General features: G+C 59.1%; 53 protein-coding genes and 1 pseudogene. 25 read left to right on the top strand and 29 right to left on the bottom strand.

Translation table 11 applies throughout. From position 1 onward, the window contains the following. Positions 1-32: 32 nt before the first annotated feature. Genes trpA through QP915_RS08770 form a run of 6 tightly spaced genes read right to left on the bottom strand, consistent with a single transcriptional unit; the run spans position 33 to position 6,722 of the window. Positions 33-899: a tryptophan synthase subunit alpha gene (gene trpA / locus QP915_RS08795; protein ID WP_284769073.1), complete on the bottom strand. Its 867-nt coding sequence runs from the start codon at positions 897-899 to the stop codon at positions 33-35. Then, on the bottom strand, positions 899-2,104 hold the full coding sequence (gene trpB / locus QP915_RS08790) for a tryptophan synthase subunit beta (RefSeq protein WP_284769072.1): 1,206 nt from the start codon (positions 2,102-2,104) through the stop codon (positions 899-901). Before trpB ends, trpA begins: the two co-directional genes overlap by 1 nt. Positions 2,105-2,117: 13 nt before the next feature. Next, the gene (gene trpCF / locus QP915_RS08785) at positions 2,118-3,524 is read right to left on the bottom strand and encodes a bifunctional indole-3-glycerol-phosphate synthase TrpC/phosphoribosylanthranilate isomerase TrpF (protein ID WP_284769071.1); all 1,407 of its coding nucleotides are present in this window, start codon (positions 3,522-3,524) and stop codon (positions 2,118-2,120) included. Continuing rightward, entirely contained in the window at positions 3,524-4,558 is a 1,035-nt protein-coding gene (gene trpD / locus QP915_RS08780) for an anthranilate phosphoribosyltransferase (protein WP_284769070.1), read from the bottom strand. The genes trpCF and trpD overlap by 1 nt, the downstream gene beginning before the upstream one ends. A 2-nt stretch (positions 4,559-4,560) precedes the next feature. Further along, positions 4,561-5,208, bottom strand: a complete 648-nt coding sequence (locus QP915_RS08775) for an anthranilate synthase component II (RefSeq protein ID WP_284769069.1) — start codon at positions 5,206-5,208, stop codon at positions 4,561-4,563. Further along, the gene (locus QP915_RS08770; protein WP_284769068.1) at positions 5,205-6,722 is read right to left on the bottom strand and encodes an anthranilate synthase component 1; all 1,518 of its coding nucleotides are present in this window, start codon (positions 6,720-6,722) and stop codon (positions 5,205-5,207) included. The genes QP915_RS08775 and QP915_RS08770 overlap by 4 nt, the downstream gene beginning before the upstream one ends. 323 nt (positions 6,723-7,045) lie before the next feature. Here QP915_RS08770 and QP915_RS08765 point away from each other — a divergent pair, with 323 nt between their 5' ends. Together QP915_RS08765 and QP915_RS08760 are read left to right on the top strand one after the other, a co-directional pair. After that, positions 7,046-8,527, top strand: coding sequence for an NAD-dependent succinate-semialdehyde dehydrogenase (locus QP915_RS08765; protein WP_502869328.1), 1,482 nt, complete (start codon positions 7,046-7,048; stop codon positions 8,525-8,527). 271 nt (positions 8,528-8,798) lie between these two features. After that, complete coding sequence (locus tag QP915_RS08760) at positions 8,799-10,010, top strand: MFS transporter (RefSeq protein ID WP_284769066.1); 1,212 nt, start codon at positions 8,799-8,801, stop codon at positions 10,008-10,010. Between the two features lie 427 nt (positions 10,011-10,437). Here QP915_RS08760 and QP915_RS08755 read toward each other — a convergent pair whose 3' ends face one another. Together QP915_RS08755 and QP915_RS08750 are read right to left on the bottom strand one after the other, a co-directional pair. After that, positions 10,438-11,070 carry an MOSC domain-containing protein gene (locus tag QP915_RS08755; protein WP_284769065.1) on the bottom strand — a complete coding sequence of 211 codons (633 nt, stop codon included), beginning with the start codon at positions 11,068-11,070 and terminating at the stop codon, positions 10,438-10,440. Between the two features lie 10 nt (positions 11,071-11,080). Beyond that, positions 11,081-13,654 (bottom strand): hypothetical protein, encoded by a 2,574-nt coding sequence (locus QP915_RS08750; protein ID WP_284769064.1) that lies wholly within the window; start codon positions 13,652-13,654, stop codon positions 11,081-11,083. A 173-nt stretch (positions 13,655-13,827) separates the two neighbouring features. Here QP915_RS08750 and leuS point away from each other — a divergent pair, with 173 nt between their 5' ends. Beyond that, a complete protein-coding gene (leuS, locus tag QP915_RS08745; RefSeq protein ID WP_284769063.1) occupies positions 13,828-16,674 on the top strand; it encodes a leucine--tRNA ligase in 2,847 nt (948 codons plus the stop codon). 9 nt (positions 16,675-16,683) lie between these two features. Here leuS and QP915_RS08740 read toward each other — a convergent pair whose 3' ends face one another. Next, complete coding sequence (locus QP915_RS08740; protein WP_284769062.1) at positions 16,684-17,322, bottom strand: hypothetical protein; 639 nt, start codon at positions 17,320-17,322, stop codon at positions 16,684-16,686. A 330-nt stretch (positions 17,323-17,652) separates the two neighbouring features. On the opposite strand from QP915_RS08740, the gene QP915_RS08735 reads away from it, so the two are divergent. Beyond that, positions 17,653-18,111, top strand: a complete 459-nt coding sequence (locus QP915_RS08735) for a MarR family winged helix-turn-helix transcriptional regulator (protein ID WP_049359150.1) — start codon at positions 17,653-17,655, stop codon at positions 18,109-18,111. Positions 18,112-18,188: 77 nt separating this feature from the next. Here the strand turns inward: QP915_RS08735 and QP915_RS08730 are convergent, their stop codons facing one another. After that, on the bottom strand, positions 18,189-19,163 hold the full coding sequence (locus QP915_RS08730) for an MDR family oxidoreductase (RefSeq protein WP_284769061.1): 975 nt from the start codon (positions 19,161-19,163) through the stop codon (positions 18,189-18,191). A 78-nt stretch (positions 19,164-19,241) separates the two neighbouring features. Between QP915_RS08730 and QP915_RS08725 the strand changes: the two genes are divergently transcribed. Beyond that, complete coding sequence (locus tag QP915_RS08725) at positions 19,242-19,832, top strand: VanZ family protein (RefSeq protein ID WP_284769060.1); 591 nt, start codon at positions 19,242-19,244, stop codon at positions 19,830-19,832. 55 nt (positions 19,833-19,887) lie between these two features. Here QP915_RS08725 and QP915_RS08720 read toward each other — a convergent pair whose 3' ends face one another. After that, positions 19,888-20,937: an ABC transporter permease gene (locus QP915_RS08720; RefSeq protein ID WP_284769059.1), complete on the bottom strand. Its 1,050-nt coding sequence runs from the start codon at positions 20,935-20,937 to the stop codon at positions 19,888-19,890. A gap of 134 nt (positions 20,938-21,071) precedes the next feature. Here QP915_RS08720 and QP915_RS08715 point away from each other — a divergent pair, with 134 nt between their 5' ends. Continuing rightward, entirely contained in the window at positions 21,072-21,662 is a 591-nt protein-coding gene (locus QP915_RS08715) for a TetR/AcrR family transcriptional regulator (RefSeq protein ID WP_284769058.1), read from the top strand. Here the strand turns inward: QP915_RS08715 and QP915_RS08710 are convergent. The 4 genes from QP915_RS08710 to QP915_RS08695 form a co-directional block, all read right to left on the bottom strand. After that, positions 21,659-22,411 carry a Rossmann-like domain-containing protein gene (locus QP915_RS08710; protein ID WP_284769057.1) on the bottom strand — a complete coding sequence of 251 codons (753 nt, stop codon included), beginning with the start codon at positions 22,409-22,411 and terminating at the stop codon, positions 21,659-21,661. The genes QP915_RS08715 and QP915_RS08710 overlap by 4 nt on opposite strands. 82 nt (positions 22,412-22,493) lie before the next feature. Next, complete coding sequence (locus QP915_RS08705; RefSeq protein ID WP_284769056.1) at positions 22,494-23,468, bottom strand: NAD(P)-binding domain-containing protein; 975 nt, start codon at positions 23,466-23,468, stop codon at positions 22,494-22,496. Then, complete coding sequence (locus QP915_RS08700; RefSeq protein WP_250412805.1) at positions 23,468-24,085, bottom strand: response regulator transcription factor; 618 nt, start codon at positions 24,083-24,085, stop codon at positions 23,468-23,470. Before QP915_RS08700 ends, QP915_RS08705 begins: the two co-directional genes overlap by 1 nt. Continuing rightward, complete coding sequence (locus QP915_RS08695) at positions 24,078-25,178, bottom strand: sensor histidine kinase (protein ID WP_284769106.1); 1,101 nt, start codon at positions 25,176-25,178, stop codon at positions 24,078-24,080. Before QP915_RS08695 ends, QP915_RS08700 begins: the two co-directional genes overlap by 8 nt. Positions 25,179-25,331: 153 nt before the next feature. Here QP915_RS08695 and QP915_RS08690 point away from each other — a divergent pair, with 153 nt between their 5' ends. Together QP915_RS08690 and QP915_RS08685 are read left to right on the top strand one after the other, a co-directional pair. Beyond that, positions 25,332-26,315, top strand: coding sequence for an ABC transporter permease (locus tag QP915_RS08690; protein ID WP_284769055.1), 984 nt, complete (start codon positions 25,332-25,334; stop codon positions 26,313-26,315). A gap of 1 nt (position 26,316) precedes the next feature. Then, positions 26,317-26,958, top strand: coding sequence for an ABC transporter ATP-binding protein (locus tag QP915_RS08685; protein ID WP_284769054.1), 642 nt, complete (start codon positions 26,317-26,319; stop codon positions 26,956-26,958). On the opposite strand, the gene QP915_RS08680 is transcribed toward QP915_RS08685, so the two are convergent. Together QP915_RS08680 and QP915_RS08675 are read right to left on the bottom strand one after the other, a co-directional pair. After that, entirely contained in the window at positions 26,955-28,532 is a 1,578-nt protein-coding gene (locus QP915_RS08680; RefSeq protein ID WP_284769053.1) for a bifunctional ADP-dependent NAD(P)H-hydrate dehydratase/NAD(P)H-hydrate epimerase, read from the bottom strand. The two genes, QP915_RS08685 and QP915_RS08680, sit on opposite strands and share 4 nt — an antisense overlap. A gap of 18 nt (positions 28,533-28,550) precedes the next feature. Continuing rightward, the gene (locus QP915_RS08675) at positions 28,551-29,366 is read right to left on the bottom strand and encodes an Fpg/Nei family DNA glycosylase (RefSeq protein WP_284769052.1); all 816 of its coding nucleotides are present in this window, start codon (positions 29,364-29,366) and stop codon (positions 28,551-28,553) included. Positions 29,367-29,493: 127 nt separating this feature from the next. On the opposite strand from QP915_RS08675, the gene QP915_RS08670 reads away from it, so the two are divergent. From QP915_RS08670 to trhO, 4 genes are all read left to right on the top strand, one after another. Next, positions 29,494-30,990 carry a DUF1846 domain-containing protein gene (locus tag QP915_RS08670; RefSeq protein ID WP_284769051.1) on the top strand — a complete coding sequence of 499 codons (1,497 nt, stop codon included), beginning with the start codon at positions 29,494-29,496 and terminating at the stop codon, positions 30,988-30,990. 180 nt (positions 30,991-31,170) lie between these two features. Next, complete coding sequence (locus QP915_RS08665; RefSeq protein ID WP_284769050.1) at positions 31,171-31,494, top strand: AlbA family DNA-binding domain-containing protein; 324 nt, start codon at positions 31,171-31,173, stop codon at positions 31,492-31,494. 35 nt (positions 31,495-31,529) lie between these two features. Next, positions 31,530-32,909, top strand: a complete 1,380-nt coding sequence (locus QP915_RS08660) for an ATP-binding protein (protein WP_284769049.1) — start codon at positions 31,530-31,532, stop codon at positions 32,907-32,909. A gap of 47 nt (positions 32,910-32,956) precedes the next feature. Beyond that, positions 32,957-33,892, top strand: a complete 936-nt coding sequence (gene trhO / locus QP915_RS08655; RefSeq protein WP_005326978.1) for an oxygen-dependent tRNA uridine(34) hydroxylase TrhO — start codon at positions 32,957-32,959, stop codon at positions 33,890-33,892. Here trhO and QP915_RS08650 read toward each other — a convergent pair. The 6 genes from QP915_RS08650 to QP915_RS08625 all read right to left on the bottom strand — a co-directional run bounded on the left by QP915_RS08650 (position 33,889) and on the right by QP915_RS08625 (position 39,702). Then, the gene (locus QP915_RS08650) at positions 33,889-34,635 is read right to left on the bottom strand and encodes an aminotransferase class IV (RefSeq protein ID WP_284769048.1); all 747 of its coding nucleotides are present in this window, start codon (positions 34,633-34,635) and stop codon (positions 33,889-33,891) included. The genes trhO and QP915_RS08650 overlap by 4 nt on opposite strands. After that, on the bottom strand, positions 34,632-36,491 hold the full coding sequence (locus tag QP915_RS08645) for a chorismate-binding protein (protein ID WP_284769047.1): 1,860 nt from the start codon (positions 36,489-36,491) through the stop codon (positions 34,632-34,634). Before QP915_RS08645 ends, QP915_RS08650 begins: the two co-directional genes overlap by 4 nt. A gap of 17 nt (positions 36,492-36,508) precedes the next feature. Further along, positions 36,509-36,991, bottom strand: a complete 483-nt coding sequence (locus QP915_RS08640) for a hypothetical protein (RefSeq protein WP_284769046.1) — start codon at positions 36,989-36,991, stop codon at positions 36,509-36,511. A gap of 9 nt (positions 36,992-37,000) precedes the next feature. Beyond that, complete coding sequence (locus QP915_RS08635; protein WP_284769045.1) at positions 37,001-37,972, bottom strand: universal stress protein; 972 nt, start codon at positions 37,970-37,972, stop codon at positions 37,001-37,003. Positions 37,973-38,058: 86 nt separating this feature from the next. After that, positions 38,059-38,559, bottom strand: a complete 501-nt coding sequence (locus QP915_RS08630) for a MarR family winged helix-turn-helix transcriptional regulator (RefSeq protein WP_005326985.1) — start codon at positions 38,557-38,559, stop codon at positions 38,059-38,061. 54 nt (positions 38,560-38,613) lie between these two features. Then, positions 38,614-39,702: an inositol-3-phosphate synthase gene (locus tag QP915_RS08625; RefSeq protein ID WP_269953952.1), complete on the bottom strand. Its 1,089-nt coding sequence runs from the start codon at positions 39,700-39,702 to the stop codon at positions 38,614-38,616. A gap of 117 nt (positions 39,703-39,819) precedes the next feature. Between QP915_RS08625 and QP915_RS08620 the strand changes: the two genes are divergently transcribed. The 8 genes from QP915_RS08620 (at position 39,820) to dnaB (ending at position 47,521) form a co-directional block, all read left to right on the top strand. Then, positions 39,820-40,197, top strand: a complete 378-nt coding sequence (locus QP915_RS08620; RefSeq protein ID WP_034667960.1) for a DUF5318 family protein — start codon at positions 39,820-39,822, stop codon at positions 40,195-40,197. Positions 40,198-40,272: 75 nt separating this feature from the next. Next, positions 40,273-42,522 carry a transglycosylase domain-containing protein gene (locus QP915_RS08615; RefSeq protein ID WP_204610730.1) on the top strand — a complete coding sequence of 750 codons (2,250 nt, stop codon included), beginning with the start codon at positions 40,273-40,275 and terminating at the stop codon, positions 42,520-42,522. Positions 42,523-42,528: 6 nt separating this feature from the next. Then, positions 42,529-43,926 carry a glycosyltransferase family 87 protein gene (locus QP915_RS08610; RefSeq protein WP_284769044.1) on the top strand — a complete coding sequence of 466 codons (1,398 nt, stop codon included), beginning with the start codon at positions 42,529-42,531 and terminating at the stop codon, positions 43,924-43,926. Then, positions 43,923-44,111, top strand: a complete 189-nt coding sequence (locus QP915_RS08605; protein ID WP_005325940.1) for a hypothetical protein — start codon at positions 43,923-43,925, stop codon at positions 44,109-44,111. The genes QP915_RS08610 and QP915_RS08605 overlap by 4 nt, the downstream gene beginning before the upstream one ends. A 122-nt stretch (positions 44,112-44,233) precedes the next feature. After that, complete coding sequence (gene rpsF / locus QP915_RS08600) at positions 44,234-44,524, top strand: 30S ribosomal protein S6 (RefSeq protein ID WP_005326996.1); 291 nt, start codon at positions 44,234-44,236, stop codon at positions 44,522-44,524. A gap of 49 nt (positions 44,525-44,573) precedes the next feature. Then, a complete protein-coding gene (locus QP915_RS08595; RefSeq protein WP_005325943.1) occupies positions 44,574-45,119 on the top strand; it encodes a single-stranded DNA-binding protein in 546 nt (181 codons plus the stop codon). Between the two features lie 48 nt (positions 45,120-45,167). Next, the gene (gene rplI, locus QP915_RS08590; RefSeq protein ID WP_005325949.1) at positions 45,168-45,620 is read left to right on the top strand and encodes a 50S ribosomal protein L9; all 453 of its coding nucleotides are present in this window, start codon (positions 45,168-45,170) and stop codon (positions 45,618-45,620) included. 470 nt (positions 45,621-46,090) lie between these two features. Next, positions 46,091-47,521 carry a replicative DNA helicase gene (dnaB, locus tag QP915_RS08585; protein ID WP_005325950.1) on the top strand — a complete coding sequence of 477 codons (1,431 nt, stop codon included), beginning with the start codon at positions 46,091-46,093 and terminating at the stop codon, positions 47,519-47,521. Between the two features lies 1 nt (position 47,522). Here dnaB and QP915_RS08580 read toward each other — a convergent pair whose 3' ends face one another. From QP915_RS08580 to QP915_RS08565, 4 genes are read right to left on the bottom strand one after another with little or no spacing between them, the layout of a single operon-like run. Then, the gene (locus QP915_RS08580) at positions 47,523-48,026 is read right to left on the bottom strand and encodes a VanZ family protein (protein WP_284769043.1); all 504 of its coding nucleotides are present in this window, start codon (positions 48,024-48,026) and stop codon (positions 47,523-47,525) included. Next, the gene (locus QP915_RS08575; protein WP_284769042.1) at positions 48,016-49,317 is read right to left on the bottom strand and encodes an MFS transporter; all 1,302 of its coding nucleotides are present in this window, start codon (positions 49,315-49,317) and stop codon (positions 48,016-48,018) included. The genes QP915_RS08580 and QP915_RS08575 overlap by 11 nt, the downstream gene beginning before the upstream one ends. Positions 49,318-49,326: 9 nt before the next feature. Further along, a complete protein-coding gene (locus QP915_RS08570) occupies positions 49,327-51,480 on the bottom strand; it encodes a heavy metal translocating P-type ATPase (protein ID WP_284769041.1) in 2,154 nt (717 codons plus the stop codon). A gap of 8 nt (positions 51,481-51,488) precedes the next feature. Next, positions 51,489-51,689: a heavy-metal-associated domain-containing protein gene (locus tag QP915_RS08565; protein WP_005325954.1), complete on the bottom strand. Its 201-nt coding sequence runs from the start codon at positions 51,687-51,689 to the stop codon at positions 51,489-51,491. Between the two features lie 117 nt (positions 51,690-51,806). Between QP915_RS08565 and trxA the strand changes: the two genes are divergently transcribed. Together trxA and QP915_RS08555 are read left to right on the top strand one after the other, a co-directional pair. Next, positions 51,807-52,175 carry a thioredoxin gene (gene trxA, locus QP915_RS08560; RefSeq protein WP_005325956.1) on the top strand — a complete coding sequence of 123 codons (369 nt, stop codon included), beginning with the start codon at positions 51,807-51,809 and terminating at the stop codon, positions 52,173-52,175. Between the two features lie 84 nt (positions 52,176-52,259). Beyond that, positions 52,260-52,997 carry a PspA/IM30 family protein gene (locus QP915_RS08555; protein WP_005325958.1) on the top strand — a complete coding sequence of 246 codons (738 nt, stop codon included), beginning with the start codon at positions 52,260-52,262 and terminating at the stop codon, positions 52,995-52,997. On the opposite strand, the gene QP915_RS08550 is transcribed toward QP915_RS08555, so the two are convergent. Beyond that, positions 52,994-54,091, bottom strand: coding sequence for an NYN domain-containing protein (locus QP915_RS08550; protein ID WP_284769040.1), 1,098 nt, complete (start codon positions 54,089-54,091; stop codon positions 52,994-52,996). The genes QP915_RS08555 and QP915_RS08550 overlap by 4 nt on opposite strands. Before the next feature lie 203 nt (positions 54,092-54,294). Between QP915_RS08550 and QP915_RS08545 the strand changes: the two genes are divergently transcribed. From QP915_RS08545 to QP915_RS08535, 3 genes are read left to right on the top strand one after another with little or no spacing between them, the layout of a single operon-like run. Further along, positions 54,295-54,669, top strand: a complete 375-nt coding sequence (locus QP915_RS08545; RefSeq protein ID WP_284769039.1) for a GntR family transcriptional regulator — start codon at positions 54,295-54,297, stop codon at positions 54,667-54,669. Further along, a complete protein-coding gene (locus QP915_RS08540; protein ID WP_284769038.1) occupies positions 54,666-55,469 on the top strand; it encodes an AAA family ATPase in 804 nt (267 codons plus the stop codon). Before QP915_RS08545 ends, QP915_RS08540 begins: the two co-directional genes overlap by 4 nt. Next, positions 55,466-56,437, top strand: a complete 972-nt coding sequence (locus tag QP915_RS08535; protein WP_284769037.1) for a beta-carotene 15,15'-monooxygenase — start codon at positions 55,466-55,468, stop codon at positions 56,435-56,437. The genes QP915_RS08540 and QP915_RS08535 overlap by 4 nt, the downstream gene beginning before the upstream one ends. A 57-nt stretch (positions 56,438-56,494) precedes the next feature. Here QP915_RS08535 and QP915_RS08530 read toward each other — a convergent pair. Then, positions 56,495-56,719: pseudogene (locus QP915_RS08530) on the bottom strand (hypothetical protein); the annotation flags it as partial.

Genomic DNA, 56,719 nt, shown 5'->3' with positions numbered 1-56,719 from the left:
AGGGCTGAGGAGGGTTCTTCGCGTCTTCAGGACTACTCTTGAGTCGCTGCCTTCATGCGAGCTACATACTCGGCGAGTTCCTTATGCAATGCTTTCTCATCGGAAATGCGACCTGGAGTTCCTTCTACTGGCCTGCCTTCCGTGTCTGTTTCACGTGAAACGTAGCGATCAATAATCTTGGTGATTGCGGAGCCTGTAATAGCCCCCGCTGCCCCAGCGGTCACGGCGTCGCGCACGTGTTGCGGCTCAGATATGCCGAATCCTAACAGCACCGGAGGTCCGTCAAACCTCTTGATGTTAGCGACGACTTCTTCTAGGCCAATTGTTTCTGATTGTTTTTCGGCACCGGTAACTCCATCGCGTGAAACTGCGTAGATATATCCCCGCGAGCTTTGAGCGACGCCCTCGAGGGTGTGTGCTGTCGCGCGGGCTGGGGCGATAAAGATTGGATCAATACCGGCCTTTTCCGCTGCGGTGATGAATGGAGCACCTTCGCGAACGGGGACGTCGGGAAGCAAAATGCTATCCGCGCCCGCTTCTGCAAACTCGGCGTAGAACCGGTCGAAACCGCAAGTGAACGCCACATTGCCGTAGATGAGCATGCCGATGGGAAGCTCGGGAAATTCCGCGCGGATTGTTCGCACCTGTTCCAAGGCGGAATCTACGGTGGCGCCGCCATCGATCGCGCGAAGGTGGGAGGCCTGAATGGTGGGGCCGTCGGCCACTGGGTCAGAAAATGGAACACCTAGCTCCAATGCATCGGCTCCGGCCGCGACGACGGTTCGCACGATGGCCAGCGTGTGCTCCGGCGTGGGATCGCCCAACATAAGGAATGGGACGAAAGCGCCCTCTCCCCTGTTGTGTAGTGAGCGGAATAGGTCTTCGTATCGAGTGCTCATTAGTTCTTCTCCTGGAGTTCAAATTCTGGGTGGGTCTCAAGGGTGTGGCGAACGTGGTCGATATCTTTATCGCCGCGACCGGAAAGGGAGACCAAGATGTTGATGTCCTCGTCCTTACGCTTTAACGCGTAGGCCAACGCATGGGAGGACTCGAGGGCAGGAATGATTCCTTCTTTTGTGGATAGAAGCTGGAATGCTTCGAGTGCTTCGGCGTCAGTAATGCCGACATACTGTGCACGGCCACTGGCGTGTAAGTGTGCGTGCTGCGGTCCTACACCTGGGTAGTCGAGTCCGGCGGAAATAGAATAGGATTCTTCCACTTGGCCGTCCGCGTTGCGCATGAGGTAGCTGCGCGCGCCGTGGAGGATGCCGACCGTACCGTTGTTGATGGTGGCACCGTGCTTGCCGGAGTCTAGACCTTCGCCGCCAGGTTCGGCGCCGACGAGTTCCACTTCCTCTTCCTCAATAAAATCTGCGAACATACCGATTGCATTAGAACCGCCGCCGACGCAAGCCACGACTACATCCGGTAGCCCACCGGTGCGCTCAAGCATCTGGGTCTTAGCCTCTTCAGAGATGACCTTGTGGAACTCTCGGACGATGGTTGGGAATGGATGCGGCCCGGCCGCGGTCCCGAGGAGATAGTGGGATTCATGGAAGGTGGCGGTCCAATCACGGAGGGCTTCATTTACCGCGTCCTTAAGAGTTCCGGATCCGGTGTCGACGGCGACGACCTTCGCGCCCATCAGCTCCATTCGGAATACGTTTGGCTGTTGTCGGGCCACGTCTTTAGCGCCCATGTAGACCACACACTCGAGATCAAGAAGTGCGCAAGCAAGTGCAGTAGCGGTGCCGTGCTGTCCCGCTCCGGTCTCGGCAATAATGCGTGTCTTCCCCATCCGCTTTGCTAGCAGTGCCTGACCAAGGACCTGGTTTGTCTTGTGTGCTCCACCGTGTACGAGGTCTTCACGTTTGAGGAAGATGCGCGCCTTGCCCCCGAGGTTCCTCGCCTCTGTAATTGGTGTGGGACGGCCGAGATAATCACGCAATAGCGTGCTTAGCTCTTTGCGAAATGCGGGGTTGTTTTGTGCGTCGACAAAGGCCTTCTCAAGTTGGTCGAGCGCCGGGATGAGGGATTCGGGGACGAACTGTCCGCCGAATTCACCAAAGTATGCCGGAAGGAGCGTTTCACGTGAAACTGTCATCGTTCTCTTCTTTCTATGGGTGTGTGTAGTTTCGAATGGTGCTAAAGGCTTGGGCGATCAATGAGGAGTCCTTGCGGCCGGGCGCATGCTCCAAGCCTGAATTGAGGTCGAGTCCCGCCGTGTCGATTGACAGTGCCTCTTCTAGGTTGTCTAGCCGGAGCCCGCCGGCGAGCAGGGATTTCTCCTTCACTTCAGGGGGAATCGTCCGCCATTCAAAAGTGGTTCCTGTCCCGCCACTGCCGGAGTCGAGGACGAGTGCCTCTACTTCTGGTACTAGGTCCGGCGTCAAGGAAGCGAAGTCAGGGTTATGCATGTCGATGGCCCGCCAAAGGTTGAGACCGTTAGCGACGCCGCGAACATCGTGAAGGAGTTTCAGCTCTGCTTCCCTACTACCTTGGAATGGGGCGTGGAGCTGTAGAACTTTGAGGCCGGGGACCCCGGCTAGGCTCCGTAGTGTTTCCACATCCGTAGACCGCGTCACGGCTACGTACTCCAGCTCTGGTTCTGCGGAAATGATGCTTTGTGCGGTTTCACGTGAAACACTGCGGGGCGAATCCGGCGCGAAGATGAGTCCCCCGTATCGGGCTCCAGCAGCACGGGCTGCTTGTGCGGAGGAGGCGGTGGTAAGGCCGCATACTTTATTGGCGCCATAGACGAGGTCACGCGCCGCTCGATCGATGTCCTCCTGGGAGGTGAGCTGTGAGCCTACAAGGAAGGCATGTGCGTGGGCTCCTAACCGGCGGACGGTGGCATTATCGCGGATTCCAGATTCGGAAACTATCACCTTTCCGTCTGGAATATGGCGGGCTAGGCGTTCGGTGCGGCCCAGGTCGATGCTGAGATCGTGGAGGTTGCGGTTGTTAATGCCGATGATATCGACGCCAAAATTCACTGCGCGATCCACTTCGTCCTCGGTAATGGCTTCAGTCAAGACGTCTAGGCCTAGTTCGTCCGCCAGTGCCTTGAGCTCACCGTAGGTGTCATTGTCCACGATAGACATCATGAGCAAGATGGCATCGGCACCGTAGTAACGCGCGGCATAGACCTGGATGGGATCGACGATGAAGTCTTTGCACAGCACCGGCACATGGGTGGATAGCGCGACGGTCTGTAAGTGGTCATAGTTGCCGCCAAACCGATTGGGCTCGCATAACACCGAGATGGCGGAGGCATAGCGAGAGTAGATCCGGGCAATATCGCCCGGGCGATAGTCCTCGCGAATTTTGCCAAGGGACGGCGAGGCGGACTTGCACTCCATGATGAAGCGGTTGGTGCCACGGAGGGCGTCGGCAAGCGAACGCTCCGAGCGTGGCACGCTAGCCAGGTCCACGTGGGACAGGCGCTCTCGGAGTGCGGGCAGGTGAGTGCGACGCTGGGCGACGATCTCCTCGAGCACCGTAGGCAAAGTATTCTCCGACATTAGCTCTCCTCCCCTACTGCATAGTTGGCGCTCTCGTGAAGGGTGAGCCACTGTTCAACAGTGCCGCTGCCAATCAGTTCCTTTGCGTGAGTGACTCCCGCCGCAATAGTTTCCGTGGTCCCGTTGAGGTAAAACATGGCGCCGGCGGTAGCGGCAATGGCGTCACAATGGGCGGGCTCGCCGCGGCCGGCAAAAACCGTGCGGAGGGCTTGGGCATTGGCGGCGCCGTCGCCGCCGGCTAGGTCCGCTAGTTCGTGGCGCTTGATGCCGAGGTCTTCTGGGGTGAGCTCATAAGAGACAATCTCGCCGTCGTTGAGCTCCCAGACCTGTGTCGTGCCGTGGGTAGCGATCTCATCCGTTCCAGCACCATGGAAGACCAAGGCGCGCTCTCGGCCGAGCTCTCGAAAGACTTCCGCGATGAGTTGGCCTTGGGCTGGGTTTGCGATGCCCATAATTTGCAGTGACGGGCGTCCTGGGGACAGGAGGGGTCCTAGTGTATTGAAGATGGTGGGGATACCTAGCGCCTTGCGCACCGGTTGTACGTGGGCGACCGCTGGGTTGTAGGCCGGGGCGAAGAGGAACGTGAAGTTGGAAGCTTTAAATTGGCGCACTGCTCGGGCGGCGTCTAGGTCCAGTGGGATATTCAGGGCTTCGAGGACATCGGCTGATCCGGACTTGGAAGAGACCGAGCGGTTGCCATGCTTGATCATTCTCACTCCCCCGGCGGCGGCAATGAGGGAGGCGCCCGTAGTGATATTGATAGTATTCGCGCCATCGCCACCAGTGCCGGCCGAATCCATGAGTCCTTTTCCAGTGATGGGGAATGGATAGCCCACTTTCAAGAAAGCTTTGGCCGCGCCGGCAATGTCTGCGAAGGTCTCGCCGCGGGTGCGAATATGGGTAAGCAGCGCCGCGATATGAATATCGTCGTAGTCGCCCACAGCCAAGGGGGTAAATACCTCCATGGCTTCTTCCATGGTGGGCTGAGAGTTATTCAGGAAGGCTTGTAAGGTACGCAGGGGTGTGTGATTCATTTTTAGTGCTCCATATCCATAGTGGTGTGCATAAATAGTTGATTAACGCAACTTTCAAGCATGAGGGGGCCGCGGGGAGTGAGGATGGACTCAGGGTGGAACTGCACGCCGAGAGCCCTACCGTCGTCCGTTTCGGCCGCCATGGCTACCTCTCCGATGTCCGTGGACGTACGTGCGAGACAACGCATCCCCCGAGGGAGGTCCGTACATCCAAGCGAGTGATAGCGCGCCACCGGAACTTGCGTACCAAGGTGACCCGGTTGGTCCGGCTCAGTATCGGTGGCAAGGCCCTGAAAGACGGGGTGCATTACGCCGGCCTCGGTCAGGGTCATCGGGATGGACTTCCCGTGCACGGGGCCGCACGGTTTGACCGAACCGCCGTGGTGCTCGAGTAGTGCTTGGAAGCCGAGGCATACGCCAAGGATTGGGGTGGTGCCTAGGGTGGCGTCGATAAGTTCCATCATGCAGCCGGCGTCCCGTGGATGACCGGGGCCCGGGGAAAGCACAATAATGTCGGGTTGTGCGCGCAGCACGTCGTGCACCGCTACGGTATTACGAAACACGGTGGTGTCGAACCCAGCAAGGGCATCGACGAAGTTGTAGACAAAAGAATCGTGGTTATCTAGCAGGACAATATGCGGCGAGCTCATCGCTGTACCTCCAACTCGGCTCCGTGTGCAATGGCGATGGCATGGAGTACGGCGTAGGCCTTATGCACCGTTTCATCGGCCTCGGCTTGCGGCACGGAATCCTTGACCACTCCGGCGCCGGCTTGCACCACTGCGGTTCCGTCCTGGACGTAGGCCGAGCGGATGACGATGCAGTTATCCATGGCTCCATCGCCGCGCAGGTATCCCACCGCCCCGCCATAGGAGCCGCGGCGCTTTCCCTCCGTGCGGCGCACCAGTTCGGTGGCGCGCAGTTTGGGAGCTCCGGTGAGCGTTCCCATGTTCATGCACGCCCGGTAGGCATCGAGCGCATCGAAGTCTGGGTGGAGCGTCGCTGTGACTCGGGAGACCAAGTGCATGACCCGCGAGTAGCGGTCAACGTGCAGGAGTTCTGCTACCTTCCGGCTGCGGGGCACGGCCACGCGAGCGAGGTCATTGCGTGCAAGGTCAACCAGCATCGTGTGTTCCGCAATCTCTTTCTGGTCTGTACGCATGTCCAACTCGTTGCGAATATCTAGTTCATGGTTGATGCTGCCATCCGGGTTGAGCCCGCGCGGCCGAGTTCCGGCGATGGGATAGAGCTGGACCTGCCTATCTTCTGACGTGAATTTGAGGTTTGATTCTGGCGAGGCGCCGAAGAGCTCATAGGCGGCACCGCGGACGTAGAACATATAGGGCGAGGGGTTAGTCTTGCGAAGCGCCCGGTAGGCAGCCAGGGCGTTGGGGCATTCCACGGTGAAGGCGCGCGAGGGCACTACTTGGTAGATATCGCCGGCGTGAATACTGCCTTTGAGCTTGGCGACGTCCGCCCGAAACCCCGCATCATTCACATCGGCCACCGCCCGGATCCTTTCCCTTTGCGGCGCCGTGGGACGGGCGGCCGCCGGCAGTGAGGCAAGAGAATCCAACTCTTCCTTCAGGTGCCCTTCGTCGATGTCCCAGCCTTCTAGGCGCGCAGTCCCTTGCAGGTGGTCCACTGCGAGGACCGTTTGGGCTACCAAGAATTCAAAGTCCGGGTAGGTGTTGACCCCAGGCTCAACCTCGGGGAGTTCCTCAAAAGTAGCGAAGTAGTCATAAGCGAATCCGCCCCCAAGGAACGGCAATATTGGAGAGGAATAGTTGGCTTCTAATTGCAGGAACCGCAAAACATCGGCGGTAGATTCGGCAAGAAGCCGTTCCCGCTCGTCTGGAAGCGTGGACTGCGAGAACTCGAAAACTGCCCCGGTAGTTTCACGTGAAACTAGGCGATGGTGGAACCGGTCCTCGAGGGAAGGAAGGAGCGTCTCCCCTGCCTCCGTGAGCGCGCGTACCTCTACCCTCTGGCCGTGGCATGTTACTTTCAGGGCGGCCCTGAGGACCGCGAGGCAATTGAGATTCTTCTTTGTCTCAATGTCCGCGCTTTCGAGAAGTAGGGAGTCGTGCGGTTGTGCGAGGGCGTCAAAGATTGCGGCCGCATCACTGCCGTAGGAGATGTCGCGAGTGGCGGTGTATGGCATTGCAGTGCCCTTTCGATGGGTGTGGGGAACGGGGAAACGGATAGGAAGCTTCCGCGAGCAGAGGCACTAAAACGCCAAAAGGCCCGCAGAATGCGAGCCTAAAAATGGGATGTGGAATAAGGCCCGCGGGTTACGCGCGCCACCACCAAGCAGTAGTCATCTTCTTCATAACGGTCATACTAACCTACATTTCTATAGCCTGTCAGGTAATCGATAAAAATATTCGCCCTCTCCCCCTAAGCGCTTGTGCTTGGCGCAGAACCAATAAAGCCAGCTAACGAATCGCGGTACTGTGGGGTGCATTCACGCAATGGAGAAAGGTGATGAATATGAGCATCGACCAGAAGGAACTACTAGCGAAGGTCCCCACTCAGCTTTTGATTGGCGGACAGTGGCGCGACGCGTCTTCCGGCGAGACCTTTGACGTAGAAAATCCCGCGACGGGCGCGACTATCGCCACGCTGTCGTCAGCGAATTCTGATGATGCGGTGGCTGCCCTCGATGCTGCCTGTGCGGTACAAGATGAGTGGGTGCGCACCACCCCGCGCGAGCGCGCCGATATACTCCGCCGCGCCTTTGAATTGGTACACGAGCGCGCCGATGAATTCGCCACCCTGATGACCCTTGAGATGGGAAAGCCCTTTGCCGAGTCCCAAGGTGAGGTCACCTATGGTGCGGAATATTTGCGGTGGTTCAGTGAGGAAGCCACGCGTGACTATGGCCGCTACTCCCCTGTCCCGGAAGGCACCTTGCGCATGGTTACCCGCCGCAAGCCCGTGGGTCCGTGCCTATTGATTACTCCGTGGAACTTCCCCCTCGCCATGGCCACCCGGAAGGTTGCCCCAGCCGTTGCAGCGGGCTGCACCATGGTCCTGAAGCCGGCCAAGCTGACGCCGCTCACCGCGCAGTACTTCGCGCAAACCATGCTCGATGCTGGTCTGCCACAGGGCGTGCTCAATGTTGTCTCCGGCAGCTCCGCTTCGGCCATTTCGGAGCCTTTGCTTGCCGACGCCCGCTTGCGCAAGCTCTCCTTCACCGGTTCTACCCCAGTGGGCAAAACCCTCCTCAAGGGTGCCGCGGATAATGTCTTGCGCACCTCTATGGAGCTCGGCGGTAATGCACCGTTCATTGTTTTCGAGGATGCGGACATCGACCAAGCGGTTGCGGGAGCTATGGGCGCCAAGATGCGCAATATCGGCGAGGCCTGCACCGCGGCCAATCGCTTCTTGGTGCACGAGTCCGTGGCAGAGCAGTTTACACAGAAGCTGGCAACAGAGTTTGAGAAACTCGTCGTTGGCAATGGCATGGACGAAGGCGTGACGTGTGGTCCGCTGATTGAGGCTAAGGCGCTCGACAATGTTGCAGCCCTGGTTGAGGATGCGGTGGACAAGGGTGCGACCGTTGTCACCGGTGGCACCCGCGGCGAGGGCGCGGGCCACTTCTATGCGCCCACTATCCTGAGCAATGTTTCACGTGAAACTCGCGTGGCTCAGGAAGAAATTTTTGGACCGGTCGCGCCCATCCTAACCTTCAAGGATGAATCGGAAGCGCTAGAGATTGCGAACGATACGGAGTACGGACTTGCCTCCTATGTATATACGGAGGATTCCGATCGCCTCTGGCGCGTTGCCGACGGCCTCGAGTTTGGGCTGATGGGATTCAATGCCGGTGTCATCTCCAATGCCGCTGCCCCATTCGGTGGCGTCAAGCACTCTGGTTTAGGGCGCGAAGGCGGCGCCGAAGGTATTGAAGAATATACCTCGGTGCAGTACTTGGGTATCCGTGATCCTTATGCCGGCGCCTAGGATTCAAGAACTTTTCTTAAGCGCGAATAAGTCAACGCTACCTACCCAGTGCGTAGCATTTTCCAGTTCAAAGTGTAGCGATTGTCGGTAGCCGCCCGTGTACGGGCGGCGTCGGTAAGGGCCTGGAAAGCTTTTCAATTAACCTTTGCAGCCTGCGGGGCGTATAGTTCCTCTCCGTAAAATTTAATTTCTATTTCCTTCATCTGCGATGCGTGGCCTTATGGCCAGCGCGTGGAGAGGGAATTTTCTTTTTGTTATTTGGAGTGAGTATATGACGTCTACAGAATCTGCAGCGGCTAAGCCGCCGCTGATTACGCCTACGTTTGTCCTCGCGTGGGTGGCTAATTTTTGTCAGTTCTTGGTCTTCTACCTGTCCGTAACCACCATGGCCCTCTACGCGGTAGAGAGTTTCGGGGCATCGGATACCGTGGGTGGTTTCGCCTCCAGTGCCTTTGTTCTGGGCGCGACGTGCATGCGCGTGTTCTCCGGCTGGATCGTGGACCGCGTGGGCCACAAGAAGGCGGCCTTGACTTCACTGGTCTTCGTCACAGTTGTAGCTGTGGCGTACTTTTTTGCGCATAATGTTGCGGTCTTGATTATCGTGCGAATGGTGCACGGCGCGGGCTATGCCTTGACCTCTACCGCACTCATGGCGGTAGCGCAGTCCGTTATCCCGCACGAGCGCCGTGCGGAAGGCACCGGATACTTCGCCTTGGGCACTACCCTGGCAACCGCGTTCGGTCCAGCTATCGGCCTGTTCTTGGCCAATAACATCGGCTACACTACGCTATTTGCAGTCGCCCTTGGCGCAAATATCGTTTCCCTGATCCTGGCCTTGGTGCTGCGCTATCCGGCCGAGGTTTCCTCCGAAAAGCCGGCCTTTAGGCTGCGCAATGCCGTACACCCCAACGTGGTTCCCATCGGTCTATTCATGCTCCTAGTCGGCATCGCCTACTCCGGCGTGGTTACCTACCTCAACGCCTATGCACGCAAGGAAGACCTGGCCACCGGCGCAGGGCTGTTCTTCATTGGCTATGCGGTCACGATGCTCATCATGCGCTTCGTCTTGGGGCGCATCCAGGACCATAAGGGTGATAATGCCGTGATGTACCTCGGATTGGCCGCCTTTGTCGTGGCGCTGCTGCTTATGGGCTTCCCCACCAATGACGTCATGCTGGTGGTCGCGGGCGCCTGCACCGGTTTGGGCTTCGGCACCCTCAGCCCCGCCTGCCAAGCCATCTCCGTGCGCTCGGTGCCTGCCGCGCAAATGGGCGCGGGCATCTCCACCATGTTCCTGCTCATGGACCTCGGCATTGGCCTGGCTCCATTCGGCCTGGGCCCCATCGTTGCGGCAACGGGCTTCGACACGATGTATCTCATTCTCGCGGGCCTCGTGGTTATCGCCGCTATCTACTACTTCTTTGTGCACGGCCGCTTCCCAAAGGCGAAGGGGCACCATCTGAGCTTTGAAAAGGGCGAGTAACACAGTTACCACTCCCCTACTTCGCACTTAGCATGTAAGGCACGCCAGCACTGAGTGCTGGCGTGCTTTTGTTATGCGCGCACTCCGGGGGAGAAGACTGTGCTGGACTCTTGGCAAGCTAAACGTCGTGACGTGGCCTGCGGTTCCGGAAGTAGAGTATGCGTCTAGACTCGCTGTGCAGGGATGTGCCGACTAACGGTCCCGGTCCCTACTGTGGGCCTCTGCGGCTTCCCATAGCGCCGAGTACAAGCCACTGGTGCCTGGCCTGCAGGCCTAGGGCGGGGCAATGACGAGCCCGATATGAGGACGCGGGACGGGCGGATATCTTTCGAGCACTGCCGAAATTGATGGGAACGCTTAAGAGGTTGGGGCGGCGGGCAGCGAAGCTTATGCGCATCTTGATGGCGGACTATAAGTGCTTGTGTAACTAGGTGCGAAGCGAGTTCTGTTGGTGAGTGGGCAGGCAGCCAGCATCGATAACGCGCCGGGCCAGGGCGCGGTCGCCCATCTTGGCGGCAAAGGCCATGCGCATGGTGATGCCGTGGCTGGGCGGGGTATCCAGCTCAATGACATCGCCGGGGCGAATGCGGCCGGGGGAAATGATGCGCAGGTAGGTGCCGCAGTCGCCACGTGCGGTCCAGCGCTTGAGCCAGCCGCGCTCCCCTAGCCAGCCAGCGAAGGTGGCACACGGTTGGCGGGGTACGGAGACCTCAAGCACAGCGGTGCCGATGCGCACGCGCTGATTGATGAGCAGAGCAGACAGATCGATGCCCTGCGTCGTGAGGTTTTCGCCAAAGCCGCCGGAGGCCACCGGGCGGGAAAGCTCGGATTGCCAGTAATCCAGTTCCTCGCGGGAGTAGGCGTAGACGGCCTTATCGTTGCCACCGTGATGTTGGGTGTCACCAATTATGTCGCCTTGCACGCCGGACCCATCGCCATAATGGGGTCCGGGTGGCGCCAGATCGATAAAGTCCTGCGGCTTTTTGTCGATGCCCGAGAACTCATGCCGCCCGCTCGGGTCCGGCCGGCGGACGGCGACATTGGTGGAGATGACCTGCATGCCTGTCACCCTAGCTGAGTGTGAGCGCCTCCGCGGTGAGAATATCGCGGTAGAACAGCTGCGGGGCGAGGGAGACGGCCTCGGCGAGCTGCGGGAGGGCGTCGTCAAGCGTGGCAGCGAAAGCAGGATCCGCCAGCTTGCCATTGGCCACGCCGCGCGCCGTGATGGCAAAGACATAGGAAATAAACGGCATCCAGGCGGAATCGCCGAGCTCCGAATTGCCATCGCCAAAGGCGTCCAGCGCGAGCAGGGTATGCAGGACGGACTTATCGACGCCCAGCTGTTGCAGCGTCACCCGCAGCTGCATTGCGGTGCTACGCAGGTTGGAAATGGTGCCCAGGCGGGTGAGTGCAAGGTCATTGGCAAAGCACTCGCGCAGTGCGGCGATGCGGTGGGCATCATCGCAGAGCTGGTCGCTGTCCGTTGCTGGCGTAGGTGCCTCGCCCGTTGCGCTCATCAGCAGCATGGGACGGGTGACATCGTCGACGCCGGTGGACGGCACGCGTGCGAGGGAGGCGGAGCCGTGGGCTTCGACGTAGTCATGGGCGGCGTCGGCAAGCGCGGCCAAGAGCGAGGAAGGCTCGCCGGCCGGCTCCTCGCGGCGGAAGGCGCGGGAGACCAGGCCGGTGCGGACAAAGGCGCGCATGCGCTGCCCCGGCTCAAAGTCCGCGGCTATAAGTGCATCCATGCTGGCGCGCGGATCGGCCTCAATCTCCTTGATGATTCCCTCGAAGGTTTCCTTGGCCTTGGGTGCGAGGCGGCGCATGGCCGCGTAGGTAGGCCACATACCCTCGGTGTTTTCGGTTTCACCGTCGTGGAAGATGATAAGAGCGCTAGCCGGCGGGTACTGCGGCGCGGCCAAGTCGCTGGCCGGCTCATCCTCGCGGAAGTCCACGATGAGGTGGCCGGCGTCCAGCAGCTCCTCGGGCAGCTCAAAGCCTTCCTCAGTGGGCTCCAGCGGTTGCGGCTCGCCCGCAGGATTGCCCAGCGGCCACGCCCAAGCCAGCAGCTCTACCTCCTCCTCGTGCGTCTGCTCGGGGACGAGGATGCCGTCCTCAATGGTTGCGCGGGCGACCAATGGTGCCTTGCGCACGGTGGCGATGGCGGCATAAATGAGGTCGCTGGCCGCGGTGGCCTCATATTCCATGACGCGACGCTCAAAGCTGCGCTTCTGGTGCGCTGCGCGCTCCTTTTCCGGCAGGCCTTCCAAGTACTCCTCATAGGACAACGTGGACCACAGGAGGTAGAGCTCCAGCGAGGTCTTCTTCGTCAGTGCCGACTTCAGCGCGCGGTTTGGTACGGACAGGCTGGTGGCGGCTTCCGTAGAGCCATTGGCGGTGACAAGGTCCCTAATCTTCTGGTTCTTATCAATAACCACGAATTTTGCCAGCGGTAGTGGCTCCGGAGAATGAATGGTAAAAAGTGCATCCGCATCGAGCTGGTCCGCCAGGATGACCTGCTTATCCAGGTAATCCACGGGCTCGGCCGCGGTGCGCTTCACGCGAGTACGAATCGTCGCCGGTTCCACCTGGAAGGTCAGCTCATAGCCAGCCTCACTGCCGACGGTCTCCTCGCGCACGCTCTCGTCCTCGCCAAAGACGCGCTGGCCCTTTTCCATCTGGATAGCCTTGCCCGGCGCAGAAGCCAGGGCATAGCTAAACGGCGAAAGGTTGCCTAGGGCATCAATAAAGCGGAAATTAGTGCCGCGCGGACCCTCGTTCTTCGCGCGCATGTGCAGCGATTCTGCAAAATTGAGGTACTGGATATCCACCAGTTCCTCGTCCTTGTACAGGGTGAAGCGGTAGCGGCCTACCCAGGGATCCTCGAAGGCGTCTGCGGGGAGCACCTCGTGAATGCCCTCCGGTAGTTCATCCTCCAGCACGGCCTCCTCTTCCCCACCAATGGGGACATAGGCCAGCTCCATGCTGAGTTCCGTATTGGCGATGACCCGCGGGGACTGGGTATAGACCAGTTCACCATCGAGGCCATGGGCATTAGGTAGCGTCTTCACGGCCATGTCCCAGGCAAAATCAGGGCTGCCGGACACCTTGATGGTCGCGGGCTCCTGGCGTGGAACCTCCACGGTGAAAGACTGGATGACCTCTACCGGGGCGATGGTCCAGCCCTCCCATGCGCCGTGGGGACGGGCCTCGCCGACCTTGGCCTTAGCAAGCTCCGTGCCGGTGGGGGCGATGAAGGTATAAGAACCCTTGGCTACCGCTGTGGTGGTATCGACTGGCCGATGGGTGGAATCCAACAACAGGCCACCATTGGCCACGCCGGCGAATTCCACTGTGTGCTCCTCAAAGGAGACGCTGAGGTGGCTAAAGGCCCGCGGCATGCTGATCCACAAGCCGGGCTCCTCGCCCTCCACGTAGTAGAACTTGCGGGTGTCCTCGCTGCCGTCGAGCAGCTGTGCGGTCACGGTCCACTGGGGATCTTCTGGCTCATAACCTGCGGTTACGGCCGGTAGGTACAGCTCCAATGTGTTGGTAGCTGGGGAGAGGCGCAGGTGCGGGATCCCCTGAAATACCGCTGCGTCTGCAAAAGATGATAGCTGGCTGCGAAACTTCTCCTGGCTCATTTACCCCAGCCTAGATCATTTTCATGCAGATCTGCATTTTGGCTGCGAGCGGCGGAAATGACGCGAAAACCGGGGGCGATTACGGCGGGGATTTTGGGTGTGCGTGCCATGCGGAACGCGGAAAGCGTAGCGAACTACCCCGCGCCGGGATGCGGCTATTACACTGTGTGATTATGACTACCCAGAGCGATTCCACTTCGTACCGCTATACCCCGGAGCTGGCGAACCAGATCGAGAAGACCTGGCAGCAGTACTGGAAAGACAATGGCACCTTTAATGCCCCGAACCCGGTGGGCGAGCTCGCCACCGATGCGGGCGAGTTGCCTAAGGAAAAGCTCAATGTGCAGGATATGTTCCCCTACCCTTCCGGTGCGGGCCTGCACGTGGGACACCCACTGGGATATATTGCCACCGATACTTACGCCCGCTATAACCGCATGCTGGGCAAGAACGTGTTGCACACCTTGGGCTACGATGCCTTCGGCCTGCCGGCCGAGCAGTACGCCATCCAGACCGGTACCCACCCGCGCACCACCACCGAGGCGAATATTGAAAACATGCGCCGCCAGCTGGGCATGTTGGGCCTGGGCCACGATCCGCGACGCTCCGTGGAATCAACCGATCCGGAGTTCTTCAAGTGGACGCAGTGGATCTTCCTGCAAATTTATAACTCTTGGTTCGATGAGGAGCAGCAGAAGGCGCGCCCGATTGCAGAGCTCATCAAGGAACTAGAGGCCAATAAGCGCACCACTAAGGACGGCCGCTACTACGAGGACCTCACCGAAGAGGAAAAGGCTGCGGCCATCGATGAATTCCGCCTGGTCTACCTGTCTAATTCCACGGTGAACTGGTGCCCGGGCTTGGGTACCGTGCTGGCAAACGAGGAGGTCACCGCTGAGGGTAAGTCCGAGCGCGGCAATTTCCCGGTCTTCCGCAAGAACCTCTCGCAGTGGATGATGCGCATTACTGCCTACTCCGATCGCTTGCTGGATGATCTGGAGCTATTGGATTGGCCGGACAAGGTCAAGTCCATGCAGCGCAATTGGATCGGCCGTTCCCGCGGCGCAGAGGTCTCCTTCCCTGCCGAGGGCTACGAGATTGAGGTCTTTACCACCCGCCCGGATACCCTCTTCGGTGCCGAGTACGTGGTGCTGGCCCCAGAGCATGAGCTTGTCGACGCCCTCCTCTCCCCCATCCCTTATGACGATGACGTGGATGAGCGTTGGACCTATGGCCACGATGATCCGAAGGAGGCCGTGGAGTCCTACCGCACCGATATTGCCGCCAAGTCCGACCTGGAGCGCCAGGAGAACAAGGAAAAGACTGGCGTCTTCCTGGGTACTTATGCCACCAACCCGGTTTCTGGCAAGAAGGTCCCGATCTTCATCGCGGACTATGTCCTGACCGGCTACGGCACCGGCGCCATCATGGCAGTTCCGGCGCATGACACCCGTGACTACGAGTTTGCCCAGGCCTTCGGCCTACCAATTACGGAGGTTGTCTCTGGCGGAAACGTGGAGGAAGAAGCTTGGACCGAGGACGGCGCGCTGGTTAATTCCTCCAACGACAAGGGCCTGGATCTTAACGGCCTAAATAAGGCCGAGGCCATTGCCGCGGCCATTGAATGGCTGGAAAAGGACGGCTCTGGCCGCGAAAAGGTGCAGTACAAGCTGCGCGATTGGCTCTTCGCCCGCCAGCGTTACTGGGGCGAGCCCTTCCCCATCGTCTACGACAAGGACGGCTTTGCCCACGCCCTGCCGGAATCCATGCTGCCGGTAGAGCTACCAGAGGTGGAAGACTATAAGCCAGTTTCCTTTGATCCCGAGGACAAGGATTCCGAGCCACAACCACCGCTGGCAAAGGTGCGCGATTGGGTCGAGGTAGAGCTGGATCTGGGCGACGGTCCACAGACCTATTTCCGCGATACCAACGTTATGCCGCAGTGGGCGGGTTCTTCCTGGTACCAGCTGCGCTATATCGATCCCCGCAATGATGAGGCATTCTGCGATATCGAAAACGAGCGCTACTGGACCGGCCCGCGTCCGGAGCAGCATGGCCCGCAGGACTCGGGCGGCGTGGACCTCTACGTCGGCGGCGTCGAGCACGCCGTGCTGCACCTGCTCTACTCCCGCTTCTGGCATAAGGTGCTCTTTGACCTGGGCTTTGTTAGCTCCCAAGAGCCCTACCGCCGCCTGTACAACCAGGGCTATATCCAGGCCTATGCCTACACGGATTCCCGCGGCGTGTACGTTCCGGCCGCTGAAGTAGAGGAAAAGGACGGCAAGTTCTACTACAACGGCGAAGAGGTCAATCAGGAGTACGGCAAGATGGGCAAGTCCCTCAAGAATGCCGTGGCTCCGGACGATATTTGCCGCGACTTCGGTGCCGATACCCTGCGCGTTTACGAGATGTCCATGGGCCCGCTGGATACCTCCCGCCCGTGGGCTACCAAGGACGTCGTAGGTTCCCAACGCTTCCTGCAGCGCCTGTGGCGCCTGGCCGTCAATGAGGATACCGGCGAGCTGGCTACTACCGACGCCGAATTGAGCGAGGACGATCTCAAACAGCTCCACCGCACCATTGCGGGCGTGCGCGACGATTACGAGAACCTGCGGCTGAATACCGTTGTGGCCAAGCTCATCGAGTACGTCAATTACCTGACTAAGACCTACCGCACCCAGGCCCCGCGCGCCGCCGTAGAGCCGATTGCACAGTTGGTCTCCCCCATCGCCCCGCACATCGCGGAGGAGCTGTGGCAGCGCTTTGGACATGACGAGACCATCACCTACCAGCCTTTCCCCACCTTTGAGGAAAAGTACCTGGTAGACGATGAGATCGAGGTGCCGGTGCAGATCAACGGCAAGGTAAAGGCCCGCATCAACGTAGCTGCTGATGCTGACCAGGATGCGGTCTTCGAGGTTGCCCTCGCCGATGCCAAGATTGCCGAGCTGACCAACGCTAAGAACGTAGTCAAGAAGATCTACGTCCCTGGCCGGATGGTCAACCTCGTGGTCAAGTAGAGGGTAAATCTAGTCCCAAAATTCCGTGGCGCACAGCGCAATGCCGTGCGCCCGGATTCCTTGGCCGACCTCCAGCTTTTCGTTCACAATCAGCGGTAGGCCGTCGAGGTCGCATACCCAAAACTCCCCCATGCCTAGCTCGTTGCTGTGCTTGGCGACGCCCCCAATAGTCCCCGCCACCTCCACCTGCGGGTTCAACATGCTGGGCTTTAAGTTCCGGTAAAAGCGTTCGGTAGCGGGCGAAGTGAAGGAAAACTCCTCTGGCTCCCCTACTTCGTAATTCAACGCCGCCACCGTCGGCCGCAATGTCCGCTCTAGCTTTTCTCCGCCGACCGGGTTGCCCGCCGGCAGCGCAAACGGTGCATCCGTAAGGGCCGCGAACCGCAAATCCCCCGTTTCTACAATGCCGATATAGGGCGTTGCCCGGTATATGGTCCCCGGCGTCTCTTCCCCACCGCGATACGAAGGAACAGCAGCCCATTCCCCTTCGTATTCCATCCCTGTGACCGCCATGCCGGACGGGTCCGCGTAGAAAATCACCCGATCGAATCCTGGCGCATCCCACAGTTCGTGTTCTGTCGGCAGCTCCGCAATGAGTTCATCTATATCTAAAAAGTCGAATCCGCACGTGCCAAATAGCTTATCCATGACCGCAATTCTAAACGCTTCGCTCCATTTGGCCGGTCGCGCTTAGTGCCCTTGCGGGCCAACTTTAATCGGCAAACCTCATCACCCATTCAATTTCTAACCTAAGACTATCCCGTTCTACATAGTGGAATATCTCTAGAGATAGCTATACAAAAGGAAACAAAATATGTTTTCTAGCCAAATATGTTGGCTGATGAAATTGTTGTCTATGTATACCCACCCCGCAGGGAAGTAGTAGGAGTTGTCATATCAACCCATATGGCAACGATGAGTTGCTAGATCAACCTTGCTGTATAAACTGTTAAATACAACCGACTCTAGGAGGACGCGATGCGCTTGGAGCAGAGTGCAGCATGGGGCGACTTTGTCGCCATGCAAGAGGCGTTGCATGCGCGGCTGTCTGGACAGCTCCAGAGCGGCTCTAACCTGAGTGAAGCGGACTACGCGGTTTTGGCGGTGTTGCAGCGCCGTCGAAAAATTCATACGAGACCGAATGAATTGGCGGTGGAGCTCGGGTGGGAGAAGTCGCGATTGCATCGTCAGCTGTTGCGCATGGAGTCCCGAAAATTGGTTTCCAGGCGGGACGCGCCGGAGTTGGGAACTCGAGCTATTGAAGTCACAGTGACGGAAAAGGGAAGTGCCGCTTTCAGTGCAGCCATCGCGCGCCATACCGCCGCAGTCGATGAAATAGTAGTGAGCACCCTTAGTGACGAGGACCTACATACTTTGGGCAGGATCTCCCGTAAATTGTTGAGAGGGGTTGCTAAAAGCGGGGCTTCGGAAAGCTAGCTGTCCGCGCTGACCGGTGCATGTAAAAAGGCACCCGCCATAACAGCAGGTGCCTTACAAGATTGGCTAGGCGGGATCTAGGAAATCTTAAGAACGGTGCGTCCGTGGTGGGTGCCCTCGAGGAGGGACTTGGATTCTTCGACGACGTCCGACAATGGAATCGTATTGGTCAGGGACTCAAGGATGGACCGGTCCAGCTTGCGTGCGAGCAGTTGCCAAGCGTTCTGGCGGTAGTGCAATGGGGCGTCTACAGAGTTGACGCCGGCAAGGTGTACGTTGCGCAGAATGAACGGCAAGACGGTGGTGGGCAGGTCTGGACCGGCGGCCATACCGGTAGAGGCGACGGTGCCGCCCCACACAGTGCGGGCCAATACATTTGCCAAGACGTGGGAGCCGGAGGTATCAACCGCACCGGCATACGTTGCCTTCTGCAGGGGCTTTCCGGCCTCAGCAAATTCGGCGCGGTCCCCAATGGTATGGGCACCAAGCTCGTGGAGGTACTGGGAATAGTCATCCGGGCGGCCGGTCATCGCGTGAACCTCGTAACCGGCATTGGACAGCAGATTCACGGCGATGGAGCCCACGCCACCGGTGGCGCCGGTGACCAGGACGGGGCCATCGGGAAGTCCGCGCAGGGAGTTAACACACAGGGCGGCTGTGTAACCTGCGGTTCCCACGGCGGCCGCCTGTTCTGCGGTGAAGTCTGCTGGCAGCGCGACGGTCGCCTGGGAATTCACACACTGCTTTGGGGTGTAGCCACCGTGGCGAAACTCGCCTAGGCCATCACCGAAGGAAGCTACTAGGGTGCCAACTGGGAGGCGTTCCACGCTGGATTCGGCAACGGTGCCGACCACGTCGATGCCCGGAACCAGCGGGCTGGTGCGCATGACGCCACGATCGCCGGCAATCGCCATGGCGTCCTTGTAGTTCAGCGAAGAATAAGACACATCGACGGTAAGGTCGCCCTCGCCGAGGAACTCTCCCTCTTCAAAGGAGGTCGTAACGGATTTATCTTCGTTGCGAGTAACTAGTAGAGTGCTCATGCTCACCATCGTACGTTAAATGTGATGCAGACATTTAACAGCGAATCTCACGGAGAATTTTCAGGCTCGCTTGTTAATTTGAACAACATGACGATGACCACGATGCCTACCCGCGCCTCGCGCCAGATTGGTGCGCGTGGCATGCCAGCTAAGCGCACGCTGTGGCGCAGTGCAGCCGTAGCCTGCGTGGTTGTCATGGTGGCTATTGCAGTAGCTACGGTGGGCAAGCCTTTCATAGATATCCCCGGTGTGGTCGATGCGTCAGCGCACGCACGCTGCAGCCTAGATTTGCAGATGTTTAACGGGTTTAATAACCCTCATCCGTGGTGGGGTCCGTGGACCAATACTTTGGGTAATGTTTTCCTCTTTATGCCGCTGGGTGCCTGCTTGGTGGTGATGGGACAAAATTCGCGGCGCGTCCGCTTCGGACGCGGCGGCACCATCCTTTTAGGGATGATGCTCAGCCTAGGCATTGAAATCGCCCAGTACATATTCTCATTGGGTTTCAGCGATGTTGATGACTTGGTTTTCAATACGCTTGGCGCGTCTTTGGGCGCGTTCCTAGTAAGCCGCAGCAGCGCGAAAGCGCAGCTACGAACCGTACGAGTAATCGGGTGGCTGGCAGCGTTGGGCTTGGGTGCTTTACTGGTTGCCGTTATTGCAGGGATCGTTGTCTAGAAGCTAGACGAGTGGACGCCCGCACGCGCTGGGGTAGGGCGGTGAGCGGTGAGCCCTAGGCCGGTTGCAGCTGGTTGGGATCCTCTGGAGCCGGACTTTCATGCTGAGACTGCTTGCGCTCTTTAACAATGCCTGCCGTTAAGGCGCAAAGGCCAACCGCAATCCAGGCCAGGAGAATCCATACTTCGGCGCTAATCGAAGCGATGGGGAAGTAGTTTGCCGAGCGGGTTAGGGAAGCGGTGGCCGCATTAGGGAAGAACTGACCTACGGCTCCCCATGGTTTGGCAATGAATTCCTTGGGGGCCATCGTTCCGGCTAGGGGGTTGCCAATCAGCATTATGGCAATAGCGCCGAGCCCGAACCCTGCAGTTCCGAACAAGGCACGGAGCCCAACAATGAAGGATGAGAAGGCGGTGATGCCAAGGGCAAACACGCCCGCTGAAGTCCAGAAGCCAGCCGGCAGTAGGTCGAATACCCCGCTAAAGACCCAGGAAACGAGGAGGCCACCGAGTGGTGCGTATACAGCGAATGCGAGAAGGCGCTGGCTGTTTTTCTGCAGGGTAAAGGAGATTAGTGCCGCGCCGATCATGCTGCCGATGGAAACGAGCAGAATTGAGAAATTGATTGCCATTCCTTGCGGATCACGGCTATCCAGCGGGGCTACATCTGTTGCTTTGACCTCAACGGAGGGAACTTTGCTCTCAGGAAGACCCTTAGCTTGAGCGGCGGCCTTGGCTTGGCGATTTGCCATCTCACTCAATGGCTGTGACAGGTTTTTGATGATATTCGCCTGGGGCAAGCCCGCTGCCGAAGAGAAAAGAACCTCGGGCTCTTGGCCAAGGACGATTGCACCTGATACCTCACGTTGTTGAATGAGCCGTTCAGCTTCGGCTCGATCCGCGGCGGGCTGTGTCTTAAGTAAGCCGGGTTTCTTCTCATCGAGAGCGTTTTGTATCTGTGTAACTTGCTGCGGCTCGCCAACAACAGCGGTGGAAATATCGCGGGGTTCCATCGTAGCCATCGGCCAGAGGAAGGCTAGAAGGATGAGCGTGAGCGCTAAGGGGGCGAGAATCCCGACGGTTAGCGCCTTCTTTGCGTTTTGCATGGGGTACCTGCTTTCGGTTCGTACGGGGAGTCCGTTAACCGCAATTCAACGGACGTTGAACATGCTAATTCAACACCTGTTGAAATTCAACAGGTGTTGAGAATTCTCGATTGGGTAGCGGTAAAATAGCCGTCATGGAAAACAAAATTGCAGGGCGTCGGCCTCGAAATGAGGAGACTCGAGAGAGAATTCTGTCTGCAGCATGTACGCGCTTTGGCGACGTAGGCTTTGAAGCCACGACAATTCGCAGCGTGGCGGCAGAGGCCGAGGTAGACCCTGCGCTGGTGATGCACTACTTCAAAAACAAGCAAGGCCTTTTTGACGCAGTTGTCTCAAGCCTGCAAGAACTCCCTGGGCGGTTGGAAGATGTAGCAGACCTAAAAAGCTTCATTGCCAAGTACTTGCAGCTCTGGGAAGCAGAAGACATGGGATCGAGGTTGAAGGCGGTATTGCGCGCCGGGGTGGGCTCTTCCCATGCTTCCGGAGTATTGCGGCAATATATGGACGAGCAATTCTTGGAGCTAGTATCCCAATCTAAATTGGGTGCAACGGTATTCGATACGCCAGAAAAGCGGGAACGCATTCCCTTTATTGACGCCATGCTGGTTGGCGTTGCGACCACGCGCAACGTGATTCTCGTTCCCTATGTGCGGGAGAAAACCATCGACGAGCTCGTAGAAATCTATGCAGCGGCATGCGAGGCGATTTTGGAGGCGCGTTCTTAGGCGGATAATTCCGCTCGGTGACCCCATTCGAACATGGCGGTGGCTGCATCGGTGCCGCTCAAGCCCTCGAACATAGCGAGGGGAGAGGTGGGGAGCATTCCGGTGATCTGCGATACGCCGTAGTCTTCCAGCAGTACCGGGGCTAGGGGAGTTGATGGGCCTAGGACGACATTGAAGGACTCGCGGGAGAGCTCGAGCAGGCGGGGAGCGGTTTTATTGACAAAGGCAGAGCCGGTAATAAAGACATAATCGCACTCGGGCAGGATGTATTCGGCGGCGGAATCGGGATAGTCGCCCTCATTGAGCGAGCGCTCCAGCATATAAAAATCCGCAGCCTGGTTGAGTGCTTTAGGTGCAAAAGGGAAGTGGCCAATGACCGCGACCTTCTTCCCAGCGACGGCCTCGCGGAAGGGATCGAAGATGTGGGGCCAAGGGGCGTCGGCAAGCGCAAAGCCATGCTCATCGGCCACGGAAGGCGTGGCGTAGTAGGAATTTAGCGCGGCCATGCCGAAGGAAGCCTCCGAGAAATTCCAACTCTTAGCTAACTGAGCAATGGCGCGTAGAGGAACCCCGGAATACTCGGCGCGCATCTGGGCCGGGCGGGAGGTTGCTGACATGGTCATGGCCATGCCGCAGCTAGGACTTTCGGTGTATACCCGGGTCCACCGCGGGCCTTGGGCGGCGCGGGAGACCACTATGTCACGGGGAATGGCATTGATGAGGTCATCGTAGAGATCCCAGGCAGACATGTATAAACCAGCTTTCCCACATTGTGTCGCATTCTCTGCGTGAAGGCAGTGTAGTCGAATTAGCTGGGACCAACCTATAGCTTTAGTCACATATATTCGCCACATCGTGCGCGGTCTGCCTGGCAAAGGGGCTTACCCCGGTAATGGTGGCGGAGCCGGGGCCGGTCCACGTGCCGTAACCTACGAGGAAGAGGCCATCGACGGTGGGGGAGGAGCCATCAAGAAGCCCGCGGATGGGCCGGAGGGCAGGCCGGAAACCGGTGCACCAGATGAGGTGGTCTGCGGTGACTTCAGTAAGCGAAGAAAACATGGGGGTGGCCTGCAAAAGTCCGGAATCTCGTGCGCGTAAGACCGGTGGAACCATCACAATATCGCCTAGGTTGGAATCCGCGCCGGGGTCTGGTTCGCCGCGCAGCATGGCGTTGAGGCGGGCGCGATTGCGCTGAAAGAGCACGCGGCCGTCAACATCATCGGGCATCCACCGCGGGGAGTTGCGGGTATACCAGGTGGTCTCCACGCCAGAGAGCAGGAGCTCGGCCGCGATTTGGGCGCCGGAATTGGCCGCACCCACGACCGCGACGGTGGATCCGGCAAAGTCCTCTGGGCCTGGGTAGAAAGCTGAATGCCATTGCTGTCCGCCAAAATCGCCGGGGTAGTAGGGGATAAAGGGCGCGGACCACGTGCCCGTGGCCGCCACGACCGTGCGCGCGGTCAAATGCTCTGTACCGGCAAAGACGTGGAAGCATGCGCCATCATGGGTCACCTCATCCACTCTGACCGGCCGGCGAATGGGCAGTTCATAGCGCTGCTCGTAGCGCGCAAAATAGTCGATAACGTGGCTGGCCGGCGGAAAGCCCTCGTGGTGGGGCATGGGCCACCCCGGCAGGTTAGAGGAGGCGGAATTGCTAAAGAGCGTAAGCGAAGGCCAGGCGTGGCGCCAGGCCGCGCCGGGGCCGGGCTCGGCGTCCAGAATGACAAAATCCAGCCCCTTCTTGCGCAGGTAGTAGCCCACCGCAAGACCCGCCTGGCCGGCACCGATGACTATGCAATCCAGCATTAAATGAGCTTCCTCTCCCGCGCCACGGTCACCGCGGCGGTACGAGTTTCCACGCCCAACTTCTGGAAGATATGGATGAGGTGGGTCTTGACCGTGGCTTCGGAGATGAAGAGCTGCTTGGCCAGCTCCTTATTGGAGGAACCAGTAGACAGCGCCCGGAGGATTTCTAGCTCGCGGGTGGATAGCGATTCCTGCGGCCGGCCCACGCGCTGGGCCAGGAGGTCCACTACCTCCGGTGCCAAGGTGCGGCGGTGCGCGGCGGTATTGAGCACGGCCTCGTGCAGCGCCTGCTCGGGGGAATCTTTAAGCAGATAGCCCATCGCGCCGGCCTCCACGGCGGCAAGGATATCGGCCTGCGTGTCATAGGTGGTCAGGATGAGCACGGGTGGGCCGTCGGCTTCTACTACCCGCTTGGTGGCGGCGATGCCATCCATGCCGGGCATCTGGATATCGCAGACCACGGCGTCTACCTGCGGGGCATCATCAGTAAAAAGCTTATCCACATCCGCGCCGGTGGAGCCTTCCATTACTACCTCGACATCGGAGAAGGTATTGAGGATGGCGCGCAGGCCGGCCCGGACCACTGGGTGATCATCAATCAGCATGACATTAACCATTGCTTTTCTCCTTCAGCGGGATACGGACGGCTAGGGCAGTGCCTTCGCCGGATTCCAGGTTCATGGTGCCGCCCACAGCTTCCACGCGGCCGCGCAGGCCGGTAAGCCCGAAACCATGATCCCCGCCATCGGGGCCAGGGGAGGCGGATAGTCCGCGTCCATTATCAACGACGTCCAAGGTCACCGCATCCTCGAAGAGGCCGAGCGTGACCACGGCGCGCGAGGCGTGGGCGTGTTTGATGACGTTATTCAGGCCCTCTTGGGCGGCGCGCACGATGACCTCTTTGATGCGTTCGGGCACCTTGCCGCTGCCGGAAACCACCAGCTCAAAGGTGGTCTCTTCCCCCAAGGCTTTCACGCGGCTGCGCATCTGGGACAGTAGGGAAGTGAGCTGGGTTTCCAGCCGCTCATCGGGGCCGGCAAGCTCGCGGACGAAGCGGCGGGCCTCAGCCAGGTTCTCGCTCGCGACATCCTCAATGACCGCCAACTGCTCCTCTTTGGTCGCTGGATCATCGGTGCCGCGGGCCGCGCGGGAGAGCAGCAAGATAGAGCTGAGGCCTTGCGCGACGGTGTCATGGATCTCGCGAGAGAGGCGCTCGCGCTCCTCCAGCCGGCCGGCTTGGTGCTCGCTGGCGGCCAGCTCGGCTTGGGTTTCGCGCAGCTGCTTGGCGATGTCCCTGTGGTGTGCCGCCTCTGCCTGCAGGCGCCGCTGGATGAAAAAGACCGTGGCCGCAAAGGCGGTACCGATAAGCGGTCCCACGGCCGCAGCGATGGACCAGCCTTCGGGGTGTAGCCAGGCGGGAATGAAGGCGGCTGCCGCCCACAGCACGGCGATGGAAACCAACCCAGGCACGGTGGGCAAAGCACGCAGAAAGACAAAAATGAGCGGGAATTCCAGCCACATGAAATCCTGCGCATGCACCATCAGGCCCAGCCACAGCACGCATAGCCCACCTAGCCATAGACATGTGGGCAGCCAACGTTGTGCGGAGTAGACCACGGCAAGGGCGATGGCTAAGCCGATCACCCGGGCATCGAGCCGGCCGTCCACATAGGCGCGCGCCACGCCGAATACCAGCAGAAACGCGAACATGGCGTGGAGGCCATAGACCCATAGTTTTTGTCCTTTAAACACAACCACCCAGGATATCCGCGCACGGGTGGACCGTGAATCAACCACTTGGTTGACTCGAGGTTCAGCGAGCTGGCCGATTACTTCTGACCTGCATAAAGCGAATATAGAACTATGTTCCTAGCAATCAGAGAAATCACCACAGCGCGCGGCCGCTTCGCGCTCATCGGCGGCACGGTTGCGCTCATTACCCTTCTGCTCGTGATGCTCTCCGGCCTCACGGAGGGCCTGTCCAAGCAAAATACTTCCGCGTTGGAGTCCCTGGAAGAGGAGTACCCGTATATTTCCTTCTCCACCGAGGATCCCTCCTTCAGCGAGTCCGAGATGCACGCTGGTGATATCGCCAGCGATGGCATTCCTCTAGGCGCTGCCCAGACCAAGCTGGAGGGCCACGGCGGCGTTGCCGTCCTTAGCTTGCCCGCCGGAACCCAGGTTCCGGGTAGCGATAAGACCATCCCGGAGCAGGGAGTACTCCTGCCAGAGTCCATCGATGCGGCCGATACCGTCACCCTAGGTGGCGCCGACTTTTCGGTGGAGGGCACCGTCCCAGAGACCATGTACTCCCACTCCGAGGTGGTATGGGCGTCTACCGAAACCTGGCAGCGCATCAGCCACGCTCCGCAGGGCGTGATAGGTACGGCAGCGCTGTATAAGGACGAGGTTCCAGGCTCCGTGAAGGTGTCCACGTCCTTCTCCGGCTTGGCGGCCTATCAGTCTGAGCGCGGCTCGCTGCTTAGCATGCAGGGCTTCTTGTACGGCATCTCCGCACTGGTCACCGTCGCTTTCTTGACCGTGTGGACCATCCAGCGCACCCGCGACCTGTCCATCCTGCGCGCGCTCGGCGCCACCGTGCGCTACCTCTTGCGCGATGCCCTGGCACAGGCCGCCATCATCTTGGCTGCCGGCACCATTGCGGGCGCCGTCGTTGGTTGGGTGCTCGGCGCGCTTGCCTCCGGCACCGTGCCTTTCGATGTTTCCCTGCGCACCATCGCCGTTCCCGCGGTAGGCATTTGGGCCCTCGGCATGGCCGGCGCCCTTATTGCTACCCGCCGCGTAGCTAAAGCCAACCCACTCGATGCCCTTGGAGGAAATGCTTAACATGTCCACCATTCTTGATATCCGCAACGCCACCGTGACCTACCAGGACGGTGAGACTACTACCACCGCGCTTGCCGACGCCTCCCTCATCGCCGAATCCACTACCCTTACCGCCATCGTGGGTGAGTCAGGGTCCGGCAAGTCCACGCTGCTGTCCGTAGCCGCTGGCCTCATCACCCCAGACTCCGGGTCCGTGCACGTGGACGGTACCCGCTCCATCATTTTTCAGCAGGCCAACCTGCTGTCCTCGCTCAATGTGCGCGACCAATTGGTGATCATGGACCATATCGCTGGCCGCAAGCTGCGGCCACAGCGCGCCGATGAGTTATTGGAGTTTGTTGGCCTGGCCGGGATGGGCAATCGCCGCATGGGCCAGTTGTCCGGTGGCCAGCGCCAGCGGGTCAATATCGCTCGAGCGCTCATGGAGCAGCCGGACCTGCTCTTGGCGGATGAGCCTACCTCTGCGCTTGATTCCCACCTTTCGCAGGAGATCATCCGCCTCTTGCGCGATGTCACCCAGGAGATGAACACCGCCACCGTGCTGGTGACCCACGACCGCTCCCTGCTGAACTTCGCTGACCGCGTGGTTGAGGTCAAGGACGGCCACGTCTCCGAGCAGGAGAAGGTCACTGCGCTCAGCTAGCGCTGCATGAGGAGTAGCCGTGCGATTGCCTGCGGCACGGCCGCGGCAATCTGGGAGGCGGAGCAAAGGCCAAAGCCGTCTGGGGTGTGGGCGGCAATGGCTGCCGCGTGTTGGTGGATGGCCGCGGCGTGCAGGATTTCCATAATGATCGCCTCCGCATCCGCCTCGGCGGCATCCAGTTGCGCGAGCGTGGCTCCGAGGATGCCAGAGAGTACGTCACCCGAGCCGGCGGTGGCCGCGTAGGAGTGCCCAGCGTTCATGCCATAAATTTTCTGGTCTGGGGCCGTGACGGTGGTGATCCGGCCCTTGTGCAGGATGAAGCAGTCGAGTGCATCGGAAAGCTCCCGCAGGCGCACCCCGAGGCCTTCCGAAAGATCAAGTTCGCGGCCGAGAGTTGCCGCGTAGAGCCGCTCAAACTCCCCGGCATGCGGGGTCAGGACGGCGCAGGGATGATCGCGCACGAGTTCGCGTAGATCCCCGTAGGTCGAAAGCACGGTCAGCGCATCGGCGTCGATAATGGTGGGCAGCCCGCGTTCTAGCACGGCGCGCAATTCGGCGGCCGCCTCCGGTCCGGTGCCTCGCCCTGGACCTACGATCCAGGCTTGGGCGTGGACTTTTTCTTGGACGCTGGCATGGGGCACTACCTCTGGCAGGCTCGTGACCACGGAGTCATTGCCTACGACGCGAACCATGGACGGCGTGGCACGCACCGCGCCCGCGGCGGCGAGGATGCCCGCGCCGGGAAAAGCGCTGCTGCCAGCACATACCGCGGTCACCCCGCCGGTGTACTTGGTGCTTTTCGCCGCCGGAGTCGGATCCAGAATTGGCCCCGTGCAGCCCACCGGCTTCGGGGCGGTGACCAGGCCTTGTTCCCCCGAAAGCACCGGCTCAGTCGGCCACTGGTAGGGCAAGGTGATAGTGGGTTCATTGGCGATAAAGCCCACTGGCTCCGCGGCAGCGGAAAGTTCTTCTGCAAAGGAGCGCGGGGCGCCGGGTAGGAGCAGATCGCAGAGCACCACCGCACCGCATTCCGGGGCAAAGATATGTCCGGCACGGGCCCAGCCAAAGCTAATAGTCACGTCTGCGTCTACGGCATCGGCTGCGGCCATGCCGGTATCGGCGTTAATGCCCGAAGGAATGTCCACAGCTAATACCGGCACCCCACGCTCCTTGACCTCGGTATAGGCCCTCAGTGGGGCACCGGAAAGGCCGCGTGTGGAGGCGAGGCCGGCGATGGCGTCGATAAGCAGATCGGTGTTTCCTAGACCGTGCGCAATGGTTCCGCCGGCCGCGGCAAATGCCTCTAGCGCGGGTTCGTGGGCGCTATCCGCTGCGAGAATAGCCTCCACTGAGTAGCCCTCTTCTGCCAGGAAAGCACCAGCATAGAGGCCATCGCCGCCGTTGCCGCCTGGCCCGGCAAGGATAGTTACGCGCAGAAAAGAGCCGAGCATGCTCGCGGCAGTGGCCGCCACGCCTCGTGCGGCCAAGCGCATGAGCTCATCATCAAAGTTCTGCTGGGCTAGAAGGGAACGCTCTGCCGCGCGGACGGCGGCAACGCTATAGGCATGTCGCATGCCCGCCAGGATAGGCCTTTAAGGTGCCGGTTGGCAGGTCGGGCACCAAAATAGGTTGCGTCCCTCCATGACTTTTTCTGCCACCGGGGTGCCGCAGATATAGCAAGGAAGGCCGGCGCGGCGGTAGACGTAGACCTCGCCACCGTGGTCATCTTTGCGTGGTTCGCGGCCCATGGCCTCGGGGGAGTGCTCGGGCCGCACGGTATCGATGCGGCCGTGCTCCACCCCGTATTCCATGAGAACCACCAAGTCCGCCCACGTGGCGTCAAAAGTTTCACGGGAAACGTTCCGGCCCGGCAGGAAAGGGGAGAGGCCGTGGCGAAAGAGGGTTTCCGCCCGGTAGATATTGCCCACGCCGGCATAAAGGTGCTGATCCATCATGAGGGAGCCGATGCTGCGGCGCGATTTATGCACTTTGGCCCAGAGCGCCTCCACGTCGGCGTCCGTGCGCAGCGGGTCTTGGCCTACCTTGGCTAGCTGTGCGCGGTACTCCTCTTCAGTGAGCAGGCGGCAAAACTGCGGTCCGCGCAGGTTAGCGGCCTCGGCGCCATTATCAATGCGCACCCGGATCTGTCCGCCGGATTCCTCGCGGGGCTCGAAGCGCAGCTTGCCAATCAGGCCTAAGTGAATATAGAGGATATGGCGCGGATCTTGGGCGCTAAAGTGCACGAAAAGGTGCTTTCCGTAGGTCTCTGCCAGCTCGATGCGCTCGCCATCGAGAAGCTCCGCCTCCGCCGCGAAGCGGCCCTGCGGGCTGGTCACGCGCAGCGGCATGCCGCGAAAATCGGCGTTGAATTTATTAGCTAGGCGGTGGATGACGTGACCTTCAGGCATGGAATCCAGTCTAATCGGGAAGAATTTTCGGCCAAACCGGGCGCTAACCAGCTCACTTATTTGCGGGGTGACAATAGCGTAAACTCGAAATGCGGAATGATTTAACTCAGGGGAAGGCTTTCAAATCATGACGCAAAAAATCGGCTTTGACCGCGAGAAATACATTGAGCTGCAGTCGAAGCACATCCACGCCCGCCGCGAGGAAATCGGCGGCAAACTCTACCTAGAGATGGGCGGCAAGCTTTTTGACGATATGCACGCCTCCCGCGTATTGCCCGGCTTCACCCCAGACAATAAAATCGCGATGCTGGAGCGCATCAAAGAGGACGTTGAGATCCTCATCTGCATCAACGCGAAGGATATCTCCCGACAGAAGGTGCGCGCGGACCTGGGCATCCTTTATGAAGATGACCTGCTGCGCCTGGTGGACGTATTCCGCAGCCGCGGATTCTTGGTAGAAAACATCGTCATGACCCAGCTGGAGGAAGGCAATTCCCAAGCGGAAGCCTTCATCGATAAGGCAGAGCGCCTCGGCCTCAAGGTGGCGCGCCACCGCGTTATCCCTGGCTACCCCACCAATACGGACCTCATCGTGTCCGAAGAGGGTTTTGGCCGCAATGAGTTTGCGGAAACCTCCCGCGACCTCGTCGTGGTCACCGCGCCCGGCCCTGGCTCCGGCAAGCTGGCCACCGCTCTCTCGCAGGTCTACCACGAGCACCAGCGCGGCAATAATGCCGGCTACGCGAAGTTTGAAACCTTCCCTATCTGGAATCTCCCCCTGGAACACCCCGTGAACTTGGCCTATGAGGCGGCCACGGTGGACCTTAATGATTCCAATATTATTGACCATTTCCACCTGTCCGCCCACGGCGAATCCACCGTGAACTATAACCGCGATGTGGAAGCCTTCCCGCTGCTGCGCACGCTTTTGGAAAAGCTCACCGGCACCACCCCATACCAGTCCCCGACGGACATGGGCGTGAACATGGCCGGCTACTGCATTACTGACGACGCCGTGTGCCGTGCCGCCGCCCAACAAGAAATCATCCGCCGTTACTTCAAGGCGCAGGTGGAAGAGGCGCGTGCGGGCTTGGGCACCGAGCAATCCGAGCGCGCCGCCGTCATCATGGCCAAGGCTGGCATCAAGGTAGAAGATCGGCCCGTGGTGGCGCCTGCGCGCCAGCGCGCGGAAGAAACCGGTGAACCCGCCTCCGCTATGCAGCTGCACGACGGCACCATGATCACCGGCCGCACCTCGCCCCTGTTGGGATGCTCGGCGGCGATGCTGCTCAATGCACTGAAGCACCTGGCAGGTATCGATGACGATATCCACCTGCTGTCGCCCGAGTCCATCGAGCCGATTCAAACGCTCAAGACCAAGCATTTGGGTTCCAAGAATCCACGCCTGCATACCGACGAGGTGCTGATCGCCTTGTCCGTGTCTGCGGCGAAGGATGACAATGCTCGCAAGGCGCTGGAGCAGATCAAGGAACTTGCTGGTTGCGACGTCCACACCACCACCATCCTGGGTTCTGTGGATGAGGGAATCTTCCGCAACCTGGGCGTGCTCGTGACCTCTGATCCCGTCTTCGCCCGCAAGAAGGCGCTGTACCAAAAGCGCTAGAATTCTCACTTCAATGGTTCGCCCTCTCACTTTCACACCGATCCTCCTCACTTACAAAAGTGAGTTTCTCACTGTTAAAAGTGAGGGCGCTCAGTGTTAAACTGTCTAATGTTAATGAACAATTGAGCCGCTCTGGTACAGCGTGTCAATGCGTGGGCTGGAGCAGGAGAGATGGGTACTGTGCCGCTGTGGGATGTTAAGCATTTGCAAGATGAAGACATTGCAAAAATAGTTGACCGACTTCGGTCGCAGGGCAGTGACGATGGCCGTGTGGAGGCCAAAGCTGCGGTGGGAAAACTGAACAAAGATGTATGGAACACCGTATCGGCGTTTGCCAATACGGAGGGCGGGTTAATTCTGTTGGGAGTCGATGAATCGCAGAACTTCGCACCCGCGAAAGGTTTTGATCCCAATAAGACTATTGACTCTCTTGACAATGGGTTGAGTGGTGACTCATCCAAAGTTGACCCATCCCAGAATGGAACTTTAAACGCAGCACCCTAGAAGGGGAACCAATATTGGTTGTGGGGGTTCCGCCGATGAAAAGCGACACTCGCAAAGCACAGCAAATGCCTTGTTTTGTTTGCAGTCAGGGAATTGCGAAGGGCAGCTATAAACGCCTAGACGACAAGAACAAGCATCTGACGCCCTATGAAATATTTCAATTGCAGAATCGTCACAAGACAGATCCATCAGATCAGCAAATTGTCAGAGAAGCGGGACTCGAAGATCTTGATGCTGATCTTATAAATTCTGTGATTCATCGACTGCGTACATCGCAGTCGCGACTAATTAACGGTGATAATTCGATATCCAGCGTTCTTCGTAAGCTCAGTAGTATCAATAAGCGGGGAGAAATATTGTTTGCTGGTCTTCTGTGTTTTGGCGAGTACCCGCAACAATATTTTCCTCAGTTATTTGTCGACGTATCCAAGCATCCCGGAAAACAGAAATCCGTAGATGCATCTGTTCGATTTGAGCACAGACGTGTGTGTGAAGGACCGATTAACGCACAAATTGAGGATGCAATAGACGCCACTTTGGGTGTTTTAAATACTCGGTATGTAGAGCGCGGTCGTACTGTTGAACAAGAACCAGAGATTCCTGAAGTTGTACTACGCGAGGCTATTACTAATGCCGTTATGCATCGCGATTATGGACCAGTTGCCATAAGTGAACAGGTCGGTGTGGATATTTTCAGTGATCGTGTAGAAATTCGCAATCCTGGAGGATTATGGGGAGATCGCACACCAGATAACCTAGGTGACGGCAGGTCTGTTCCGCGGAATCTGTTCATCGCTAAAACGCTCTCCTATGTCCCCGCTAATGACAAAGCAACTATCGCAGAAAATCAAGGCAGTGGTATTCAGCGAATGCAAGCGGCAATGATGCAGCACGGTTTGCCGCAACCTAAGTTTCACGTTGAAGTAGGTGCATTCACCGTAATTTTTTATCGACACGGGTTGTTAAATCCAGAAGCCCAGCAATGGTTAGAAAAGCTTGGACTAGGTGAGATGTCTACTTCTCGACCAGAATTGGCCCAAGTAGTACTGCTCGCCCGCGACCAAGGGCCAGTGACACCAACAAGCATTCGCGAAACGTTGGGTATTGATAGCGATGAGGCGAGAGAAATGCTCGCAGAGCTTCTTAGTGACGGTGTCTTGTCGGTCTCCCGTGAAAGTGGGGAAAGCTTTGAATTGTCTGCCGAGACGTTGGGCTTTTCCCCTGTGCAGGTGCGTATACTGAAGGTTCTCAGGCCCGATATTGCACGTAACATACATCAGCTTGTCGATGAAACAGGGTACAGCGCGAGTGCAGTCAGGTATGGGTTGCGAGGTTTAATTGATTCTGGGAGAGTTCGCCCTACAGCACCTCCTACAAGCCGCAGCCGTGCCTATATTCTAAATCCTCGTCATTAACGCCGAAGGATTGGGGATCTGCGCAGCTGCAGGCCTAAGATTGGGGCGTGACTATTGGCAAAGTTCTCCTGTATTACTGCTTTACCCCCATCGAAGATCCCACCGCTATCATGCTGTGGCAGCGCACCCTGTGCGAGTCCCTGGGCCTCAAGGGGCGCATCCTCATTTCCGAGCACGGTATCAACGGCACCGTTGGCGGCGATATGGAAGCCTGCAAGCGCTACGTCCGCCAGACCAAGGAATACCCCGGCTTTAAGCGCATGCAGTTCAAGTGGTCCGAGGGTGGTGCGGATGACTTCCCGCGGCTTTCGGTCAAGGTGCGCGATGAAATCGTGGCCTTTGGCGCGCCGGGCGAGCTGAAGGTGGATGAAAACGGCGTCGTTGGCGGCGGCGTGCACCTCAAGCCGGAAGAGGTAAATAAGCTGGTAGAAGAACGTGGTGAGGAGGTCGTCTTCTTTGACGGCCGCAACGCCATGGAGGCAGAGATTGGCAAGTTTAAAAATGCGGTCGTGCCCGATGTGAAAACCACGCATGACTTCATCGAGGAAATCGAATCCGGCAAGTATGACTGGATGAAGGATAAGCCGGTGGTGTCTTACTGCACCGGTGGTATCCGCTGCGAGATCCTGTCCTCGTTGATGAAGAACCGCGGCTTCAAAGAGGTCTACCAGATCGATGGTGGCATCGTGCGCTACGGCGAAAAGTACGGCAATGATGGCCTGTGGGAAGGCTCCATGTATGTCTTTGACAAGCGCATGCACCACGAGTTTGGCCAAGGACTGCAAGACCCCGGTTTCATCCAGCTCGGTCACTGCGTGCACTGCGGTAAGGGCACGAATACCTTCCACAATTGCATCAATGAAGATACCTGCCGCCAGCAGGTACTCATCTGTGATGACTGCATCCAGCACGTAGAAACCCAGCACTGCGGCCGGCCGGATTGCGCCGAAGTGGCAGCGCAGCTAGCCAAGCAGGAGAGCTAGTCGCCCGCCGTTTCCTTGCGGAAGCAGCCCCACCACCAGTGCTGCCACGCGGTGTTATGCGGGCTGTGCGGCGGATGGATGACGCCGGTGGGGGCGTGTAGCTTACTGACCGGGCTAATGCCGTGGAGCGAGTTGAGGAACCACAGGGGGCGTTCGGCGGCAAGCTCCGGGGTGAGCGGGCGCGTTTCGGTTCGCATGCCTAGGTCCGCAGCGCGCCGGGCAACTTGGCGCAGCGTGATGCTGGGCAGCGCCTGACCGGTGGGGAGGATAAGCGTTTCCTCGTCCCAGGCGACGAGCGCGCCGGTGGTGGTCTCCACCATGGCACCGGAGGCATCCACGATGGCGGTGTCATCGGTGCCGTCTGCCTGATACTCGTCGCGGTAGCGTGCCAGCGCTGGGAAGTCGGGACCCTTGACTAAAGGTTGCGTGCGCGGGTCGGGGGCTTGCACATAGGTCAGCCGGGTGGTTCGGCGCGCAGGGGGTGCGGGGCGAATATCGAGGCGCAGCTGTCCGCCGGCTAGCGAGATGCGGGGGAAGAGATCGCCGGCGCCTATAAGCTGCAGCATCGCGGGGACGAAGCCGGCGGGAAGTGGGCCGGCCACCGACTCGAAGCGCTGGAGGTGCAGGGGGAGGGCGTTGGAGTGGGCGTCGCCAAGCATCCGCCAAGAATCCGCAACGTCAAAGGGGCCGGGATGGGTCTGGCTTGGAATGAAGCTGCCCTGGTGCCAGAGGTAGGTGCTCATTGCCACGCCCCCAACACGGATTGGGCCTTGAGGTTGCGCTCCTCCAGCTCGGCGGCCGGATCCGAATCCAGGACGATGGCCCCGCCGGCGCCGATGGTGACCTCACCGGCCGCCCGCACGGCCGTGCGGATGACCACGCTGAGATCGGATTGTCCGTCAAACCCCAGGTAGCCCACTACGCCGGAGTACACGCCGCGCGGTCCCGTTTCGAGTTGGTCAATGATCTCGCAGGTGCGCAGCTTCGGCGCGCCCGTCATCGATCCAGGAGGAAAGGTGGCGCGGAGGGCATCGACCGCGGTGGCACTGGCGCGCAGCTGTCCGGTAATGGTGGAGACCAATTGATGGACGGTGGTATAGCTTTCTACCTGCATCAACTTCGGCACGCGCACGGTACCGGGCTCGCATACCCGGGAGAGATCATTGCGCAGTAGGTCAACGATCATGAGGTTTTCGGCCCGTGTCTTTGGGTCCGTAGTCAGCAGCGTGGGATCCTGGTCGGCCGAGATGGTGCCCTTAATCGGCTTGGCCTCTACCTCACGGCCGCGCACGGTGAGGAAGCGCTCGGGCGAGGCGCTGCAGACCTCTACGCCGTCGAAGACGAGGTGTGCGGCATAGGGTGCGGGATTGTGCGAGTGCAGTTGGGGATAGAGCTCGCCTTCGGCCGCGGCCGTGTAGGTATCGGTCAGGCAGACCTCGTAACTCTCGCCGGCGTGCAGGAATTCTTGGGCGCGTTTAATCCGCTCCAGGTAGCCGGGGCTGCGCCAGGAGCCCGCGCTTAGCGACGCCCCACCGTCCTCCCCCGTGGGCCGTGGTTCCTCTGCATCCAAGGCGGTCTCCAGGCGGTCCAGGAGATCCTCGGCGCCCTCACCGGCAAGGCAGCACAGGTGCGCGGTTTCTGCGTGGTGGTCGTAGACGATAAAGGACTGCGGCCGCACAAAGTAGGCATCTGGGTAAGGAGAGCGGTGGCGTAGCTCAATGGGCAGGGTGAGCTGGGCGCATTCATAGCCCAAGTACCCGATGACCCCGCCGGTAAACGGGAGGTCCGGTGCGTCGATGATGCGGGTGGCAAGCTCTTGGTCGAGGAGGGTGAGGATATCGGGGGCGTCGCCAAGCCGGTAGCGGAAAGAGCGACTCAATGGGCCGGCGGTATCGCCGAGGATGGAATAGCGCCCGCGGGGATCCGCGGAGTCGAGGAAGAAGGCATCGTTGCCCTCGGCGCGCAGGGCGGAGAAGACCCGTGGGCAATCCACCGCGCCGGGGACTTCGCGGTGGAGCAAGCGGAACCCGCCCAGAAAGTTGCGCATAATCTCCCAGCCGTGCTGGGTAAGCACCGACTCCGGGTGAAATTGCACGCCCCAGTGAGGCAAGCCATCGACCTTAAGCGCTTGGATGACGCCATCCTCGCTGCGGGCATGCACGGTAATGCCGGGGGCCTCCTCTATATGCAGGGAGTGGTAGCGCACCACCTCGAAGTGTTGCGGGATTCCGGCAAAGATACCTTCGCCCGAGTGACGGATGGTGGAGACGAAACCGTGGCGCGGCTGCGGCGCCGGCGACACCTGGGCGCCGGCTAGCAGACCTAGCCCCTGGTGGCCAAGGCATACGCCCAGCACCGGAATCTCGGCCGCGGCCGCGGCGGCGATAATGCCCCGGGCAGCACCGAAATCCTCTTCGCGTTCCGGCGTGCCCGGGCCAGGAGAGATCACCACGTGGGAAAATTCGCCCCCATGGACGCGCTCGGCTAGGCCTTCCGCTTCACCGGCGGCGATGACGAGTGGTTCGCGTCCGGCTACCTCCGCGATGAGGTGGGCAAGGTTGAAGGTATAAGAATCGTAATTATCAAGCAGGAGGATCATAGGGAGGCGGAAAGTTTCTACGCGGCGGCCGAGTCCATGAGGAACAGCTGGATATCGGTAATGGTCCACAGCATGAAATTGCAGGCCATTACCCAGAAAATGGCCATCCAACTGCGCCACCGCAGATAGCGGTGCAGCTTGCGCACCATGATGATGGCGCAGCCGATCATGCCGAAGAACGGAATGATCGGGGTGGTCAGGCTAAAGAAGGTGCGCTGCCCGTCGGTGCAGAGCCACGCGGCGGCGCCGTCCTCGCACAAGGGGCCGCCGGAGAGTCGAGTGACGAGTGCGACCGCGAAACCATAAAGCGCGGAGAGAACCAAAACGCCGATCATGTACCAGATGGCCTGGCGGGTGGAGCGGCGGTTGGCGGCAGCAACCTCTAAGGGGTCCGGCTCATCGGCCAGCTCATCAAAGCTCCGCGGTTCCGGGCGGCGCAGATTGGCATAGTCCGCATCGGAAGTCAGATCGTTTTCGGGATGCTCTGGTCGCAGGCTCATGCCCCAATCCTAACTACAGGCAGGGTGGACCAAGATAGGCACCCGAATATGCGGCAGCAGCTCCGTGGCGGTAGAACCCAAGAACACGCGGGCGATGGGGCCCTGCGGGGTGGAGGACATGAGCATCAGATCGCCCTTCTTCCACTTGAGCGAATCCACCGCGCCGCCCCAGCCCGCGCCGGAACCAATTTCAGAAGTGACATCCAGCTCGGGGAATTGCTCTTGGATGCAATCGCGGGCGCGGTCCAGCATTGCGAGGGAATCCTCGAGCCACTCGGCCGTGAGCTTAAGCGCCATATCGTGCTTATCCTTGGACGGCGTATTGAGCAGACCGTTTGCCGAGAAGGCAAGCAGGCGCAGCGGCAGGTTCCAGCGGTTCGCGAGCTCCGCTGCGGCGAGCATCTCATGATCTTCGCGCGGGCTGCGTTCAGTAATGGCAAAGTTGAAGCGGGTGACGCCGTGCTTGGACAGCTTCACCTTGCGGGGCACCAAACCCAACGGCTGAGGAGAATAATGCAGCAAGGTATCGGCCGTAGATCCGGCGAAGAAACGTCCCTTCGGTGCGGCCTGGTTGGGGCCTAAGATGATGAGGTCTGCCTGGAACTTCTTGGCCATCTCCGTCAGTAGCTGGGGGCGCGAAGGCCCGTCGACCAAGAGGGAAGGCTTATCATCCCAGCAGCTGCGGGGTACGCCGGCTTCATCGAGGGCGGCATGGGTAGCGGCCGCGCAGGCTTCCTTTTGTGCTTTAAACCATTTCTTATATTTTCCGCCCAGCTTGCTGAGGGAGGTAGTAGTCCACGGCTGGAACACGGTAGAGATGACCCGTACCTGGGTAGTGGCGGTACGGGAAAGCCACGCGGCACAATCTAGAGCCTCGGTGCCGGAGGAAGAAGGGCTCCAAGAAATGAGGATACGAAGGGGTTTATCGGCCGAGCCCTTGTTCAAGGCTGGTAGATGCCCATCGGAAGAATCAGTTGCCATACGGAGTGAACTAGTGAGAGATTACGGTTTTCGTTTTCTCAATTATCACGTTAAGGCCAAGAAAAATGAAATCACCGCGGGTAAAACTAGCGCTGTTCGCCGTTCATTGTGGGGCGATAGACATCAGCGAGCTTGGAGATGACGGTGGCAACGTCGTTCGCGGTCTCCAAATCCTTCGGCTCGAGCCACCGCATGATTTCTGCTAGGGCGGAAGCGCGCTGCTGCGAGACGATGGCTAGTTCGGATTCGCCTAGTTGCGTCAGTGCTACCAAGACGCCGCGGCGGTCCTCTTCATCGCGGTGGCGTTCCACGTAGCCGCGGCGCTCTAGCTGGTAGAGCGCGTTGGAGGCGGTAGGCATGCGGATAAGCTCTGCCTGCGCGATAGTGGAAACGCGCGACGGTCCGCGCATACGCAGCTGGTTCATGATGGACACCTGGGAGGTGGTCAGTGAAGAGCCCTCCGCCGTGCGCTGGAAAATAAGAATGAGCTTATTGAGCGACGGCTGGATGGAACGCGCGACCTCGACGGCATCCTCGTACGTAGACGGGGATTGAGCGGGGCCCTTCTCCTCATGTTGCTGCGTCATAGAAAACGATTGTATAGCCCGTTTTCCCTGTGCGGTAGTTCGGAAGTTAAAAAATTAGTTTCCGGCAATAAAGTCTTCTAACTCGGCGCGTGCCACGTCATCGGCCTTTTGTACCGGCGGGGATTTCATCAAGTAGGACGAGGCGGCCAGTACCGGGCCCGCCACCCCGCGGTCGAGGGCAATCTTGGCGGCACGCACCGCATCAATGATGATACCGGCGGAGTTAGGCGAGTCCCAGACCTCCAGTTTGTACTCCAAATTCAGAGGTACTTCGCCAAAGGCAGAGCCTTCCAAGCGGACATAGGCCCATTTGCGATCATCGAGCCATTCCACGTAATCGGAAGGCCCGATGTGAACGTTGCGGTCCTCCCGCTTGCCGGCGATGGGCGAGTTGTGCAGGTTAGAGGTTACGGCCTGCGTCTTGGAGATCTTTTTGGATTCCAGGCGCTCGCGCTCGAGCATATTCTTAAAATCCATATTGCCGCCCACATTGAGCTGCATGGTGCGCTCCAAGCGCACGCCGCGGTCTTCAAAGAGCTTCGCCATGACGCGGTGAGTAATGGTGGCGCCCACCTGGGACTTAATATCATCGCCCACGATGGGCAGCCCGGCGTCTTCGAACTTCTTCGCCCATACCGGATCAGAAGCAATAAAGACCGGCAAGGCATTGACAAAGGCGCAGCCGGCATCGATGGCCGCCTGGGCGTAGAACTTATCCGCTTCTTCAGAGCCCACCGGCAGGTAGGAGACTACGACGTCGGCGCCGGACTGGCGGAGTATGGCGGGGACGTCGGCAAGCGGGGCTTCCGATTCCGCGATGGATTCTTGGTAGTACCGGCCGAGGCCGTCCAGGGTAGGACCGCGCTGCACGGTAACGCCCAGCTCAGGGACGTCGGTAATGGAAATGGTGCAGTTGCGGGAGCTGCGCGTAGCCTCCGCTAGGTCCTTGCCTACTTTGTCTGCATCCACGTCGAAGGCGGCAACGAATTCCACATCGCCTACGTGGTACGGGCCAAACTGGGCGTGCATCAAACCGGGAATATCTGCATCGGCCGCGGCGTCGCGATAAAACTCCACGCCTTCAATGAGGGACGTGGCGCAGTTGCCGACGCCCACGATGGCGACCTTTACTTTTTCGGACACGGTCTACTCCTTTAACTCCATGAGTTGTGGCTGTCAGTGACTGCGCAAGAGTAAGCCGAAAATTATGCCCTACGGTGGCATAACACCATGTGGATCGATCAAGAAGAGGTAATTAGGATGATCCGGGTGAATTCCGTTGCCTATAAGCATGTGCTCTCCCACGAGTGGGAGCGCGCCCACCACCTGCGCGAATTTCGCGCCGGGCAGCTCACGCGGGAGGACGTGTGCGATGCTGACTTTTTGCTGCGCGCCGCAGCTGAGCACCACGGGCGCACCATGGATAAGGAATGCCCCGTGTGCGGCGAGCCTTTGCGGCTTACGCGCTGGGTCTATGGCGAGAACCTCGGCCGCCGCGCCGGGAGTGCCCGCAGTGAGAAAGAAATAGCGGAGTTTGTCGCCGAGGGCTTGGAGTTTACAGTGCACGAGGTGGAGGTATGCCGCCAGTGCCGGTGGAACCACTTGTTGCGTTCTGCTACTGCATTTAACGCGTGTTAGTTTCCAGCGCACCGCCTTAGGCAGTAAGCTGCAATTATTTAGTTTGTGATCAGGGATGAATGAGGACACGAATCAGTGACCGAGAAGGAATCTACCGGCAAGTCCACTAAGGTGGCTCGCCCCAGCAAAAAGCAGGCGACAAAGAAGCGCCGCATCTGGCCGTGGGTCGTTTTGGCGTTCCTACTGGTCTTTGTAGCACTGCCCGCAGGACTTTTTGCCTACGCATACTCGCAATACTCCGTTCCGGAGCCGAAAGACCTGGCCAATAACCAGGTCTCTACCATCTATGCGGGTGATAATCAGACCCAGCTCGCCCGCTTGGTGCCGCCGGAAGGCAACCGCACCCACGTGCAGCTGGATGAAATCCCGGAATACGTGCAGGACTCCGTGCTGGCCGCGGAGGACCGTGACTTTTGGGATAACTCCGGCTTCTCCTTCACCGGCCTCGGCCGCGCCGTGGTGGGTAAGGTAACCGGCAATGAAGATGCTGGCGGCGGTTCCACCATTACCCAGCAGTATGTGAAAAACACGCTGGTGGGCAACGAATACTCCTACGTGCGCAAGATTCGCGAGCTCATCTACTCGGTGAAGATGACCAATGAGTGGGATAAGGAGGATATTCTCAACGCCTACCTCAACACCGTGTACTTCGGCCGCAATGCCTACGGCATCCAGGCGGCATCCAACGCCTACTTTGATAAGGACGCCAAGGACCTCACTCCGGAGGAAGGCGCCATGCTCGCCGGCCTCATTCAGTCCCCGTCCGGCCTCGACCCACGTGTGAACCAGGAGGGCTCCGAGGACCGCTGGAACTACGTCCTTGATGGCTTGGTGGACATGGGTGACCTCACCCAGGAACAGCGCGATGGCATGGTCTTCCCAGAGACGCGCGACCCAGCTGAGTACTCTGCCTACACCGAAGCCCCAGGCGCTAATGGCCACATCAAGGATCAGGTCATCCGCGAACTGGAAGAGGTAGGCATCACCGAAAACGAGGTGTCCACCGGCGGCCTGCGCATCACCACCACCATCGACATGAATGTGCAAAACAACACCATTCAGGCAGTCGATGACCAGATGGCTCCGCTGCAAGAGGATGCGCGTGCGGCTTCCGTGACCATCGATCCGAAGACCGGTGCGGTCCGTGGATACTTTGGCGGCCACGATTCCAATGGTTGGGACTACGCCAACTCCCCGCTGCAGACCGGTTCTACTTTCAAGATCATGACCCTTGCGGCCGCCCTGCAGCAGGGCATCAGCCTAGATACCAATTACTCGTCCGCTCCGTACCAGCTGCCTGGCTCGGATGTTGTCACCAACGTGGGCGGCGGCTGCGGCGTATGCAACCTGCGCGAGGCTACCAAGCAATCCCTGAATACCTCCTTCCTTCGCCTGCAGGAGGACCTCAAGAACGGCACGCAGGACACCGCAGATATGGCGCACGCCCTTGGCGTGGCTAAGTCCCTGCCGGGCATTGAAAAGACGCTGACGGAAAACGGCAAGCAGCCATTCGAAGGCATTGTTCTGGGCCAGTACCAGTCCCGCCCGCTCGATATGGCCACCGCAATGTCCACCCTGGCCAACCAGGGCGTATGGCATAACCCGCACTTTGTGCAGCGCGTAGAAAACGCTGCCGGCGAAGTGCTGTACGAGCACCCCGAAGACGAGGGCGAGCGCCGCGTATCGTCCAACGTGGCTAATAACGTCATCGAAGCCATGGAGCCGGTGGCCGCATGGTCTAATGGCGCCCTTGCCGGTGGCCGTGTTTCCGCCTCCAAGACCGGTACTACTCAGATGGGCGATACCGGCAATAACAAGGATGCCTGGATGGTCGGTGCCACCCCGCAGCTGGCTACCGCCGTGTGGGTAGGTACCGCGGATAACACCTCCGCCATCTTCGATCAGTACGGCGGCATCATGTACGGCGCCGGCGCGCCAACCAAGATTTGGAAGGCCGTGCTGGACAACTCCCTGGCCAACTCCGAATTCCAAAACTTCCCGGCTGCCTATCCGCTGGGATTCGGCAACATGGGCGCCGGAACGGCCGCTCCGGCCTATGACCCGAGCTGGGATAGCGGCGCTGGCGATACCCAGGACTACGAGGCCCCTGCCGAGCAAGCAGCTCCGGAAGAGGAAACCAAGCCGGCTCAGCCGGAGAACAAGCCGGAGAGCCCGAAGCCTGCCCCGAAACCGCAACGCGGCAATGGCAATAGCGGCAATGGTGGCAATAGCGGTAATAGCAACCAGGCACCGGCCCAGCCAGAGGCGCCGTCGTTGGATGACCTCATCGGCCCCGATAGCGACTTGGCAGACCTCCTAGGGTAGGCAGCAGTGACAGCGAATCCGCACCAGCGCATTCCCGCCTCCTCAGAACCCTTGGCCCGCGGGGTAACTGAATTCCTCGGCGGGCCAAGGGGCCGTTTTGCCGGTGTACGCCGCACCCAGTGGTGGACCCCGCTGCGCGCCATAATCGCCGTCGGCTGGGTTTTCCTGGGGTGCGGATTCCTCTCGAAGGCTAATTGCGCCGGCGGCACCCGCGGTGATGACGGGGTCATTAGCCTGAATTGGGCGGGCAACCGCCAATACACCTCTTTTTGCTATAACGACATCATCCCGCTCTACGGCGGCCGTGGCCTCGATGAAGGGGGCTTCCCCTATGCCTATTCTTGGCAAGAGGGTGACCTGACCCGCTATATGGAGTACCCAGTCCTCGCAGGCCTATTCCAGGGGTTGATGGGATGGATCGCCCGCAATACGTACTCTCTGGTTGAGTGGGTCGGCATCCCGGAGGCCGGATGGTACTTCGGCCTGACCGCCTTGGTCATGGCGTGCATCTGGGTAGGCGTGCTCTACATGGTCTACCTGCTGGTGGGCAACCGCACTTGGGACACCATCCTCGTCGCCGCCAGCCCCCTTGTCATCATCCACGCCTTCAGTAACTGGGATATCCCCTCCATTGCCTTTGCCGTAGGTGCGCTCCTGGCCGCTGCGCGCAAGCGCCCTGCCGTAGCGGGTGTTCTCATCGGCCTTGGCACTTCCTTTAAGCTGTGGCCGCTCTTTCTCTTGGGGGCATTCCTGGTCTTGGCGGTGCGCAACCGCCGCTGGCCGCAATTTTTCTACGCCTTGCTCGCCGCGGCCGTGACCTGGATCGTGGTCAACGCTCCGGTGGCCCTGAAGTACCCGGAGGCATGGCGCGAATTTTTCCGCCTCAACCAAGAGCGCGGTGCGGAGTGGACCACCATTTACTCGGTGCTTAGCCGCAATACTGGGATTAGCTTTAGCCCTGAGTTCCTCAATACCTTCAGCCTGGTGGCGTTTTTGGCTCTCTGTGCGGCGATTGCGGTGCTGGGCCTGCGCAGCGCGCGGACGCCGCGCATGGCCGAGCTGGTTTACCTCATCGTGGCAGCCTTCTTACTGTTCAACAAGGTGTGGTCGCCCCAGTATTCGTTGTGGCTGTTGGTGCCCGCGGCCCTAGCCCTGCCACGCTGGCGCTTGGTCTTTAGCTGGGCGCTTGTCGACGCCCTCGTGTGGCCCCTACTCATGTGGCACATGCTGGGCACAGACAATAAGGGCATTCCGCACGAGCTGCTTGACGTTGCGATTGTCTCCCGCGACGCCCTCATTATCGCCATGGCTGTCCTCGTTATTCGCCAGATGTGCGGAAAGACCCCGGATAAGGTGCGCGATGCGCACGCCGGCCGCGATCCTTTGGCAGGAGCATTCGCATGATCGTTACCTATATCGGAATGGCATCCATCTTCTTGGGATTTCTCTGCGTGATGGGAGCCTTCTGGCTCTTCCACAATCGTGAGGATCGCCGCGGGCCCATCGTGCTGGGGCTTTTGGCCATTCTTTTCCTCACCATCATTCCGGCGACGGCAGCTGTGTTTTTCGCCGCAACGACCACTGGTTAGATTTCTTTTCGCCGGTCATTTGCGGTACTGTAGTGGGGTTGCTTGACGCAACGTACCCTCCTGCTGCATCCGCAAAGGTGATGCAGCCGAAAACTACTAGACCATAGGAGGTGATGAGGTCCGTGCGTCACTACGAAGTCATGATCATTCTGGATCCTAATCAGGATGAGCGCACCGTAACCCCGTCCCTGGATAAGTTCCTCGAAATCGTCCGCCAGGAAGGCGGCAAGGTTGAGAACCTTGATGTATGGGGCAAGCGTCGTCTTGCATACCCCATCAACAAGAAGGAAGAGGGCATTTATGCCGTCGTCAACCTGGAGTGCGAGCACACTTCGGTTGCCGAGCTCGACCGCCGTCTGAACCTGAACGACACCATCCTGCGTACCAAGGTTCTGCGCACCGACAGCAAGTAACGGATACTGGGATCAAGCACAATCCACGTAACCGATAAGGAGTAAAGACATGGCACAGGGAGATACCAATATCACGGTGGTAGGCAACATCGTTGCTGACCCCGAGCTGCGCTTCACCCCGGCGGGTGCGGCAGTAGCTAACTTCCGCGTCGCCTCCACCCCTCGTCGCTATAACTCGCAGACGAACCAGTGGGAAGACGGCGAAGCTATGTTCCTGACCTGCAACGTATGGCGTCAGGCAGCGGAAAACGTTGCCGAGACCATGTCCAAGGGCATGCGCGTCATCGTTACCGGCCGCTTGAAGCAGCGTTCCTTCCAGACCCGTGAGGGCGATAACCGCACCGTATTCGAGATTGACGTCGACGAAGTCGGTCCGTCTCTGCGCTACGCCACCGCTCAGGTAAACCGCAATCCGCGTGAGGGCGGCAATAACTTTGGCGGCGGCCAGCAGCGCTCGAATAACAATAATCAGGGCGGTTTTGGAGGCGGCCAGCAACAGCAGCCGCAGCAGAACCAGGCTCCTTCTGAGGACCCGTGGAACTCCGCACCACCTGCAGGTGGTTTCGGAGGCGCTGATTCTGAACCTCCGTTCTAAGTCTGTCACCCGCAACTATTCAACTAACTCAATTGAAAGGCAGGGATCATGAAGCTGATCCTCACCGCTGCCGTTGAGAACCTCGGCGCCGCTGGCGAAATTGTTGAGGTTAAGGACGGCTACGGACGTAATTACCTGCTTCCTCGCGGCCTGGCCATCGTGGCTACCCGCGGCGCAGAGAAGCAGATTGAGGGCATCAAGCGCGCCCAGGAAGCTCGCGAGATTCGCGACCTGGATCACGCACGTGAGGTCCGCAACCAGCTCGAGCAGCTAACGGATGTCAAGGTAGAGGTTAAGACCTCCGAATCCGGTAAGCTCTTCGGTTCCGTTCAAGCAGAAGACATTGTCAACGCCGTCTCTAAGGCTGGTGGCCCTAAGCTGGATAAGCGCATTGTTGTGCTTCCTAAGGGCCTGGTCAAGAAGACCGGCAACTACCAGGTCGAGCTGAAGCTGCACGCTGATGTTATCGGCAAGGTGAACTTCTCGGTCGTTGCTGCCTAACTAGGCGCACGACGGTCCAAATAAGACCCAAAGACAACAGCAACGCTTTAGGCCTCAAGTTCCTGCTATGTGAGGTGGCAGAAACTTGGGGCCTTTAGCGCGTTTTCATCGGGCTGTGGATAACTGTGGAATTCTGTGGATAACTCTTTGGCGATTTAACTCTATGTTTACGCGGAGGCCTCTTTATTAACCCGCAGGTCAGGCCGCTTATCCACGAAGGGTGTGCCTATTTTCACACCGATAAAAACATGCTCTGAGCTGGGAGTTTGATTTATGCAGGTCATGGGCTTTTGGAGTTATCCACAGGCTTATGCAGGGCAAATATGGGCGAAGGCTACCGCGACCTGCGATTTTCCCAGCACCCTGTGGATAACTGTGGAAGTTATGCCCAGGGGGTGGTGTCCGGGCACTAGACTACACTGAGATTCCGATACGCTCGGATGCTCAAATAGCCACAAGGGGGAGAAGTTATGACCAACGCCAGCTTTGATGATGAACACCTGCCGCCGGAGCCGCCGCCGGAGGAGGAACCGGCTCCGCGCCGTCGCTATCAGCAGGAAGAGCCAAAGCGCTATGGCGAATTCCGCCAACCCCCCGCAGACCGCGAAGCGGAGCAGGGTGTTCTGGGTGCAATGTTGCTCAGTCCCCATACGGTGATGGAAGTCATTGAAGAGCTGGAGCCGGAGGATTTCTACTATCCGGCGCACACGTTGATTTACCGCGCCATGCTGGATCTATACTCCGAGGGCAAGGACGTCGACGCCGTCATTTTGGCCTCCCAGCTCGACCGCTTTAATAACCTCGAGCGCGTTGGCGGCGCCCCCTATCTCCACACGCTGCTCGCCACGGTGCCCACGGCTGCGAACGCACGCTACTACGCCGAAATCGTCGCGGAAAAGGCAGTGCTGCGCAAGCTTGTTGATGCCGGTACTCGCGTAGTACAGCTCGGATTTTCCGGCACCGAAGATGCAGAGATCGAGTCCGTGCTGGACCGTGCGCAGCAGGAAGTTTTCGCCGTCGCCCAGCGCAAGACAGCAGAAGATTACCGAGTCCTGGGGGACCTTATTGACCCCACCATTGATGAGCTCGCCGCCCTGCAGCAAGCCGGCGGTGTGGAGCTAGGCGTGCCTACTGGCTTCATCGACCTCGATAAGTTGACCAATGGCCTTCACGCGGGCCAGATGGTCATCGTTGCTGCTCGTCCTGGTGTGGGTAAGTCGACCCTGGCCATGGACTTTATGCGCTCCTGCTCCTTGCAGCACGGTAAGTCTTCTGTGATTTTCTCCCTCGAGATGTCAGCTTCTGAAATCGTCATGCGCCTGCTTTCGGCGGAGTCAGAGGTCAAGCTGGCCGATATGCGCGGTGGTCGAGTTTCCACCGAGGACTGGGCAAAGATCGATGAGACCCTCAACCGAGTGCAAGACGCCCCACTCTTCATTGATGACTCACCAAACCTCACGATGATGGAAATTCGGTCCAAGGCCCGCCGCCTCAAGCAGCAGCACGGTTTGGATCTCATTGTCTTGGACTACCTGCAGCTGATGTCTTCGGGTAAAAAGGTCGAGTCCCGCCAGCAGGAGGTCTCTGAGTTCTCCCGTCAGCTAAAGCTCTTGGCCAAGGAGCTGGAGGTACCTCTTATCGCGATCTCGCAGCTGAACCGTGGACCTGAGGCGCGTACGGATAAAAAGCCGCAGCTTGCGGACCTCCGTGAGTCCGGTTCGCTGGAGCAGGACGCCGATATGGTCATGCTGCTCTACCGCCCCGATTCCCAGGACCGCGATAATGAGCGCGCTGGCGAGGCGGATATTATCCTAGCTAAGCACCGTGGCGGACCGATCGATACCGTGCAGGTGGCCCACCAGCTGCACTACTCCAAGTTCGTCAATATGGCGCACGGATAAATTACAGGTCTACCACCGCGTTGGGGTCTCCCAATCGTGGGCCAAGTATGACCAAGACCAAGAAAACCGCCGCTGCGGCAAGGGCTAACCAGCGCCACACAGGGAAAAGGCGTTCGCCGCACAGGCGTGCCAATACAGCACCGATGAATGCGCCAATGGTGTTAAATATGAGGTCGTCAATATCCGTTCGCCCAAGCGCAAACGCATATTGGCACAGCTCCAGCACTAGGCTGAGGCCAAATCCCCACGCCGCAGTAGTCTTAATGGAACGGCACAGACTAAATACCAGCATTCCAAATGGGATAAAGAAGGCTGTGTTTCCCACGTACTCAAATAGCGGACCAAACCAGCTGCCGCCGGAGAATTCATCCAGTGGCACCCAGCGCAGTTCTCGCGCACGCTGATTTTCCGGCTTCCACAAATAGCCGATTTGATAGAAAGGCTTGAGCGTGGTCAATGCGACCATAACGGCCGTCCACGCAATTAGGGAGAGCCTATTGAGCAAGCGCTATTCCTTTCTGCTCGGGCAGACTAAAGGCGGCGGCAGCCGCAATGGCAAACGCTGCCGCGAATACGACGAATAGCCAGGCCGTTCCACCCGCAGCAAGCAGTGGTGGAACGATGAGTGGCGCCGCAATAGATGCTAGCCTACCGAAGCCTGCTGCCGCTCCCGTACCACGCCCTCGCAATGAAGTGGGATACAGCTCCGGACCGATGGCATAGAGGGCTCCCCAGGCGCCGAGGTTGAAGAAGGAGAGCAGACAACCAGCCAGGATTATCAATGTTTCCGTAGCTGCTGCTCCATATAAGCCGGCCGCTGCTGCGGAGCCAAGCAGGAATACCGCGAGGGTTACCCGCCTGCCCCAGAGCTCGATGAACCAAGCTGCCACCGCGTAGCCAGGCAGCTGGGCAAGGGTGATGATGAGGGTAAAACTAAAGGACTTCACTAGGGAGAACCCGTCGGCTACTAGCAGAGAGGGAATCCAGATGAAGGCACCATAGTAGGAGAGGTTTACACAGAACCAAATGGTCCACAACGCTGCGGTCCGCCTTCGTAGCTGCGGACTCCAAATAGATGCTGCGGGGGAAGGCGTGGGGTCTGGGAGGGCATCGTCCAGCGGCCGATCTTCCGCCGCGGTTTCGAAGCTGGCAACGATAGCTTCGGCCTCATCATGGCGGCCCTTGGATTCAAGAAAGCGCACAGATTCTGGTAGACCGCGGCGAACATAGATTGAATACGCGGCTGGCAGCATGCCAAGGGCCAGGGCCCAGCGCCATCCGGATTCACCCGTGCTCACTACGAAAGTGCCGATGATGGCCGCAAGGATCCATCCCAATGCCCAGAATGCCTCGAGAATGACTACCATCCTTCCGCGGACCCGTCGAGGAGCAAATTCGGATATGAGCGTGGAGGCAACTGGTAGCTCGGCTCCGAGGCCCAGCCCGACTATGAATCGGAAGATGATGAGAACCGTAAGTCCCCCAGCTAGCGCGGAAGCCCCTGTTGCCAAGCCGTAGATAAGCAAGGTGAGAGAAAAGACATTGCGGCGGCCGAATTTATCTGCCAGCAATCCGCCAAAGGTTGCACCGAGCGCCATGCCAAGGAAGCCCGCCGAGGCTAACCAAGAGGTCTGGCTAGGACCAAGATCCCAGTGAACAGCAAGGGCGGCCATGATGAAGGAGATTAGCCCTACATCCATGGCATCAAGCGCCCATCCAAGGCCGGAACCTAGGAGTAGGCGCTTGTGCTTAGAGGTGACGGGAAGGCGATCGAGACGTTCGGTGCGGCTGAGCATGCGATAATACTATCGCTGAACAGAAAAACCTTTCAGTCGTAGTGAGTTGGTAACTACAAAAACCGAGCTCAGTGCCATCGCGAGGCCGGAAAATAATGGGTTAAGCAGGCCAATCGCTGCGACAGGAATGAGTACGACGTTATAGGCGAAGGCCCAAAAGAGATTGCCCTTAATGATCGCAAGGGTGCGGCGCGAGAGCCGAATAGCATCAGCGGCGCAACGCAGATCGCCATTCATGAGGGTGATATCGGAGGCTTCGATTGCGACGTCGGTACCCGCGCCCATGGCGAGGCCAAGGTCGGCTTGGGCCAGTGCCGCGGCGTCGTTAATGCCATCGCCCACCATCGCCACGGTGTGCCCCGCGGCCTGCAACTCCTTGATGTGGTCTACCTTGTCTTCCGGAAGAACCTCGGCGCTGATGCGGTCGATCCCTACCTCGGCGGCCACGGCTTGAGCGGCCCCGGCATTATCACCGGTCAGCAGGTAAGGGGTAAGCCCCAGCTCTTTCATCTGAGCTACGGCGGCGGCCGAGCTGGGCTTGATGGTATCGCGCACCTCAATGACGCCTGCGGGCTGTCCGTTGACGGTGACGACCACCGGCGTGGCACCAGCGTCCTGTGCGGCGCGGAACGGCGCTTCCAGGTCGCCCAACGGGCCTTGGCGCTTGCCGACGCCCACCCGGACCCCCTCCACAGTTCCTTCCACACCACCCGGAACCACTGCGAAGTCGGTAGCCGGCTTTACGCTGCGCTCTCTGGCGATGGCGCGAGCGATGGGATGCTCGGAGTTGTGTTCCACGGCCGCGGCCAAGTCGAGGACGTCGCCGTGTACGGCGGTGACGGACATCTCTCCGGCCGTGACCGTGCCGGTCTTGTCCATGACGATGGTATCGATTTGCCGCGTAGATTCCAGGATCTCAGGGCCCTTAATGACAAGCCCGAGCTGCGCGCCGCGGCCGGTGCCGACGAGGATCGCGGTGGGCGTCGCCAAGCCCATAGCGCAAGGGCAGGCCACAATGAGGACGGAGACCGCGGCGATAAAGGCTGGGGCCACCCCGCCGAAGAAGAGATGAACAAGGAGTGTTAGCGCTGCTACGGCAATGACCGCGGGGACGAAGACTTGCGCAATGCGGTCCACGAGGCGCTGTACTGGCGCCTTGGACGTTTGTGCATCCGTGACCAGCTGGGCCATTTGGGCCAGTACCGTATCCTCGCCCACCTTGGTTGCTCGAACCTCAAGCTTGCCAGAGGCATTAATGGTCGCGCCGGTCACGGCATCGCCGGAGCCGACCTCGACGGGCACGGACTCGCCGGTAATCATGGAGGCGTCGACCGCCGAGCTACCGGCAACAACGATGCCATCGGTGGCGATCTTTTCGCCCGGGCGTACTACGAAGACATCGCCTACCTGCAACTGGGCAATGGGAATGCGCTGCTCGCCTCCCTCCCTCAGCACCGAGGCTTCCTTAGCGCCTAGGGAGAGCAGCTCCCGCAGGGCCTCAGAGGACTGGCCTTTGGCCCGTGCCTCGAACCACCGACCGAGCAGGAGGAAGGTAATGATCATGCCCACGGACTCGAAATAAATGTGATCCATCTGCGCCGCGTTCGCGTCCAGCGTCATGTGCATCTTCATGCCCGGTTCGCCCGCGTTGCCAAAAAACAGCGCCCACAGTGACCAAAAGTAGGCCGCTGAGGTTCCCATGGTGATAAGCGTGTCCATGGTGAAAGAACCGTGCTTGAGGTTTGTCCACGTTGCAGTGTGGAATGGTGCGCCACCAAAGATATAAACGATGGTGGCCACGATGGCGCAGGCCCACTGCCAATTGGGAAATTGCAGTGCCGGCCACATCGAGACCACCATGAGCGGCAGCGATAGGGCGCCCGAGATAATGGTGCGGCGCAGCAGGCCCCCGTCACTGCTCTTCTCGGCTTGGGGCTCCTCCGCTTTCGCCCCCGCCATATCGAAGGCGCCGTAACCTGCGCCCTCCACCACCGAAATGAGCTCCTGTGGACTTACCGTCTGGGAGTCATACTCGATGGCCGCCGCCTCGGTAGCGAAATTGACGCTGGCGCTTACTCCCTCGAGCTTGTTTAGCTTGCGCTCGACGCGGGAGGAGCAGGAGGTGCACGTCATCCCCGTTACGCCAAGGTCCAAGTGGGACATGGTGGTTCCTACTTCAGCGTGTAGCCGGCCTCTGCCACGGCGGCCGCTACCTGTTCATCGGTGAAATCGGTGCCAGTAACCGTGACGGCGCCGGTGGTGTGGTCAGCAGTGACCTCGCTAACGCCGGAAATTTCGCCGACCTCTTCTTTTACCGACATTTCGCAATGTCCGCAGGTCATGCCCTCTACGGTGTAGTTCTTAGTGCTCATGATGATCCTTTCTTAGGGTTGGTTTCCGGGCCCATTTTATACCCCCTAGGGGTATATGACAAGGATATTTCATGTACGTTGGGGAATAAAGCAATCCGCAAAGGAGTTAGAACAACCATGGCTACTATCGATGTCACCGAAGAAAACTTTGAAGAAACCGTTACCGGCGAGGGCATTACGCTCGTAGACGCTTGGGCCGATTGGTGCGGCCCCTGCAAGCGCTTTGCGCCGGTTTTTGAAAAGGCCTCCGAAGAGCATACGGATGCTACCTTTGCCAAGCTCGATACCGAGGCCAACCAAGGCCTCGCATCCGCGCTGGAGATTCAGTCCATTCCTACGCTGATGATCTTCCGCGATGGCATCTTGGTGTTCCGCGAGGCTGGCGCGCTGCCACCTGCAGCATTGGAAGACCTGCTGAAGCAGGTCAAGGAGCTCGATATGGCGGAGGTTCGCCGCCAGGTAGAAGAGCAGAACGCGCAGGGTTAATCCCCACTAGCTTCCTAGGCGCTTTCTGGTGAGTATCGCTAAACTCGCTAGAAAGCGTCTTTTTATGTCCAAAAGGAGAAGATAATGGCTAACCCCTTCAGCAAGGGCTGGAAGTACATGATGAGTTCCTTCGATCAGAAGATTGATGAGAACGCTGATCCGAAGGTGCAGATCCAGCAGGCCGTCCAGGCTGCTAAGGAGCAGCACCAGCAGATTTCTGATCACGCTGCAGAAATCATCGGTCATAAGTCCCAGCTGGAGATGCAGATGAACCGCCTGGTTAAGTCTCAGCAGGATTACCAGTCTCAAACCCAGCGCGCGTTGGAGCTGGCGGACTCTGCGGAGGACCCGCAAAAGGCCTCCGAGTATAACCAGGCTGCGGAAGTGGTTGCCTCCCAGCTGGTAGCAGTGGAGCAGGAGCTGGAAGACGTTAAGCAGCAGTACGCCGCCGCAGAGCAGGCTGCCGCGCAGGCCAAGAGCCAGCAGCAGCAGTCTGAGGCGCGCTTGAAGGAACAACTAGCGCAAGTTAGCCAGCTGGAGGCTCAGGCGGACCAGGCGGCTATGCAAGAAAAGAACGCCCAGGCTATTGATTCCATGAATCAGCTCAACCCGGACGATTCCGTACCTACTCTTGATTCTGTGCGTGCCAAGATTGAAAAGCGCTACGCCGATGCCCTTGGCGCGCAAGAATTGCAGCACGCCACCGGCGGCGATCGCATTAATGAGATCCAAGCCGCCGGCAATGACATGAAGGCGACTGCGCGCCTTGATGCCATCCGGGCGGATCTTAAAAAGAAGAAAGAGCTCGAATCCGGCGATTAATTCTGCCGGCGAACATTAATCAGAACCCCACGAATCCCTGAGTGGAATCCATCGCGCAGGTTCACGCGCTGGGTTTCGGTCAGGGTGTATTCGTGCAGGGTCTCGCAGGCAAACTGCAATAGTGGACGGTCGATCTCCGGGGGAAGCCCGCCGCCTGAAAGTAGATGTGCCTGATCTCGCTGCTCGGTGCTAGCAGCGTTATCGAACCACCACGAGGCGTATTGCTGGCCCACGTCGAATGGGGATTGGAAGCCGGCCGAGCTCCATACTTCTTCCGGTAGCGGTACATATTTGGACCGCAGCTTGCGGCGCGGTGCCATCATGGATGGTTTGGGCGCCGGCTTCTCCGTAGGAGAGTCTTCCTCGGCGGGGGAATCCTCTGCAGCATCCGCCTTGGGCGGAGCCGGTTTGGGCGTTGGGGCCGGGGTGGGCTTTTCTGTGGCGCCGAAGGCTGCCTCCACCTCTGAGGGCTCGCCGCATTCATCCGGTTCGGGCATTTCCTCGCCCTCTTTATGCGCATTTTCGCGCACCACTGGAGGAAGCGGGCCTTCTAGGACCTGCAATTCCATAGCGTCTGCGAAGTCCTCGCGAGGGTCCAAGATGGTGGTGGAATCGCAGGCATGGCGCAGTGCGGAGGACATGGAGTCCCAGCCAAACCCATAAAGATGTACGCGGATGCCATTGTCCACGGCGGCTTGAGCGCCGGGAATCATGTCCGCATCGCCACTGACGAGCACAAAGTCAGTGAATTGGCCCTTCATGGCGGCAATGACCATGTCTGCCACGAGGCGGGTATCTACGGCCTTTTGGGTGCGGCGCTCACCCCATTCGATGAGCTGACCGGTGCGCAGTTGCACGCCTTCGCAGGTGCGCAGGGCGCGCTGGTAGCGGTGTGGGCCGGTATCGGGAATGCCGTCATACCAGTATTGGCGCTGGATGGGGGTCCCCAGTTGGTTCTCGATCATCCCGCCCATGGTGCTGACCACCTCGGGCAGATCGATTTCTAGCTGTGCGCGGGCACCCGTTTCCCACGAGTTATAAAAGCTAGCGAGCAAGTATGAGGTATCGACAAAGACGAGTGTGCGTTCAAGCATGGCTCCTAAGTTCCGTTCTAATTGTTCTAAATAAAATTCTTTGTGTTTTCCAGTGTGCCCCATTAGTCACAAAACGTCGATAACCTTGGACAAAATCCCAGCGCAGAGGCAGCAAAAAAGTTTTCTCTTTGGAAGTATTGCAGGGGTGGGGTGTTGCCGATATGGTTAGTTACACAAGTAACTAACCAACGAACCGAGGGCCAATGGATAATTCCACGCAACCACTCTTCCGCCAGATTGCTTCCTTGGTGGAAGACGCCATCGTGGACGGAACCTTGGGCGAGGGGGATAGGGCCCCTTCCACTAACGAGCTTGCTGATTTTCACAACATAAACCCGGCCACTGCCCGGAAGGGGATAAACCTCCTTGTGGATATCGGGGTGCTGGATAAGCGCCGCGGCATTGGCATGTTTGTGGCGGAAGGGGCTCTGAACACGATCCGCGAACGCCGCCGCGCGGATTTTGCGGCGGAATACATGGCACCGCTTGTCGACGAAGCCGTTCGCCTTGGCTACAACCGCGCCCAGCTCCATGACCTATTTGATCGCGTTGCAGAAAGCCGAGGAATGTACTCATGATTAAGACTCGAGATTTCACCTTCGCCGATGGCATGACGCACGGCTTAGTTGGCCCCAACGGCATCGGCAAAACCACGCTCCTGCGCAAAATTGCTGGCCAAATCCAATCTGGCGGTATTACGGTGTTCGGGGAAAAGCCCTTTGACAAGCAATCGGTCCTTGACCGAGTCATTTTGATGGGTATTGATAACCCACTGCCGGATTCCTGGGGCATCGGAAAGCTGGGCGTTATTGGTAAGGCGCGCTGGCCGCGCTGGGATGAGGAGCGGTTCAATGAGCTGCTGGTTCGCTTCGATGTGCCGGCCAAGGCCTATTCTGCCCTGTCCCGCGGGCAAAAGTCTGCGGTGGGATTTATCTTCGCCGTTGCTTCTGGCTGCGAAGTCACGCTTCTTGATGAGCCCTATCTGGGCCTCGATACTCAGCGCCGCGAGCTTTTCTATCAGGTCCTTCGCGAGGAACACGGCCGTACCATCGTCATCTCCACCCATCACCTCAATGAGGTAGCGGGTCTCCTCGATACCGTTTCGCTGATGGGAGATAACCCAATTTCAGGCCCCATTGATGACTTTATCGAGGGAATTCTGGAGCTCACCGGCTCATCTGAGGCTCTCAACGCCGCGGTCACAGAGCTCGACCTCCGCGTACTTAGTAGGGAAACCACAGGCTTGGGGGACCGCGTGCTTATCGACGCCCGCTCTACCGCCACCGACCCCATCTTCCGCACTGCCCAGGCCTACGGTCTTCGCGTCACTGAGGTCTCCTTGGAGCGCGCGGTCTTGGCATTGGAGGAGAAAGCATGAAACTCCTGTGGTACCTAGGCGACTGGTGGCTCTGGGCCATTTTTCTTATCGCCCTGCTAGTCATGCCGCTCATGGCGGAGGAAGACAAGTTCATACTTGCCTTTATTGCTTCCTTAAGTCTAATTACGACGCAATCTCCAGACTTCAAGAAGTATCAGGCGATAGGACTTGGTTCGAAGATATGGAACGGGCACCGTCGCATCCTCGTGGCTTTGTGGACATTAGCCGCGGTTCTTGGTGCGCTTACCGTGCAAAAATGGTGGGCGATACCCGTCTATGTCGCCGTGGCTGTGTGGACGGTGTACCGCAGATCTACCCCTCGACGGAGCGGGTTCACCGCTACTGGTACCGAATCATCGAGCGGCTTTGGTTGGTTTCCGGGCACCTTGGCCGGGCAAGCGATCTACCGTCGACAGGTCAAGGCATGGGGTGCAGCGTGTCTGGCGCAAGCAATCGGGTTTGTCCTTAGCCGGTATAAGGAGGACATCCCGTTGCTTGGTTTCCTTGGCATCTTCATATGGACACTTTCAATTGCGATGCTCTTCGCAGCTTTCCACAGCTTGAGAGTATCTCTGCGCGAATACACGGTGCTTGGTGGAAGTCGTGCTGTTTGGTCCCGGCATACTGCCGTGCTCGGCCTGATACCTGTCCTAGTCGCGACCACCTCCAGCGCAGTACTGGCAAACGACGGTGAACTTGTAGCGGACATCGTGCTGCTTAGTGCCACCTGCGCCCCTGTAGTGGTCAGTCTGGAATTTCTGGGAAAGAAGAACTGGCACCTATTCGCTCTCTACTTGGTCCTTATTGCCGGCATAGTTCTTCTGCGCCCTCTGGTGCCGGTCTCCGTGGTTGCCCAGCTTTTCTTGGCGGTGGCTTTCTATACAGTCTGGGCTTTAATGCTCCCCACCTACATTCGTCGAGCGAACACTCACCGTGGCGGAATGAGTGCTTGGATGGGCATATCTTAAACCACTCGAAAACAGCGTTGGCCTGCGGATTTGTGTTTGTTTAAGTCGCTGTGTAACTTAATACGAGTCAGCGCGACCGACAGCGCCCCACAGGAGCAGAAAGGTTCCTGGCTGAAGCGGCGATAGGAAAACAGGCCCTGACAAAACAAAATTCTTTTTGCTCACAATGAGCTGCATGCCAAAGTGCGTGTGGTTGTTGTGTGGTGATGATGTTTGAGAACTCAATAGTGTGCCAATGTACTTTTTATTTTTTGTGTGCATGGTTGTGTGTTGATTGGTTTG

The organism is Corynebacterium sp. MSK158 (assembly GCF_030229085.1).
Lineage (GTDB): Bacteria > Actinomycetota > Actinomycetes > Mycobacteriales > Mycobacteriaceae > Corynebacterium.
This window is presented reverse-complemented; position numbering and strand designations above follow the sequence as displayed.

Excerpts from the sequence above, each read along its gene's own strand:
- trpA (WP_284769073.1), bottom strand. The coding sequence starts at position 899 with ATGAGCACTCGATACGAAGACCTATTCCGCTCACTACACAACAGGGGA.
- QP915_RS08605 (WP_005325940.1), top strand. The coding sequence starts at position 43,923 with ATGATCGTTACCTATATCGGAATGGCATCCATCTTCTTGGGATTTCTC.
- QP915_RS08660 (WP_284769049.1), top strand. The coding sequence starts at position 31,530 with ATGAAAAGCGACACTCGCAAAGCACAGCAAATGCCTTGTTTTGTTTGC.
- QP915_RS08725 (WP_284769060.1), top strand. The coding sequence starts at position 19,242 with ATGACGATGACCACGATGCCTACCCGCGCCTCGCGCCAGATTGGTGCG.
- QP915_RS08535 (WP_284769037.1), top strand. The coding sequence starts at position 55,466 with ATGAAACTCCTGTGGTACCTAGGCGACTGGTGGCTCTGGGCCATTTTT.
- QP915_RS08545 (WP_284769039.1), top strand. The coding sequence starts at position 54,295 with ATGGATAATTCCACGCAACCACTCTTCCGCCAGATTGCTTCCTTGGTG.
- trxA (WP_005325956.1), top strand. The coding sequence starts at position 51,807 with ATGGCTACTATCGATGTCACCGAAGAAAACTTTGAAGAAACCGTTACC.
- QP915_RS08575 (WP_284769042.1), bottom strand. The coding sequence starts at position 49,317 with ATGCTCAGCCGCACCGAACGTCTCGATCGCCTTCCCGTCACCTCTAAG.
- QP915_RS08675 (WP_284769052.1), bottom strand. The coding sequence starts at position 29,366 with ATGCCTGAAGGTCACGTCATCCACCGCCTAGCTAATAAATTCAACGCC.
- QP915_RS08550 (WP_284769040.1), bottom strand. The coding sequence starts at position 54,091 with ATGCTTGAACGCACACTCGTCTTTGTCGATACCTCATACTTGCTCGCT.
- QP915_RS08685 (WP_284769054.1), top strand. The coding sequence starts at position 26,317 with ATGTCCACCATTCTTGATATCCGCAACGCCACCGTGACCTACCAGGAC.
- trpCF (WP_284769071.1), bottom strand. The coding sequence starts at position 3,524 with ATGTCGGAGAATACTTTGCCTACGGTGCTCGAGGAGATCGTCGCCCAG.
- QP915_RS08690 (WP_284769055.1), top strand. The coding sequence starts at position 25,332 with ATGTTCCTAGCAATCAGAGAAATCACCACAGCGCGCGGCCGCTTCGCG.
- leuS (WP_284769063.1), top strand. The coding sequence starts at position 13,828 with ATGACTACCCAGAGCGATTCCACTTCGTACCGCTATACCCCGGAGCTG.
- QP915_RS08770 (WP_284769068.1), bottom strand. The coding sequence starts at position 6,722 with ATGCCATACACCGCCACTCGCGACATCTCCTACGGCAGTGATGCGGCC.
- QP915_RS08735 (WP_049359150.1), top strand. The coding sequence starts at position 17,653 with ATGCGCTTGGAGCAGAGTGCAGCATGGGGCGACTTTGTCGCCATGCAA.
- QP915_RS08710 (WP_284769057.1), bottom strand. The coding sequence starts at position 22,411 with ATGTCTGCCTGGGATCTCTACGATGACCTCATCAATGCCATTCCCCGT.
- QP915_RS08715 (WP_284769058.1), top strand. The coding sequence starts at position 21,072 with ATGGAAAACAAAATTGCAGGGCGTCGGCCTCGAAATGAGGAGACTCGA.
- QP915_RS08720 (WP_284769059.1), bottom strand. The coding sequence starts at position 20,937 with ATGCAAAACGCAAAGAAGGCGCTAACCGTCGGGATTCTCGCCCCCTTA.
- QP915_RS08565 (WP_005325954.1), bottom strand. The coding sequence starts at position 51,689 with ATGAGCACTAAGAACTACACCGTAGAGGGCATGACCTGCGGACATTGC.
- QP915_RS08540 (WP_284769038.1), top strand. The coding sequence starts at position 54,666 with ATGATTAAGACTCGAGATTTCACCTTCGCCGATGGCATGACGCACGGC.
- trpD (WP_284769070.1), bottom strand. The coding sequence starts at position 4,558 with ATGAATCACACACCCCTGCGTACCTTACAAGCCTTCCTGAATAACTCT.
- QP915_RS08760 (WP_284769066.1), top strand. The coding sequence starts at position 8,799 with ATGACGTCTACAGAATCTGCAGCGGCTAAGCCGCCGCTGATTACGCCT.
- QP915_RS08645 (WP_284769047.1), bottom strand. The coding sequence starts at position 36,491 with ATGATCCTCCTGCTTGATAATTACGATTCTTATACCTTCAACCTTGCC.
- QP915_RS08635 (WP_284769045.1), bottom strand. The coding sequence starts at position 37,972 with ATGGCAACTGATTCTTCCGATGGGCATCTACCAGCCTTGAACAAGGGC.
- trpB (WP_284769072.1), bottom strand. The coding sequence starts at position 2,104 with ATGACAGTTTCACGTGAAACGCTCCTTCCGGCATACTTTGGTGAATTC.
- QP915_RS08695 (WP_284769106.1), bottom strand. The coding sequence starts at position 25,178 with ATGTTCGCGTTTCTGCTGGTATTCGGCGTGGCGCGCGCCTATGTGGAC.
- dnaB (WP_005325950.1), top strand. The coding sequence starts at position 46,091 with ATGACCAACGCCAGCTTTGATGATGAACACCTGCCGCCGGAGCCGCCG.
- QP915_RS08670 (WP_284769051.1), top strand. The coding sequence starts at position 29,494 with ATGACGCAAAAAATCGGCTTTGACCGCGAGAAATACATTGAGCTGCAG.
- QP915_RS08700 (WP_250412805.1), bottom strand. The coding sequence starts at position 24,085 with ATGGTTAATGTCATGCTGATTGATGATCACCCAGTGGTCCGGGCCGGC.
- QP915_RS08620 (WP_034667960.1), top strand. The coding sequence starts at position 39,820 with ATGATCCGGGTGAATTCCGTTGCCTATAAGCATGTGCTCTCCCACGAG.
- QP915_RS08765 (WP_502869328.1), top strand. The coding sequence starts at position 7,046 with ATGAATATGAGCATCGACCAGAAGGAACTACTAGCGAAGGTCCCCACT.
- rplI (WP_005325949.1), top strand. The coding sequence starts at position 45,168 with ATGAAGCTGATCCTCACCGCTGCCGTTGAGAACCTCGGCGCCGCTGGC.
- QP915_RS08640 (WP_284769046.1), bottom strand. The coding sequence starts at position 36,991 with ATGAGCCTGCGACCAGAGCATCCCGAAAACGATCTGACTTCCGATGCG.
- QP915_RS08750 (WP_284769064.1), bottom strand. The coding sequence starts at position 13,654 with ATGAGCCAGGAGAAGTTTCGCAGCCAGCTATCATCTTTTGCAGACGCA.
- QP915_RS08755 (WP_284769065.1), bottom strand. The coding sequence starts at position 11,070 with ATGCAGGTCATCTCCACCAATGTCGCCGTCCGCCGGCCGGACCCGAGC.
- QP915_RS08680 (WP_284769053.1), bottom strand. The coding sequence starts at position 28,532 with ATGCGACATGCCTATAGCGTTGCCGCCGTCCGCGCGGCAGAGCGTTCC.
- QP915_RS08740 (WP_284769062.1), bottom strand. The coding sequence starts at position 17,322 with ATGGATAAGCTATTTGGCACGTGCGGATTCGACTTTTTAGATATAGAT.
- QP915_RS08705 (WP_284769056.1), bottom strand. The coding sequence starts at position 23,468 with ATGCTGGATTGCATAGTCATCGGTGCCGGCCAGGCGGGTCTTGCGGTG.
- QP915_RS08650 (WP_284769048.1), bottom strand. The coding sequence starts at position 34,635 with ATGAGCACCTACCTCTGGCACCAGGGCAGCTTCATTCCAAGCCAGACC.
- QP915_RS08555 (WP_005325958.1), top strand. The coding sequence starts at position 52,260 with ATGGCTAACCCCTTCAGCAAGGGCTGGAAGTACATGATGAGTTCCTTC.
- QP915_RS08630 (WP_005326985.1), bottom strand. The coding sequence starts at position 38,559 with ATGACGCAGCAACATGAGGAGAAGGGCCCCGCTCAATCCCCGTCTACG.
- QP915_RS08595 (WP_005325943.1), top strand. The coding sequence starts at position 44,574 with ATGGCACAGGGAGATACCAATATCACGGTGGTAGGCAACATCGTTGCT.
- QP915_RS08570 (WP_284769041.1), bottom strand. The coding sequence starts at position 51,480 with ATGTCCCACTTGGACCTTGGCGTAACGGGGATGACGTGCACCTCCTGC.
- QP915_RS08775 (WP_284769069.1), bottom strand. The coding sequence starts at position 5,208 with ATGAGCTCGCCGCATATTGTCCTGCTAGATAACCACGATTCTTTTGTC.
- QP915_RS08730 (WP_284769061.1), bottom strand. The coding sequence starts at position 19,163 with ATGGTGAGCATGAGCACTCTACTAGTTACTCGCAACGAAGATAAATCC.